The 57,264-nt window shown below is 55.5% G+C and carries 52 protein-coding genes and 1 riboswitch (1 of these 53 only partly in view); of the genes, 30 read left to right on the forward strand and 22 right to left on the reverse strand.

Annotated features, from left to right (window positions below; genetic code table 11):
- Positions 1-18: 18 nt before the first annotated feature.
- The 6 genes from SD69_RS04450 to SD69_RS04475 all read right to left on the reverse strand — a co-directional run bounded on the left by SD69_RS04450 (position 19) and on the right by SD69_RS04475 (position 5,715).
- On the reverse strand, positions 19-429 hold the full coding sequence (locus SD69_RS04450; RefSeq protein ID WP_041522257.1) for a hypothetical protein: 411 nt from the start codon (positions 427-429) through the stop codon (positions 19-21).
- Complete coding sequence (locus tag SD69_RS04455) at positions 426-2,087, reverse strand: S41 family peptidase (protein WP_041522258.1); 1,662 nt, start codon at positions 2,085-2,087, stop codon at positions 426-428. The genes SD69_RS04450 and SD69_RS04455 overlap by 4 nt, the downstream gene beginning before the upstream one ends.
- A 64-nt stretch (positions 2,088-2,151) precedes the next feature.
- The gene (gene ubiB, locus SD69_RS04460) at positions 2,152-3,801 is read right to left on the reverse strand and encodes a ubiquinone biosynthesis regulatory protein kinase UbiB (protein ID WP_041522259.1); all 1,650 of its coding nucleotides are present in this window, start codon (positions 3,799-3,801) and stop codon (positions 2,152-2,154) included.
- Positions 3,801-4,427 carry a ubiquinone biosynthesis accessory factor UbiJ gene (locus SD69_RS04465; protein ID WP_041522260.1) on the reverse strand — a complete coding sequence of 209 codons (627 nt, stop codon included), beginning with the start codon at positions 4,425-4,427 and terminating at the stop codon, positions 3,801-3,803. The genes ubiB and SD69_RS04465 overlap by 1 nt, the downstream gene beginning before the upstream one ends.
- The gene (gene ubiE / locus SD69_RS04470) at positions 4,427-5,176 is read right to left on the reverse strand and encodes a bifunctional demethylmenaquinone methyltransferase/2-methoxy-6-polyprenyl-1,4-benzoquinol methylase UbiE (RefSeq protein WP_041522261.1); all 750 of its coding nucleotides are present in this window, start codon (positions 5,174-5,176) and stop codon (positions 4,427-4,429) included. Before ubiE ends, SD69_RS04465 begins: the two co-directional genes overlap by 1 nt.
- A gap of 80 nt (positions 5,177-5,256) precedes the next feature.
- Positions 5,257-5,715, reverse strand: coding sequence for an RDD family protein (locus SD69_RS04475; RefSeq protein WP_052480886.1), 459 nt, complete (start codon positions 5,713-5,715; stop codon positions 5,257-5,259).
- Between the two features lie 166 nt (positions 5,716-5,881).
- Between SD69_RS04475 and SD69_RS04480 the strand changes: the two genes are divergently transcribed.
- From SD69_RS04480 to SD69_RS04500, 5 genes are all read left to right on the forward strand, one after another.
- Complete coding sequence (locus tag SD69_RS04480) at positions 5,882-6,727, forward strand: sugar phosphate isomerase/epimerase family protein (RefSeq protein ID WP_041522262.1); 846 nt, start codon at positions 5,882-5,884, stop codon at positions 6,725-6,727.
- A gap of 187 nt (positions 6,728-6,914) precedes the next feature.
- Positions 6,915-8,645, forward strand: coding sequence for an autotransporter assembly complex protein TamA (locus tag SD69_RS04485; protein WP_198144053.1), 1,731 nt, complete (start codon positions 6,915-6,917; stop codon positions 8,643-8,645).
- Positions 8,642-12,274, forward strand: coding sequence for a translocation/assembly module TamB domain-containing protein (locus tag SD69_RS04490; protein ID WP_041522263.1), 3,633 nt, complete (start codon positions 8,642-8,644; stop codon positions 12,272-12,274). Before SD69_RS04485 ends, SD69_RS04490 begins: the two co-directional genes overlap by 4 nt.
- A gap of 270 nt (positions 12,275-12,544) precedes the next feature.
- Positions 12,545-13,360, forward strand: coding sequence for a formate/nitrite transporter family protein (locus SD69_RS04495; protein WP_041522264.1), 816 nt, complete (start codon positions 12,545-12,547; stop codon positions 13,358-13,360).
- 43 nt (positions 13,361-13,403) lie between these two features.
- A complete protein-coding gene (locus SD69_RS04500) occupies positions 13,404-15,119 on the forward strand; it encodes a bifunctional protein-serine/threonine kinase/phosphatase (RefSeq protein WP_041522265.1) in 1,716 nt (571 codons plus the stop codon).
- 33 nt (positions 15,120-15,152) lie between these two features.
- Here the strand turns inward: SD69_RS04500 and SD69_RS04505 are convergent, their stop codons facing one another.
- From SD69_RS04505 to SD69_RS04515, 3 genes are read right to left on the reverse strand one after another with little or no spacing between them, the layout of a single operon-like run.
- Positions 15,153-15,560, reverse strand: coding sequence for a type 2 periplasmic-binding domain-containing protein (locus tag SD69_RS04505; protein WP_052480888.1), 408 nt, complete (start codon positions 15,558-15,560; stop codon positions 15,153-15,155).
- 11 nt (positions 15,561-15,571) lie between these two features.
- On the reverse strand, positions 15,572-16,801 hold the full coding sequence (locus tag SD69_RS04510) for a hypothetical protein (protein WP_052480889.1): 1,230 nt from the start codon (positions 16,799-16,801) through the stop codon (positions 15,572-15,574).
- A gap of 24 nt (positions 16,802-16,825) precedes the next feature.
- Complete coding sequence (locus tag SD69_RS04515; protein ID WP_041524438.1) at positions 16,826-18,436, reverse strand: methyl-accepting chemotaxis protein; 1,611 nt, start codon at positions 18,434-18,436, stop codon at positions 16,826-16,828.
- Positions 18,437-18,688: 252 nt separating this feature from the next.
- Here SD69_RS04515 and SD69_RS04520 point away from each other — a divergent pair, with 252 nt between their 5' ends.
- Positions 18,689-18,898, forward strand: coding sequence for a DUF2061 domain-containing protein (locus SD69_RS04520; protein ID WP_041522267.1), 210 nt, complete (start codon positions 18,689-18,691; stop codon positions 18,896-18,898).
- 18 nt (positions 18,899-18,916) lie between these two features.
- Here the strand turns inward: SD69_RS04520 and tatC are convergent, their stop codons facing one another.
- The 7 genes from tatC to SD69_RS04555 are packed head-to-tail and all read right to left on the reverse strand — an operon-like array spanning position 18,917 to position 23,304.
- Complete coding sequence (gene tatC, locus SD69_RS04525) at positions 18,917-19,708, reverse strand: twin-arginine translocase subunit TatC (RefSeq protein ID WP_041522268.1); 792 nt, start codon at positions 19,706-19,708, stop codon at positions 18,917-18,919.
- The gene (gene tatB / locus SD69_RS04530) at positions 19,705-20,202 is read right to left on the reverse strand and encodes a Sec-independent protein translocase protein TatB (RefSeq protein ID WP_041522269.1); all 498 of its coding nucleotides are present in this window, start codon (positions 20,200-20,202) and stop codon (positions 19,705-19,707) included. The genes tatC and tatB overlap by 4 nt, the downstream gene beginning before the upstream one ends.
- A 14-nt stretch (positions 20,203-20,216) precedes the next feature.
- A complete protein-coding gene (gene tatA / locus SD69_RS04535) occupies positions 20,217-20,462 on the reverse strand; it encodes a twin-arginine translocase TatA/TatE family subunit (RefSeq protein ID WP_041522270.1) in 246 nt (81 codons plus the stop codon).
- Between the two features lie 20 nt (positions 20,463-20,482).
- Entirely contained in the window at positions 20,483-20,818 is a 336-nt protein-coding gene (locus SD69_RS04540) for a phosphoribosyl-ATP diphosphatase (RefSeq protein ID WP_041522271.1), read from the reverse strand.
- A 26-nt stretch (positions 20,819-20,844) separates the two neighbouring features.
- Positions 20,845-21,240, reverse strand: coding sequence for a phosphoribosyl-AMP cyclohydrolase (gene hisI, locus SD69_RS04545; protein WP_041522272.1), 396 nt, complete (start codon positions 21,238-21,240; stop codon positions 20,845-20,847).
- Positions 21,237-22,094, reverse strand: coding sequence for an aldo/keto reductase (locus tag SD69_RS04550; protein ID WP_052480890.1), 858 nt, complete (start codon positions 22,092-22,094; stop codon positions 21,237-21,239). The genes hisI and SD69_RS04550 overlap by 4 nt, the downstream gene beginning before the upstream one ends.
- Positions 22,087-23,304, reverse strand: coding sequence for an FAD-dependent oxidoreductase (locus tag SD69_RS04555; protein WP_052480891.1), 1,218 nt, complete (start codon positions 23,302-23,304; stop codon positions 22,087-22,089). The genes SD69_RS04550 and SD69_RS04555 overlap by 8 nt, the downstream gene beginning before the upstream one ends.
- A gap of 186 nt (positions 23,305-23,490) precedes the next feature.
- Between SD69_RS04555 and SD69_RS04560 the strand changes: the two genes are divergently transcribed.
- The 4 genes from SD69_RS04560 to waaA all read left to right on the forward strand — a co-directional run bounded on the left by SD69_RS04560 (position 23,491) and on the right by waaA (position 28,379).
- Positions 23,491-25,197, forward strand: a complete 1,707-nt coding sequence (locus SD69_RS04560) for an NHL repeat-containing protein (RefSeq protein ID WP_041522273.1) — start codon at positions 23,491-23,493, stop codon at positions 25,195-25,197.
- 799 nt (positions 25,198-25,996) lie between these two features.
- Positions 25,997-26,350: a hypothetical protein gene (locus tag SD69_RS04565; protein WP_157471610.1), complete on the forward strand. Its 354-nt coding sequence runs from the start codon at positions 25,997-25,999 to the stop codon at positions 26,348-26,350.
- A 72-nt stretch (positions 26,351-26,422) separates the two neighbouring features.
- Positions 26,423-27,001 carry a CBS domain-containing protein gene (locus tag SD69_RS04570; RefSeq protein WP_041522275.1) on the forward strand — a complete coding sequence of 193 codons (579 nt, stop codon included), beginning with the start codon at positions 26,423-26,425 and terminating at the stop codon, positions 26,999-27,001.
- 88 nt (positions 27,002-27,089) lie between these two features.
- Entirely contained in the window at positions 27,090-28,379 is a 1,290-nt protein-coding gene (waaA, locus tag SD69_RS04575; RefSeq protein WP_232301152.1) for a lipid IV(A) 3-deoxy-D-manno-octulosonic acid transferase, read from the forward strand.
- 74 nt (positions 28,380-28,453) lie between these two features.
- On the opposite strand, the gene SD69_RS04580 is transcribed toward waaA, so the two are convergent.
- The gene (locus tag SD69_RS04580; RefSeq protein ID WP_041522276.1) at positions 28,454-29,839 is read right to left on the reverse strand and encodes a TolC family outer membrane protein; all 1,386 of its coding nucleotides are present in this window, start codon (positions 29,837-29,839) and stop codon (positions 28,454-28,456) included.
- Between the two features lie 305 nt (positions 29,840-30,144).
- Positions 30,145-30,246, forward strand: a riboswitch (TPP riboswitch).
- Between SD69_RS04580 and SD69_RS18720 the strand changes: the two genes are divergently transcribed.
- The 9 genes from SD69_RS18720 (at position 30,246) to SD69_RS04620 (ending at position 38,750) form a co-directional block, all read left to right on the forward strand.
- The gene (locus SD69_RS18720; RefSeq protein WP_157471611.1) at positions 30,246-30,425 is read left to right on the forward strand and encodes a hypothetical protein; all 180 of its coding nucleotides are present in this window, start codon (positions 30,246-30,248) and stop codon (positions 30,423-30,425) included. It overlaps the preceding riboswitch by 1 nt.
- Entirely contained in the window at positions 30,395-31,228 is an 834-nt protein-coding gene (gene thiD / locus SD69_RS04585; protein WP_041522277.1) for a bifunctional hydroxymethylpyrimidine kinase/phosphomethylpyrimidine kinase, read from the forward strand. The genes SD69_RS18720 and thiD overlap by 31 nt, the downstream gene beginning before the upstream one ends.
- Position 31,229: 1 nt before the next feature.
- The gene (gene thiC, locus SD69_RS04590) at positions 31,230-33,149 is read left to right on the forward strand and encodes a phosphomethylpyrimidine synthase ThiC (RefSeq protein WP_041522278.1); all 1,920 of its coding nucleotides are present in this window, start codon (positions 31,230-31,232) and stop codon (positions 33,147-33,149) included.
- 41 nt (positions 33,150-33,190) lie between these two features.
- A complete protein-coding gene (locus tag SD69_RS04595) occupies positions 33,191-33,880 on the forward strand; it encodes an NUDIX domain-containing protein (RefSeq protein WP_084591486.1) in 690 nt (229 codons plus the stop codon).
- Positions 33,877-34,341 carry a DUF1249 domain-containing protein gene (locus SD69_RS04600; RefSeq protein WP_041522279.1) on the forward strand — a complete coding sequence of 155 codons (465 nt, stop codon included), beginning with the start codon at positions 33,877-33,879 and terminating at the stop codon, positions 34,339-34,341. The genes SD69_RS04595 and SD69_RS04600 overlap by 4 nt, the downstream gene beginning before the upstream one ends.
- A 204-nt stretch (positions 34,342-34,545) precedes the next feature.
- The gene (cpdA, locus tag SD69_RS04605; RefSeq protein ID WP_052480892.1) at positions 34,546-35,370 is read left to right on the forward strand and encodes a 3',5'-cyclic-AMP phosphodiesterase; all 825 of its coding nucleotides are present in this window, start codon (positions 34,546-34,548) and stop codon (positions 35,368-35,370) included.
- A 35-nt stretch (positions 35,371-35,405) separates the two neighbouring features.
- Positions 35,406-35,996 carry a YqiA/YcfP family alpha/beta fold hydrolase gene (locus tag SD69_RS04610; protein WP_041522280.1) on the forward strand — a complete coding sequence of 197 codons (591 nt, stop codon included), beginning with the start codon at positions 35,406-35,408 and terminating at the stop codon, positions 35,994-35,996.
- Positions 35,997-36,070: 74 nt separating this feature from the next.
- A complete protein-coding gene (parE, locus tag SD69_RS04615; RefSeq protein WP_041522281.1) occupies positions 36,071-37,960 on the forward strand; it encodes a DNA topoisomerase IV subunit B in 1,890 nt (629 codons plus the stop codon).
- A gap of 85 nt (positions 37,961-38,045) precedes the next feature.
- Positions 38,046-38,750: a hypothetical protein gene (locus tag SD69_RS04620; protein ID WP_041522282.1), complete on the forward strand. Its 705-nt coding sequence runs from the start codon at positions 38,046-38,048 to the stop codon at positions 38,748-38,750.
- Between the two features lie 88 nt (positions 38,751-38,838).
- Here SD69_RS04620 and SD69_RS04625 read toward each other — a convergent pair whose 3' ends face one another.
- Positions 38,839-39,303, reverse strand: a complete 465-nt coding sequence (locus SD69_RS04625) for a hypothetical protein (protein ID WP_041522283.1) — start codon at positions 39,301-39,303, stop codon at positions 38,839-38,841.
- Positions 39,304-39,566: 263 nt separating this feature from the next.
- On the opposite strand from SD69_RS04625, the gene SD69_RS04630 reads away from it, so the two are divergent.
- The 7 genes from SD69_RS04630 to SD69_RS04660 all read left to right on the forward strand — a co-directional run bounded on the left by SD69_RS04630 (position 39,567) and on the right by SD69_RS04660 (position 47,085).
- Positions 39,567-40,268, forward strand: a complete 702-nt coding sequence (locus SD69_RS04630; protein ID WP_041522284.1) for a spondin domain-containing protein — start codon at positions 39,567-39,569, stop codon at positions 40,266-40,268.
- Between the two features lie 10 nt (positions 40,269-40,278).
- Positions 40,279-41,016 carry a spondin domain-containing protein gene (locus SD69_RS04635; protein ID WP_041522285.1) on the forward strand — a complete coding sequence of 246 codons (738 nt, stop codon included), beginning with the start codon at positions 40,279-40,281 and terminating at the stop codon, positions 41,014-41,016.
- A 114-nt stretch (positions 41,017-41,130) separates the two neighbouring features.
- Positions 41,131-41,895 carry a response regulator transcription factor gene (locus SD69_RS04640; protein WP_052480893.1) on the forward strand — a complete coding sequence of 255 codons (765 nt, stop codon included), beginning with the start codon at positions 41,131-41,133 and terminating at the stop codon, positions 41,893-41,895.
- Complete coding sequence (locus tag SD69_RS04645) at positions 41,892-43,367, forward strand: sensor histidine kinase (RefSeq protein ID WP_041522286.1); 1,476 nt, start codon at positions 41,892-41,894, stop codon at positions 43,365-43,367. The genes SD69_RS04640 and SD69_RS04645 overlap by 4 nt, the downstream gene beginning before the upstream one ends.
- Positions 43,368-43,449: 82 nt before the next feature.
- Positions 43,450-44,823, forward strand: a complete 1,374-nt coding sequence (gene radA / locus SD69_RS04650; protein WP_041522287.1) for a DNA repair protein RadA — start codon at positions 43,450-43,452, stop codon at positions 44,821-44,823.
- 185 nt (positions 44,824-45,008) lie between these two features.
- A complete protein-coding gene (locus SD69_RS04655) occupies positions 45,009-45,578 on the forward strand; it encodes an SCO family protein (protein ID WP_041522288.1) in 570 nt (189 codons plus the stop codon).
- 10 nt (positions 45,579-45,588) lie between these two features.
- Positions 45,589-47,085, forward strand: a complete 1,497-nt coding sequence (locus tag SD69_RS04660) for a methyl-accepting chemotaxis protein (RefSeq protein WP_041522289.1) — start codon at positions 45,589-45,591, stop codon at positions 47,083-47,085.
- A gap of 23 nt (positions 47,086-47,108) precedes the next feature.
- Here the strand turns inward: SD69_RS04660 and SD69_RS04665 are convergent, their stop codons facing one another.
- On the reverse strand, positions 47,109-47,462 hold the full coding sequence (locus SD69_RS04665) for a PilZ domain-containing protein (RefSeq protein WP_041522290.1): 354 nt from the start codon (positions 47,460-47,462) through the stop codon (positions 47,109-47,111).
- A gap of 110 nt (positions 47,463-47,572) precedes the next feature.
- On the opposite strand from SD69_RS04665, the gene SD69_RS04670 reads away from it, so the two are divergent.
- On the forward strand, positions 47,573-48,481 hold the full coding sequence (locus SD69_RS04670) for an ROK family protein (protein WP_084591487.1): 909 nt from the start codon (positions 47,573-47,575) through the stop codon (positions 48,479-48,481).
- 66 nt (positions 48,482-48,547) lie between these two features.
- Here SD69_RS04670 and nhaD read toward each other — a convergent pair whose 3' ends face one another.
- Positions 48,548-49,993, reverse strand: coding sequence for a sodium:proton antiporter NhaD (gene nhaD / locus SD69_RS04675; protein WP_052480894.1), 1,446 nt, complete (start codon positions 49,991-49,993; stop codon positions 48,548-48,550).
- Positions 49,994-50,318: 325 nt separating this feature from the next.
- Here nhaD and SD69_RS04680 point away from each other — a divergent pair, with 325 nt between their 5' ends.
- From SD69_RS04680 to SD69_RS04690, 3 genes are all read left to right on the forward strand, one after another.
- Complete coding sequence (locus SD69_RS04680) at positions 50,319-50,795, forward strand: hypothetical protein (RefSeq protein ID WP_157471612.1); 477 nt, start codon at positions 50,319-50,321, stop codon at positions 50,793-50,795.
- A 222-nt stretch (positions 50,796-51,017) separates the two neighbouring features.
- On the forward strand, positions 51,018-52,271 hold the full coding sequence (locus SD69_RS04685) for a transporter substrate-binding domain-containing protein (protein WP_052480895.1): 1,254 nt from the start codon (positions 51,018-51,020) through the stop codon (positions 52,269-52,271).
- A gap of 165 nt (positions 52,272-52,436) precedes the next feature.
- Complete coding sequence (locus SD69_RS04690; protein ID WP_052480896.1) at positions 52,437-54,938, forward strand: vitamin K epoxide reductase family protein; 2,502 nt, start codon at positions 52,437-52,439, stop codon at positions 54,936-54,938.
- On the opposite strand, the gene SD69_RS04695 is transcribed toward SD69_RS04690, so the two are convergent.
- Entirely contained in the window at positions 54,930-56,792 is a 1,863-nt protein-coding gene (locus SD69_RS04695; protein WP_041522292.1) for an acetyl-CoA hydrolase/transferase C-terminal domain-containing protein, read from the reverse strand. The genes SD69_RS04690 and SD69_RS04695 overlap by 9 nt on opposite strands.
- Positions 56,792-57,264, reverse strand: the end of a protein-coding gene (locus tag SD69_RS04700) for a 3-hydroxyacyl-CoA dehydrogenase NAD-binding domain-containing protein (RefSeq protein ID WP_041522293.1). 1,636 nt of this gene lie beyond the right edge of the window; 473 of the gene's 2,109 nt are visible here — the last part of the coding sequence; its start codon lies off the right edge, out of view; the stop codon is at positions 56,792-56,794. Before SD69_RS04700 ends, SD69_RS04695 begins: the two co-directional genes overlap by 1 nt.

Below are 57,264 nucleotides of genomic sequence, written 5' to 3' on the forward strand. Positions count from 1 at the left end.
CCGTTCACCGTTCACCGTTCACCGTTCACCGTTCACCGGCTCACACGTTGCTGCCGGCAGGGGCCATTCGCGTTCACTTTGTCGGTGTTTTATTCGGCACTGACCATTCACAAGGTACAACTCGAAGTGATCTGGACGGTCGCGCCAGATCCCCTGGGCGCCGCTGGCGTCCAGGCTGCGCGGCCGGCTGGCGGCATCGATAATCAGCACGGGCTCTGTGGTGAGCGCTTGCTGCGACAGTGTTACTTCGGTTTGCAACGCATCGCTAACGATACCTTTAAGTTGCGCTCGCACAGTATCGTCGGGCGTAACCAGCAGGGCGGGTTGTGGCCCGTTGCTCGGGGTGTTTTGACAGCCGCTCAGTATGCCTGCCAGCAACGCGGCTGCGCATAAGCGGCTCAATAATGTGGTGATTGCGGTTGCTCTCATAGTGTCGACCCCTTGTGGCGCAATAGCATATCGCCAAGCCCCGGAGGTTGTTGTATAACGGCGTTTTCTGTGGCGGTTGCGCCGGCTTTTTGTCGCTCGCTCAAGGTTTTATTGCTACTGCTGGCGGGGCAGCTGCCGGTGTTGCGGTAGTGTAATGCAGCGGCCAAGCGCGCCTCGTTACTGTCGCCTAGGCTGTGCCCGTAATCGTCGGGCACCCAGCAGCCCGGTAGCTCAGCGGGGTTAGTGCTATTGCTGTTGCCGGGGAAGAAGCCGTCGCTGTACTCGCCAAATCCTTTCGCGTTAACCGATTTAAACTGCGTCGAGAAATAGCTGGTGCCGCAGTTGTCCACCACATAAGCGCCGTAGGGCTTGCCACAGGTGGCGGCGCCAATTTGCACTACCTCGACATCGATACCGATCAGACCGTTAATAATGGCCTCGGAGGCCGAGCAGGTGTCGGCACTGGTGAGCACATACACACGATCAAGGTTCAGAGCGGGTAATGCCTGACCGCCAATTTCAGAAAAACCCTGCGTCGTGGAGTGAAATTCCATAGGCGCCAGTGGCTCGCCGGTGAAAGGATCGATATTAGGGTGTTTATCGTTGAACTCGGTTGAGTTAAAGGTTTTATTGGCCGCATTGCTGCCAGCAATCATGTAGGCCAGCTGGTTGGCGATGTCCAGATAGCCGCCGCCGTTGTAGCGCAGATCCAGCACTAGATCGCTGACGCCCGCGCTGCGCAATTGCTCGATAGCGTTAATCAGCGCTGTCTCTGCTGTGGCGATGTGGGTATTAAATAAGAGGTAACCCACGTCGCCTGTTGCCGTGCTCAGAGTCTTAACCGTGGGCGTTGGGGCAATGGTGATTTCGGTGGAGTTGAGTTCAACCGTGCGCTCATCTGTGGCGTCTAAGTCGCGCACGGTAAAACGGTGGGTTTCGTTCAGCCCGGAGGGAAACAGTCCGGCGTTAAGCGTATCGATACCAGTATTGCTGTTATCGTAAACCGCATCGACGCCGTCAATTTCTAACACCTGTGCACCGCGACTCAGGCCGGCCTCCGCGGCCGGAGAGTTGGGCTGCACATACGACACCAGAATCTCCCGGGGCGGCACGGGAGACAGTATCGCCCACACGGCGCCAAAGCCGGCTTCAACCCCAGACTCGGTACGCTGCAGGTATTCGTCGGTGGGCGCACTCCAGTGAAATTGATCTTTGGGGGTGCCGGTGGGCGTAAGCTGCGTGGTTTTCATTAGCTGAAAGTACTCGGTGGTACTGTAAAACGCGGGGTTACGATCTTCTACCTCGTCATACCAGAGGTAGAACTCATTGGTCAGCGAGCGTAAAAAGAAGTTCTCTTCGAGGGTGCTGCCGGCCATGTCCGGGTAGGGCTGGTCGTTGTAGGGCGCAATCCCGGTGCGGGGGTTTTCGCAAAGGCTCCAGTAGTCGTCCGCCGGCTCGTAACTACCCTCAATCCAGGTAAGGTTTGAGGTGCTGGAAACGCTGCTTGAGCTGCTCGTGGCTGTGGCGCTCGAACTTGAGCGGGTTGCAAGGGGCTCGGGGCCTCCGCCACTGCTGCCGCCGCCACAGGCGGTTAAGCTTAAAAGAGCAATGGCCAGCAGGGTGCCAGTGGTGCGTGGTAGTTGTCGCTTAAAACTCATAGTTGCACATATCCTTTGTACTGAATGATTGATGGTTACTCGCGTTTTTATTGTGAATCGTTGTTTAGCGCCCGGCGATTATGGCTACCGCCGCTGTTGCGAGCAAGACCCAAAGGCCTGCCGGCAGCTGGTTTAGCTCGACGTTGGGCAGCTGCGCATTTACCTCACTTAAGGCCAGATACCCGGCGCCGGCGAGGCTGAGCAGCGCGGCGAAGTTGGCGTAGCGCCGGCGCCGCCGGGCTTTTTCTTGCCGGGCCAGTTGCGCGCGAGTGAGCGCCAGCTCCTGGCTCCACTCGCCGATGTTTTGCACTTGCTGCAAACCGTTAAACACTAAGTGCGGCACCTCGGGAAATTTTTCCAGCCACTCGGGGGCGTAGCGTTTTAGCTCGCCCCACAGAGTGCGCGGGTCAAACCTGTTTTTAAGCCAGCGCTCTAAAAATGGGTGCGCGGTGCTCCACAAATCTAGGTCGGGGTACAGTTGCCGGCCGAGCCCTTCGATATTGAGCAAGGTTTTTTGCAGCAGCACCAACTGCGGTTGTACCTCCATATTAAAGCGGCGCGCGGTACGAAACAGGCTTAATAATACATGGCCAAACGATATATCTTTGAGAGGCTTTTCAAAGATTGGTTCACACACGGTGCGCACGGCGGCCTCTAACTCCTCGACGCGCGTGTCCTCAGGAACCCAGCCACTTTGAATATGCAGCTCGGCCACCTGGCGGTAGTCGCGGCGGAACATGGCCAGCATATTGCGCGCTAAGTAATACTGATCGGCCCGGGTGAGCGAGCCGACGATGGCCATGTCGACGGCAATGTACTGCGGCTGCTCGGGGTGCTCGCGGGAGACAAAAATATTGCCCGGGTGCATGTCGGCGTGAAAAAAGTTGTGCTCAAATACTTGGGTAAAAAAGATCTCGACACCGCGCTCGGCGAGTTTTTTCATGTCGGTGTGCTGAGCTTCTAGCGCGTCGATCTGAGTGACTGGGATACCGGAGATGCGCTCCATGACCAGTACTTTATTACGGGTGTAGTCCCACATGATTTCGGGGATATACAGCAGTGGCGAGTGTAAAAAGTTACGCCGCAGTTGCGAGGCATTGGCCGCTTCGCGCTGTAAATCCAGCTCGTCAAAGATGGTCGTGCGGTAGTCCTCGACGACCTCCACCGGACGCAGGCGTTTGCCATCGGCGCTGTAGCGCTCCAGTCCACGCGCCAGCGCGTGCAGCAGCCGTGTGTCCTGGCTAATAACGCGCTCGATACCCGGGCGCACCACCTTCACCACCACTTCGCGGCCATCGTGTAACACCGCGGCGTGTACCTGTGCGACCGAGGCCGAGGCTAAAGGCTCGCGGTCGAACTGGGCGAAAATCGCATCGACGCTGTCGCCCAGTGAGCTCTCTACCAATTGGCAAAAGGTCTCTTTGGCAAAGGGCGGAACATTGTCTTGTAGCTCACTTAATGCCTCGACGATATCGGCGGGGATTAAATCCGGCCGGGTCGATAACAGCTGGCCGAATTTGACAAAGATGGGACCCAGTTGCTCGCACGCCAGACGCAACCTTTCTCCGCGGCTGAGTGAGCCGGCGGGGATCAGTCGCAGTGGACAAAGCAGTAGCCGCAGCCACCAGGGGATGTTGTGGCGCGGCAATAATAAATCCAGCCGAAAACGCGCAAACGTGAATACAATGCGGCACAGGCGAAGCAGAGAGTACATCAGTGGTCCTTATGATCGTTGTGCGCCTGTAAACGGGCGATGCGGGCACCAAGCCGGTCTACGGCAAAACGAGTGTCGTCAATATCGGCCACAAATGTGGCAAACTCTGAGCGGCCCAATACTGCGCCGGACTCCTCAGCCAGATATTCTCGTATCAGCCGCTCGGCACTTTGCGCTCGCTCGCGGCCCCAGCGGCCCGCCCCGCGAACAGATTGCGCGAGGGCGTGGGCGGGCAGGGTGCCGATGATGTCAGCCAGCGCCAGTTCCCAGTCGATGTCCAGCTGCCCCATCAGCCCTTGCAACTGCGCCAACACACCGGCGTTGCCACTGATGCTAACGCCGCTGCCGTATAAGCTGTGTTGATCGGCAAACAGTAGTTTGGCGATATCGGTACCGCTGCCGCTCAGGGTGGCGGCCAGCTCGCCCTCGTAATGGCCGCTTAAGGCAATGCCGCTTGCGGTAAATTGCAGGTAGATTTTTTGTGCCGGCTGGGTGCAATCGAGCAGTAAAGTTTGGCCCGCCAGCTTGGCCAGCTGCGCGCGAGTGCCCGGGTCGTACTCAAGTGCTTTGGCGGCGGCTTTTTCCAGCGCCGTGAGTACAGCGGTAATGGCGGTTGGGTCGGCCATTAGGGTTTAACACCCATATGGAGCGCCACAATCCCGCCGGTCATGTTTTGAAACTCCGTCATCACAAAGCCGGCGTTGTCCATCATGCCTTGCAGGGTCTTTTGATCCGGGTGCATGCGGATCGACTCGGCCAAATAGCGGTAGCTATCAGCGTCGTTGGTAATGAGTTTGCCCATCAGCGGCAGCAGCGAGAACGAGTAGGTGTCGTAGGCTTTTTCCAGCAGCGGGTTGGCGGGCTTGGAAAACTCCAAAATCAGCAATCGGCCGCTGGGCTTTAGCACCCGCAGCATCGCCGCGAGCGCCAGGTCTTTATCAGTGACGTTGCGCAAACCAAAGGCGATGGTGATGCAGTCGAAGGTGTTGTCCGGAAAGGGTAAGTACTGGGCGTCGGCTTGAGCGCAAGTAAGGTTGCCGGCGACGCCGCGATCGGTTAACCGGTCGCGCCCGACATTGAGCATCGAGGCGTTGATGTCGGCCAGTACCACTAACCCCTCGGGGCCTACCTTTTGCGCAAACTGGTAGGATAAGTCGCCGGTTCCGCCGGCTATATCCAGTACTTTGTGGCCGGTGCGTACCGCGGATTTTTCAATGGTGTAGCGCTTCCACAACCGGTGTACGCCACCCGACATTAAATCGTTCATCAGGTCGTATTTACCGGCGACCGAGTGAAACACATCGGCAACGCGTTCGGCCTTTTTATCGACCTCGACCTGCTCAAAACCGAAGTGAGTGGTTTTTTTCTCGCTCATAGCACACCTTGCCTGTCGCCGGATTTGGGGCCGCTATTGTAACCGAGCCGGCTCGTACGCGCGACCGGCGCGGCAGGCGATTACGGCTTTGTGCGGATGACCAAGGTGCGGGCGAGCTTATCGTGCCAGCCCTGTTTGCGCGGGTCCCAGAGTATCCATAAAAACCCGAGCCCCAATGGCAGTAGTGACAGGTAGTAACCGAGATAGCGCACCAGCAGCTGCCAGGGTGCGGGTTTGGCGAGGCTTGTGGCATCGACGATGTAGGCCCGGAGCAGTAGTTTGCCCGGTGTGGCGGCCTTAATAAGCCAAAACACCAGAGTAAACACAGCGGGGATGCCGTAATTGACCCAGGCGTCGTCGCCCCCAGCCAGTAGCATGTCCAGGCCGCTATCCATGTGGCGGTAGGCGAATACAATCGCCCCAATCAGGAGCGGTAAAACCAACAGCGAGTCAATAATGCAGGCGCCCAAGCGCGTCCCAAAGCCAACGTACTCTGGCGCGGGCAGAGTTTGGCTAGCGGCGTTGGCTGGTGTAGGCATAGGGTAAGTTTACTGTGTTAGCGACTGCAAGTATGGGTAAAGATTACTCGTCTGGCGTGGTTGAGTGGCTATACTGATGCCCGCTTCGGGCGTTTGCCCGCAGGCTTTGACTGAGCAGCTAGGCGGCAGTTCCTGCCCTACAACAAATAATGAACGGAGTGCCATTATGCATGGTTTTAAACGATTTTTGGCGTATTGCTTACTAACGGCAACGGCGTTAACCGGTACGGCCAACGCCGCAGAGCCTGAACTTAGTGTTCAACTGTGGTCGGTTAAAGATGATTTAACCGAAGACTTTAAAGGAACACTGGAGGCTCTGGCAGACATGGGTTTTGACGGGGTGGAGTTTGCCGGCAACTTTGGCCCCTACGCCGATGACCCGGCGGGTCTCAAAGAGTACCTGGCCAGTATTGGCTTAGAGGCCTCTGGCGCCCACCTTGGTTTTGATCAGCTGGCCGATGACAAACTCTACCAAACGGCGGCGTTTTACCTGGCGTTGGGTGCCGAGTATCTGGTGGTGCCTTGGGATGACCGAGCCTTTAGTGCCGACGGTGTAGAAGCCGTCGTGGCTGATTTGAACGCCGCGGCGAGCAAGCTCGCGCCATACGGCTTGATGACCGGTTATCACAACCACGCGCAAGAGTTGGCGCCCTACCAAGGAACCACCTACTGGGATTATATCGCCGCGAATACTGATGACCGTGTGATCATGCAGCTGGATGCGGGTTGGGCTACGGTTGCTGGCAAAGATGCCGCCGTTTATATCCGCAAATACCCGGGCCGCACTTTGGCCACCCACATCAAAGCGGGGCTGCCCGAGGGCACAACGGGTAAAAAGACCATTCTAGGACAAGATGTGGCTGACTGGGCCGCCGTGGTAACGGCAGCGCGTGAAGTGGGCGGCACCGAGTGGTTGGTGGTCGAGCAGGAGGAATACCCCGAAGGTATGTCGCCACTGGAGTCGGTCGAGGCTTCGGTGAATGGGTTGCGCGAGATTATGGCGAATATGTGACCACATCGTGTGCGGTATTAATTGGGCGCCTTAGGGCGCCCTTTTTATTGGTCTGTAGGCCAAGCAGAATGCTAAACTAGCTTAGCTCCACGTCGGCCAAAACGCAGTGGAGCTGGCCTCGTGTTGCAACTTCCGGCAGGGATGGCTTGTCTGAAAGGTTGCTCACACTGAATTTAGTATGGACCCTATGTCGCCAAAGATCGCGCGCCTGCTGTTAGTTGGTGCCCTTATTCAGACGCCTCTGGCACTTGCCATCGAGCCCAAGCTTGAATTGGTGGGCGGCTCTGATGCGCTGCGTGACAACATCCGCGCTTACCTCGACCTTGGCAGCCAATCTTGCCGGTTGGCACGCTGGCACGTGCGCGCGCTGGGGCGTGAGCTGGATAGCAAAGTGGACGAAGCCGCCCGTGCGCTCGGTTACTACCACCTGAGCAGTAAAAAAGAGTTTGTGCGCGAGAACGACTGCTGGCGTCTCACCCTTAATATCACGCCGGGCCCGGCGGTTGCCTACGAAGAGGTGAATATTCATATCAGCGGCGAGGGCAAAGACAATCGTCGCCTGCTTAATGCGCGTTCGAATAATCCACTACGCGCCGGCAGCCAGCTCGATCACGGCCGCTACGAGGCGTACAAAAATAGTTTGCTAAAAGCCGCCAACACTCAAGGTTACTTTGATGCAGATTTTCGTCGCGCTGAAGTGCTGGTAAGCCAGGAGCGCAACACAGCACGGGTAAATATCGAGCTGGATACCGGCGATCGATACCGCCTGGGGGATATAAAAGTTACCCACGATATCCTCAACGATGACCTTATTGACCGCTACGTCACGTTGGAGGAAGGGGATGAGTACAACGCTGACGACTTAGTGCGTTTAAAAAGCGAGCTACAAGCCAGTAATTATTTTGGCGGTGTCAACGTTGTGCCGCAAATGCAGTCGCTAAACGATGGCACCGTTCCGGTTAATATCGACTTAAACGCCGGCCCTAAACACAGTTACTCGGCGGGTATCGGTTACGCATCGGATACCGGGCCGCGTATTTTGTTGGGTTATGAAAATCGTTACTTAAACGATCGCGGCCACAAACTTGATGTCAACATCAATGCCTCGGAAGTGATCACCACTTATATGGTGAGCTACTCGATCCCTATGGCGCGCCCCGCCTATCAAGTGTTGCGTGGTTATACGGGTTTTACGCAGGAAAAAATCAACGACTCTACCAGTAACCGCTTGGCGACCGGGGTGAACTACTCCAGTTGGGAGAACAGTGCCTGGCTGAATAATTATGGCTTGAGTTATGAGAAAGAAGATTACTCGTTTGGGGATGACCCGGCGCAGCACTCGGAGTTGATTATCCCTCTGTACAGCACCTCTTATTCAAGCGCTAAAGATGTGAATTATCCGCGTCGCGGCTGGAACGTCACCATGCGCTTAAAGGGGGCCAGCGAATCGCTTATTTCCAGCACCGATTTTTTGCAGGCCTATGGCCGGCTAAAAGTAATTTTGCCGTTAGGCGACGATAGTCGCCTGCTGTTGCGTGGCGAAGCCGGGGTTACCGAAATTGACGATTTTGACAAGCTGCCGATCTCGCTGCGCTTTTTTGCCGGTGGCGATTCCAGTGTGCGCGGTTACGGCTATAAAACCCTCGGCCCCACCAACGATGACGATATTGTGGTTGGCGGCTCGCGCCTGTTAACGGGCAGTGTCGAGTATGATTACCGCATTTTTGGCGACTTTAGTGTGGCAACGTTTTACGACGAGGGTACAGCGTTTAATAAAGGCTACCTCGATCGCTATCGCGGCGTGGGGGTCGGCGTGCGCTGGATCTCACCGGTGGGACCAGTGCGCGCCGATGTCGCCCGAGCGCTCGATGGCGACGAAGGTTGGCGCCTGCATTTAAGTGTGGGGCCCGACTTGTGATCAAGCGCGTATTGCTGCGGGGGCTGTTGTCAGTCGTCGTCTTATTAATGACGCTTATCAGCGTGGTAACACTGGTGTTGGTTACCGAGCCGGGCACGCGCTGGCTGCTCGATCAGGTGCGCGGTGCCACCGCCCTCGAGTACCAGCAGCTGGATGGCAACTTAATGACCGGCGTGCGCTTGGAGCAGGTGCAATACACCTTGCCCGGCGGAGAGTATCGCGCCGAAGCGCTCGAGTTAAGCTGGCACCCGGCGGGCGTTATCTGGGGCGCGCTGGTGGTGGATACCCTGGCGGTTACGGGCTTAGACATAAACCTAACCACGAGCCCGGAGGCGCCCGATACCGAGCCGCAAGAGGCGTTTAGCTGGCCAGAGTTGAGCTTGCCGGTTGCCATTGTGGTGCGCAACTTAACGCTAGATCGCGGTTACGTGGCGGTGAATGATCAAGCCTATTACGTGGATGCAGTTACCGCCAGCGCCCGCTATGGCCCAGGCAGTTTGGTGGTTGATGAGCTTCAGGTGCGCACAGCGGCCAGTGAGGCCAGTTTAAGTGGTAGTGCCGAACTCAGTTACCCCTACTCACTGGATACCCAGTTAAACTGGGATTTACAGCCGTTACCCGACGATAGCCACGCATCCGATGTGATGCACTTTGTGCCCGCTGCCGTGTTAGATCGTGCGCCCTCCGGGCAGCAGGTGTTACAAGGTGATATTACCGACCTAATGGTGGATGTCTCGCTGCAGCGACCCTTCGAGCTATCGCTTGCCGGCCGTTACCTTACTGGCCTGGATGAACAGCCCGCGGCCATCGATGCCGAGCTGTCGTGGCCGCGCCAACCCATTGCCGCGCTCGGTATCGAGGTCGAGGCACTCGTCGGCAGCGATACCTCGGGCACACTGGCCGTTAATGGGTGGCTTGATGATTACAATGCCACGCTGCAGGGTGAGTTTATTCACCCCAATTACCCAAGCCTAACGCTCTCGATGGATGTCAGTGGTGATACCCAGCACCTGGTATTACACGACTCGGCATTTGGTGCCTCGGGCTCGACGCTGGAGGCGAGTGGCCAGCTTGATTGGGCCGATGGATTGGGCTGGGATTTGGCGCTTAACGCTGAGCACTTAAACCCCGGGATGTTACTCGACGGTTGGCCAGGCGACATTCAGGCCGAGGTGGTCACCAAAGGGGTTCAGCGTGAAGGTGACCTGGACATAACTGTTGATATCAACACGCTGGCCGGGCAGTTGCGCGGATTGGCGCTAAACGGGCGCGGCGCGGTGGCCTATAACGGCGAGCGTTGGCAGTTTACCGATGTGGCGGCGTCGCTCGGGGCCAATCAGGTGGCGGTAAGCGGTAGTTTGAGTGAGCAGTACAATATTGCCTGGGATATTCAGGCACCAATCTTAGCCCAGATCGACCCGAGCCTGGGGGGGAGCCTTACCGCCACAGGTAAACTCAGCGGTAATATTGCCACTCCTAAAATTGCGCTCAATGCCGAGGGCGAAGCGCTGCATTGGCAGGACTATCAGGTGGCGAACCTGAGTTTGCATACCAGCTCGGATGACATTAAAAGCGGCCGCTTGATGCTCACCGCCGAGGCGAGTGAATTACTGCTGGCAGGGGTCGAGTTAGCCGCTACCACTGTCGTTATTGACGGCGGAGCCGAGCAACACACCTTGTCGCTAGATGTTGTACAAGACGGCCAAAACGACCTGCAATTAATGCTGGCAGGCGGTTGGGATGGCGAGCAATGGCGCGGCGATATTGAACAGCTGCAAGTGCGCTCAGCCTATGCCCGGACGATGAATTTGCGTCAACCGGCCGCACTGGAGCTGGCCGCCGACGCGGCTAGTTTGCAATCACTGTGCATGGTTAATCAGCGCGGCGCAGGCAATAGGTCGGATAATAATGCCGCCGCCAATACACCCACGGCAGTGAATGCCCGCCTTACATCGCCGGGTGAGGGCGCGCAGGACGTAGCGACGCCACGCCACGCCGGCACCGATTTATGCCTGGCCGGCACATGGCGCGCACAAGGCTTAACGGAAGGGGCAGTTACCATTAACCGTCTGCCACTGGCGTTATTGCGCCGCTGGTTAAAAGACGAGGTAGACGTCGAAGGTTTTGTCCAAGGTAAAGCCACATTGCACTGGCCTGCAGCTGAGTCGCAAACGGTCGCGCTCGAATTGGCCGCGCAAGAAGCCGCCTTTATTTATCACCTGGAGGATAATGACAGCGACCGATACCCTATGCAGGATTTACACGTCACGGCGAATTATCAAGATCAGCAACTGAGCGCTAACCTAGGTGTGGCGTTTGAGGAATACGGCCAATTGCAGGGCACTCTAAAAGCGCACACGGATGATCGCTCGCTGGACGGTAAACTTGATATTGCGCTCGATAACCTCTCGCCGCTTGAGGCGTTGCTGCCGGCCATCAGCAATATCAAAGGGGCGCTGAATGGCGCGGTCAATATTGCCGGCTCGCTCGATGCCCCCAGTGCGACTGTCGATTTGGCACTGGCCGATGGCGCGCTTGAACTGCCTTCACTTGGCGTCGACTTAACCGCGTTAAATGCCACCGTTAGAGGCGACCACAATAATTTGGCCCTTGAAGCTCAGGCAGCCGCAGGCGAGGGGAGCGTGAGTGTCTCGGCGCGGGGGAGTGATTTGTTGTCGTCCGAGTGGCGTATCGACGCTGGTGTCGAAGGCGAGCGCGCCAAAGTAATGGCGATTCCGGCGTTGACGCTATGGCTAACTCCCGACATTGATATAAAAGTCAACGCAAGCTCGTTTGATATCTCGGGCAGCGCCAGCGTGCCGGAGGCACATGCGGTCATTAGTACGCTGCCGGTATCAGCCACCAAGGTCTCCGATGACGTAGTCGTGATCGACGCTGAGAAAGATCCGGGGCAGAGTAAAGGCATGGCAATGCACATGAATCTGGACATTGCCTTGGGCGATAAAGTGACACTGGACGCGGCCGGCTTTAAAGCCCGTATTGGCGGCAATATGTCACTCAATAAAGTACCCGAGCGAGCTATGTACGCCGTGGGTAACATTGAGATTATCGACGGCCGCTATCAATCGTTTGGGCAAAATCTCACGATTGAGCGGGGTATCTTATCGTTTCAAGGGCCGTTGGATGACCCGGGCTTAAATGTTACCGCGACCCGCGAGGTGGAAGAAACCACCGTGGGCTTAATGATTGGCGGCACCTTGCAGCAGCCCGTCACCGAGATCTTCTCCCGCCCGCAAGTCAGTGACAGTAACGCTATGTCGATGTTATTTACCGGCAAGCCGCTCGATGGTGCTTCATCGGGCGAGGGCGCTATTTTGGTCAACGCCATCGCTAAGCTCGGCATTAAACGTGGGCAGTTTTTGGCTGATGATATCGCCGGCCGCTTTGGTTTAGATGAGCTGACCATTAAATCCGATGACGACGTAAAAGACAGTCGCCTGTGGCTGGGTAAGTACATTACCGAAGATTTGTATGTGCACTACGCCATTGGTTTGTTCGACAGCTTGTCGAGTGTGGGCTTAACGTATTTTTTAAACGATAACTTCCGCATCGAGGCCGAGTCCGGCGAGGTGCAAAGCGCTGATCTGATTTTCCGTATGCAGCGTTAATCTTTAGTATCCATCTGTCTCCTTTTGGTGCGCCTGCACAGCGTCTTCGCCAAAAAGTATTGTTGTGGTGCATAAATATTGCCGCTCATGCGGGCGCTTATTTTTTGCAGGGCACTAATTTGGTGCGATTTATTTGGCTTTCCCTTTTGCCTTTAATCTGGCTCTTTAGATAATTGTCATGTTTTTCAGTGGCTTAGCGATAATATAGGGCGTTGGCATAATGCTTGCCATAGCTCCTTTAACTGTCCTACTACTGCTAAAGGAAACCCCATGGCTTATATCGAACCCTCCGAGTTTGTGACCAAAATGGTCGACGCTGGTGAGCAGAAAGTTTATATGTCCACCAAAGATACTCTCATTCGCGCCTTTATGGCCGGCGCCATTTTGGGGCTGGCGGCAATGTTCGCCATTACCGTAATGGTTAAAACCGGCAGCCCCTTAATTGGTGCGATACTCTTCCCGGTTGGTTTTATCATGCTGTATTTGATGAAGTTTGACCTGTTAACCGGTGTGTTTACGCTGGTGCCACTGGCGCTATTGGATAAGCGCCCGGGGGTTACTTTTGGCCAGGTGATGCGCAACTGGGGGTTGGTGTTTTGCGGTAACTTCGGCGGTGCCCTTACCGTCGCCTTTTTGATGTCGTTTATTTTGACCTACGGTTACAACGTTGACGGCGGCGCTCTGGCGGCTAAAGTTAGCAGCATTGGCGAGTCGCGTACGGTGGGCTACCAAGCTCACGGCTTAGATGGCTGGTTGACGATTTTCATCCGTGGCATGCTGTGTAACTGGATGGTTTCTATGGGCGTGGTGGGTGCGATGATTTCGACCTCGGCCACCGGCAAAATGGCGGCCATGTGGATGCCAGTGATGCTCTTCTTCTTTATGGGCTTTGAGCACTCGATTGTTAATATGTTCTTGTTCCCTTTCTCAATGATTATGGGTGGTGACTTTACCGTAGCCGATTATCTTGTGTGGAACGAGCTTCCTACGGTTTTGGGTAATTTGGCCGGTGGCTTGTTGCTGGTTGGTTTGCCTCTTTACCTGACACACGTACGTACTAGCCCCGAGCGTAAAGTTGGCCGCTAGTCACCTACCGGTTTGCTCCGCCCGGTAACGGGCGGAGTTTTTTATGGCAGAGACATTAAAAGTTCGTATCGGTCAGTGCACCGATAAAGGCCGCAAAGCCGTTAATCAGGATTTTATCGGAACCTGTATTCCCAAAGAGCCTCTGTTAAGTAGCAAAGGCATTGTGCTGGCCCTCGCCGATGGAATTAGCAGCAGCAACGTCAGTCAGATCGCCAGCGAAACGGCTGTGTCGAGCTTCGTCGACGACTATTACTGCACATCGGAATCCTGGTCAGTAAAAAATGCCGCACGCAAAGTGCTGCAGGCAACCAACTCCTGGCTCTACTCGCAGACCCGTAACAGCCCCTATCGTTATGAGCGCGACAAAGGTTACATCTGTACCTTTTGTGCGTTGATCGTTAAATCCCATACGGCGCATTTATTTCACAGTGGTGATAGCCGCATCTACCGACTGGCTGATAACTCGCTCGAACCACTCACCGAAGATCATCGCAATCGCGTAAGCCCGGACGTTAGTTACCTGACCCGGGCACTGGGTGTGCAGCAAGCGTTAGAGGTGGATTACCGCGAGCAGCCGCTGGAAGAGGGCGACCGCTTTATGTTGGCCACTGACGGTGTTTATGAGTTTGTCTCTGACGCCGAGATTTTTCAGGCGCTGGCGGAGCATCAAGATAGCTTAGATCGCGCCGCTCAGATGATTGTCGATACCGCGCTGGCCAATGGCAGTGACGATAACCTCAGCGTTCAGTTGTTGCATGTCGAGCAGCTGCCCGCGCAGCAAATACATGAAGTGCACCGGCAGCTGCACAGTCTGCCATTCCCCCCGCGTTTGCAACCGCGTATGGAGTTTGATGGTTTTACGATTGTGCGCGACATTTACATCAGTAGCCGCAGTCATGTGTTTTTGGCCGAGGATCAGCAAACCAGGCAAAAAGTGGTGATTAAAACACCCTCGGTGGAGGCGCGCGGTAATCAGGATTACCTAGAGCGCTTTTTAATGGAGGAGTGGATTGCCCGACGTATTGATAACGTGCACGTTTTAAAGGCGCCGTTGGTCGAGCGCAAGCGGCGTTATCTGTACGTGGTGACCGAGTACATCGAGGGGCAAACGCTGGTGCAATGGATGCGCGACAACCCTCAGCCAAGTCTCGAGCAAGTGCGCGATATTATCGATCAGCTTGCCCGAGGCTTGCAGGCATTTCACCGACAGGAAATGATTCATCAAGATTTGCGGCCCAATAACATCATGATTGATGCCAGCGGTACGGTTAAAATCATTGATTTTGGTGCGACCAAAGTCGCCGGTGTAACGGAGATGACGCGGGATGATCACAGCATTCAGGGCACCGCGCAATTTACCGCGCCGGAGTATTTTAGTGGCGACGAGACAGGCTTTTACTCCGACATTTTTTCGGTGGGAGTGATTGCTTACCAAATGCTTAGCGGTGATTTACCCTATGGCACTGCTGTGGCCAAAGCCAATAACCGTCGTGCTCAGCAAGCGCTGAGTTATCGCTCGTTATTGCTTAGGCGCAAAGAGTTACCCGTGTGGGTCGATGAGGCGTTACGTAAAGCGGTGGCGATAAAACCCCATAAACGCTATCAGGAGTTAAGTGAACTGCTGGCGGATCTACGCAAACCGAATCGCGCGTTTAGTCATAAAACTCGCGCCCCGTTAATCGAGCGCAACCCTGTGCAGTTTTGGCAAGGAGTCGCGCTGATTTTATTTTGTCTACTCGTGTGGCAGTGGGTGCCCTAAGCGCGGGCACAATAATGTGCGCCCGCGTTTATGTTAAGGCGTAAACACCACCTTTACCGATCCATCAACCTCGCCCGGCTCAATATAACCAATAGCGCCTGGCGTGCTCGCAACGGCGGCTTTTACCGCAGTGGTAGAGTCCAGCGAGCGTGGCGGCTGCCCCTTCCCGGTAAATACCTGCTTAGACCAAAACGCATTTAACTGCGCCTGAGAGCGACCGGTGACGGTCGTGTGAAACTCCTCACGCAAAGGATTACCGCCGCTTAGGTCGATCGGGTCGGCGGTTTGACCTCCGGGTAGTTGTTTACTGCGGCCGATGTAAAGATCACGTACCTGATCTTTTTCCATCGCATCTGGCCCCGACGGGTGAGTAATAACCACAAAGTCCGCCAGTGCCATCGGTGCGATCAATGAGAGCGATAGTAATAGAGATTTCATCATGGCTATGCTCCTTAAAACGCCGAGTCGATTTTAATAGAGTAAACATCGGCGTCGTCGTAGGCGATGGTGGGGGCAAAGTTGCCATCCAGTCCGCCACCGGTATTGCCAAAGTCGCTGGTGCGGGTGACATCAAACTTGACCGCAACGTTGCTCATCACATCCCAGCGCACGCCTAAGCTATAGGCTTTGCGCTCCAGATTGGCAATTTCCGAGCCCGATAACACACTCACATCACCGTAGTAGGGGCTGCCGGGAGTCGTCAGGGCGGCAAAGGCGCCGAGTCTGGTTAGCGGGCGTTCGTCGTCATCGGTGCTTTCGGTCATCGAGAAAGTCGCGTAAGGACTGAAGGCGCCAAAGGTGCGAGCCAAGGTAATGTAGCCCGACTCGGTATCGGCGGTAGGGCCGTCGATCTCGAGACTGGTGAGTTCGGAGATCACCTGCCAGGTGCCGTCGTTGTAACTAAAGCCCACACCCATAAAAGTGGTGTCGAGTTTATCACCACCAGTGGTAATTTCTGCCTGGGCCAAGTTGGCGCGCAACGTCCAGATAAAATCAGTCCAGGTAGCCGAGCCGCCCACTAAATCATTGACCGCTAAGCGCGCTACCTGACCACCGGCAAGAGAGATAGTCTCGTCCGACTCGCCCACAAAACCTTGTAACGACAAGGTCGAGTTATCCAGCGATATGTCGTACAAGCCGTCTACCCCAGTGTAACTGGTAACGGGTACCGCACCGTATACTTCGACTGGTGGGCGAATCCAGGGTTGTGCGTAGCCCACTTCGAGGGAGTCGGAGTACATAAACAATGGCAGACGCATTTTACCCGCGCGCATAGTAAAGGCCGGCGTAAATTGATGGCTGATATAGGCCCATTCGATGCCCGGGTCCCAGTCCTCGCGACCGCGGCCCACCAACTGCATGGTCACCTCGGTGTTGTCGGTTAAGGTAAAGGCGCCTTGCAAACCAAACAGGCTTTCGTTGTTAAACGTGCCCTCTTCGGTGTAACCGGCGTAGCCGCCATCATTGCTGGCAACGCCATAGGCTAAGCTTAAAAAGCCGTTAAAACGCAGGCGGTCTTCACTGGCTTGGGTGCTGCTAACTTGCGACTGCAGGTTGGCAACTTGCTGCTCCAGCTGTTGTAGGCGTTCGGCATCGGATTGTGCGTTAGCGGCTTGGCTGCACAGCAAAAGGCAGCCAAGGCTTGCCATCGTTGCTGTTGCTAAGTGAATTCGTTGAGCCATAAGTGGCAACTCCTTGTGAGAAAATCAAACTTTAAATTGCGCCGCGATATGGCCGAGACGCTTTGAAATGTCATCGATATCTTGGCAGATTTCGTTGGTCGCACTGGTGCTGTCTGTGACAGTCTCGGTATTTTGATGAATGCTGGTCACGTGGCTGAGCACCTCGTTAAAGGTGGCGCTTTGCTCATGGGTAGCGGCGGCAATCTGATCGTTAAAGCTGCTAATTTGCTGCACACTGGACAAAATGGTGCGCAGCGCAAGCTCTGACTCCTGAGTGGCTGCCACACCGGTGTTGGCTTTTTCGACACTCGATTGCATAGCGTTTACCGCGCTTTGCGAAACGCTCTGCAGCTCGCCAATCACATTGTGAATTTCTTCAGTGGCCTGACGGGTACGCACCGCAAGTTGGCGTACTTCATCGGCCACCACGGCAAACCCCCGGCCGTGCTCACCTGCGCGGGCCGCTTCAATGGCGGCGTTAAGGGCCAGCAAGTTGGTTTGCTCGGCGACGTTTTGAATGGTGTTGAGCAACTTGCCCACGTCGCTACTAAAACCATCAAATTGATTTACTACATCGGCAGACTCTTTCACGTCACCGGCGAGTGCTGTAATGGTGGTGACGTTGGTGTTTAAGGTGGCTTGCCCTTGCTCGGCGGCCTGGTTGATTTCACCGGCCTGGCTCGATGCGTTGCTGGCAAACTCGGCCACTTCATGCACGCTGCTCATCAACTCTTCAATGGCGTTGCGCGTTGAGGCAATTGCCTGGGCCTGCGCCGCAATCTCATTGACGTTGCGTGAGCTGGTATCGGTGAGCCGGTTGGAGACGCTGCTAAGCGCACTGACATCGCTCAGCATCTCCGCAAACGAGCCGTGGAGTTTTTCAACAAAGCTATTAAAGTTATTCGCCAGCTCTAAAATCTCGTCGTGCCCGCGGTAATCGATGCGCGAGGTTAAGTCGCCCTCGCCCGAGGCCATAATCCGCAGCGAGTCTGACACCTGGGCGATGTTTCGGGTAATAGAGCGGCCAATGACCAGGGTTAGACCAATAAGCACCACCATCGCCGCAACGGCAATGGCGAGCGATATGCGCCCGGCGCTGGCCGATTCGGTTAAGGTCTGGGCAATGGACTGAGTAAAACGTTCTTTGGTGGCCTGCTTCATTTGCTCCAGCTGGGTCCGCAAATTCTCTAGGCGCTGGGCATTGGCGCGGGCTCGCTCGGCGATGCTGGAAAAGTCTACCGTGCCGTCGATAAAGCTCTGGGCGATTTCTTGCGCGGTTTTGTGCCACAGGCCGAGCTGCTCACCGGCAAGTTCACTGTCGTTGGCTGTCAGCTGGTCGATTGTTGCCAGCTCTTGCAAATTATTTTGAATCAGTTGCTGTTGTTGCTCGGCCTGAGCGAGTAAATCGGTATCGCCGGTGGTTACCGCGGCGTTTATGTTTTGCTCCATCAGTAGCAGCGTGCCCAAGTTGACGGTGTTGAGCTCAAGCGCCGGATACAGCTTGGTCTGCACGACAGTCAGCCGCCCGGCGTTGGCTCGCTCGACCAGTAGGCTATAGCCCTGAGAAATTAAGAAAGCCGCCAGTGCAATGGCAACCATCAGTAACAGCTTGTGAGAAATTTTTAATCGAAGCACGACATCATCCAAGGTAGTCAGCAAGCAAAAGCGGGGTAGGTTGATTTACTCCTGTGTAAGGGGGTTAGCGGCAGAAAGAGCTAAACGTTGAGCGTTATTTAGCAGAAAACTCGGCAGAGTTGTGGATGTGCGCGCCAATTTGGAACATAGGTTTGGGCTATTAGGCAGATAGTGGCGATTATGTGGCGCTATTTGTTGGGAGTGATTATTATTTACCTGTAGCAACAAACGAATCACTAACCGGAGGCGGTCATGTTAAAAACCATATCTTTTGCTGTATTGCACTTCACCGTCGCATTCACGGTGACCTACTTGTTAACCGGCGATATTTTAATTGGCAGTGCCGTGGCAATGGTCGAGCCCGCTGTGAACACTGTGGTGTTTTACTTTCACGAGCTTGGCTGGAATCGTTGGAAGGAGGGGCGCGGCGCCTTATTAGAGGTGTTCGCCCAAAGGGCTTAAGGCCCGACAAAAGCGCGTTTAGTCGGCGCTTTTGTCGCTTTTAGTGTCGGCTTGGTCGTTTGCGTCTTGCGGCTCGGCCTCGTTACGGCGGCGATACAGTATGCGGCCAAAGAAGATACCAACCTCAAACAGCAGCCACATGGGCAGGGCCAGTAACGTCTGCGAGATAACGTCGGGTGGAGTGAGCAGCATGCCGATAATAAAGCAGCCAACCACAACGTAGGGGCGTTTTTTGGCCATACCGTCGGGGGTGATCGCGCCGCCTAAAATCAGCAAAATAGCGGCGATCGGAATCTCAAACGCGACCCCGAAGGCAAAAAACAGTTTTAGCACAAAGTCTAAGTAGCGGCTGATGTCGGTCATAATGGCGACATTGGCGGGGCCCACCGAGGTGAAAAAGCCAAACACCAACGGAAAAACCACAAAGTACGCGAACGCCATACCGGCATAAAACAGCACAATACTGGAGGCCAGCAGCGGCAGGGCCAGCTGTTTTTCATGGCGGTACAGGCCGGGGGCAATAAACGCCCAGGCCTGATAAAGGATGTAAGGCGCGCTCAGTACAAACGCCACAAACAGCGTCAGTTTAAAGGGTGTTAAAAAAGGCGAGGCCACATCGGTGGCAATCATCGAGCTGGACTCTGGCAAATAAGCTTGTAGCGGAGCCGAAGCCCACTCGTAAATCTCGGCGCTAAAACCCAGCAGCGCCGCGCAAATAACTCCCACCACTAACAGTGCCCGCAGTAGCCGGTTGCGCAGCTCGATCAGGTGTTGTACGAGCGGCAGTTCTTTATCGTTGGATTGGCTCATGATTTACCGGAGTCGCTTGGGGTGGTGCTGGATTTGCTCGGTTGCTCGGCTTGCGTTGGCTCTGCGTGATCGGCTGACGGGTCTTGTTTATTTGCTGAAGGCTCTTGTTTATTCGCTGAAGGCTCTTGTTTATTCGCTGAAGGCTCTTCCGTGTGCGCGTGGTCGGGTAGCTCCTCGGTCTGATCATAATGTTTGGAGTCCATGCGACGAGCGCGCTCGGGCTCCATAATGTTGTTCATTTCGCTTTTCACATCGTCGATCTCGCGGCGGGTGGCCTCGAGGTTGCGCATGATTTGCTCATTGTGCAGCTGCCGGCGAATATCGTCGGCCCCGATTTGCCGCTCGATCTCGGTGCGGGTTTCGCTTAGGCTACGCTTTAAGCGCCCGATCCATAAACCGACCGAGCGCACAGTCTCGGGCAGCCGCTCGGGGCCAATCACCAGCAGCGAGACAATAGCGATCAGCAGCAGCTCAAAAAAGCCCATATCGAACATAGTGGCAGCGGCGCTTAGTGAGTTTCAGTCTTGTCTTTACTGGCTGCTTTGTCAGCGTCGCCGGTTTGGTTGGCGTCGGGGGCGGCAACTTTTTTGGGGTCTTCTTCGTCTTTGTCAGTTTTGTCGTCGTCACCGACTGACTTTTTAAAGCCCTTGATGGCCTCGCCCAAATCTGAGCCCATGCCGCGCAGGCGCTTGGTGCCAAACAACATAATAACGATGGCTAAAATAATCAATAACTGCCAGGGGCTAATACCCATGATGATGTCCTCTTTATAATCTAGTTGCGGGTGCGCGAGGCTTTCTCGTCATGCCCGGACACATTAAAACGTCGGCCCAGCTCCGCCAGTACGCTGTCGGCATTTTCGCCCAGGTGCGAGAGCATTACCAGCGAGTGAAACCACAGATCGGCAGTTTCGCCAATAAGCTCGCGGGTGTCGCCGCTGGTGTCAGCGTCTTTGGCGGCGATAATCGTCTCGGTGCACTCTTCGCCGACCTTTTCTAAAATTTTGTTAAGGCCTTTTTGGTGCAGGCTTGCCACATAAGAGCTGTCGGCGTCGGCGGCGTTTTTACGCGCTTCGAGTATCTGGCTCAATTCGCTGAGTATATCGCTCATGATCGTTCTTCTGTCGTTAGCGGCGGTTAGCCGTAAATGTCTTTAGGGTCTTTTAATACCGGTTCGACGCTGCGCCACTGGCCATCGTCCAGCACCCGGTAAAAGCAGCTTTCGCGACCGGTGTGACAGGCGATGCCGCCGAGTTGTTCCACACTTAAAATGACCACGTCGGCGTCACAGTCGAGCCGGATCTCATGCACTTTTTGCACGTGGCCCGAACTCTCGCCCTTGGGCCATAGCCGGGCGCGCGAGCGCGAGTAGTATACCGCAGTGTGTTGCTGCGCCGTCAGCGCTAATGCCTCGCGGTCCATCCAGGCCATCATCAGTATACGGCCGGTGTTGTGATCTTGGGCGATGGCCGGTACTAACCCGGCGGCGTCCCATTTTACGTCGTCGAGCCACGCGGGCGCTGAGTCGGTCATGGCTGTTCTCCTGATTGCGCTTGTGCCAACGCCGATAGCGCGGCGCGGGCTTGTTGGACATTGTCATCCAAATGGGTCGGGTTAATAGTGCCAATAATCGCGGCGCTAACGCCCGGGTGGGCGAAGGCAAACTCTAAGCTGTGGCGTACCGGGTTGCTCTGCTCGCCAGTGTGGCACAAATGGCCACTGGCGAGGGCCTTTTTCAACAGTACGCCGCGGTTTAAGCGCAGGCACTCGTCTAGTACGGGCTGCTCTGAGGTGTGCGCCGGGTTATAGGTCACCATCACGCAGTCCGATTCGCGGGCGGCCAATATACCCCCGGCAACGGTTTTGGTCGACATGCCAAAGGCGCGTATTTTACCTTCGCGCTTACACTGCTCGAGTACGGTAAAGACCTCGGTGTTTTCGATGATGTCGACATCGTTGCCGTCCGAGTGCACCAGTACCAGATCCAGGTAGTCGGTGTCCAAGCGGGTCAGGCTGCGCTCGATGCTGTGGCGAGTGTGTTGTGCGCTAAAGTCGTAGTGGCTGTTGCCGGCTTCAAACTCTTCGCCGACTTTGCTGCAAATCACCCACGCATCACGTTGCCCGGCGAGCAGCGGCCCCAGGCGTTGTTCACTGGTGCCGTAGGCGGGGGCGGTGTCGATAAGGTTAATGCCCAGGGCGCGGGCGCGGTTAATAAGCGCCAATGCATCGGCGTCCGAGGGCAACTCAAAACCGGTGGGGTATTTTACTTCCTGGTTGCGGCCGAGCTTAACCGTGCCGAGCCCGACGGCGCTAACGCGTAAGCCGGTGCTGCCTAATAGTCGTTGGCTAAAGCTATGTGTGTGGGTATCCGCGCTAAAGTCAGTCACGTTTCGCCTCCCAGGGTAGTGGTGCAATATCGGGCACAGACAACTGTTGTGTCAGCGCGGCAAGGTCGTGGTTGCGCGCCTCGGGGGGCGGCAGCTGGGCCAGGATCTGATTGGCCAGGTTGGGGGCCAGGGTGAGCTTCGTGGGCCAGCCGACCAGTACGTTGCTTACCCCGCAGGCGGGTTCGGCAAAGGCATTGTCGGGCCGGGCAAAGTCTTTTTGTCGCGGCTCGGCCCGCTCCACGGGCAGGGTAGAAAACGCGGCCTCGCTAAAGTCGAGCCACGGGAATAGCTCTGCCAATTCTTGCCTGCCGGCGTTAATCAGCTCGCTCGCACTCATGCTGGCGCCTTTTTCGGCCAGTGAGCCGCCCAGGTACCAGACGGTTTCGTCGCTGGCCGAAGGGTGAGTGCTGATGGTTAGGCGCGGGGTTTTGTCGGCGCCCAAACAGTGGCCGTAAAACGGGTAGGGGTAGCGGTGGCGCACGATCAGCTGCTGCAACGGGCGCAGCTGCATGGCGGGCTCGGTGCAGGCGAGTGCCGTTAATAGCCCGGCGTTGCCTTTGCCCGCACACAGTATCCAGCGCCGGGCCTGTAGTTTGGTGCCATTATCCAGTGTTAGATAGGCGTTGTTGTCGGCGTCTTTGTCTAGGCGGTTGATGATGTTTGACAGTTGAAACAGCCGGCCGTGATTATTGGTGGCTAAGTTCGCCAGCAGTGAAGGCACGTCTAACACACGGTCTACTAAGCGGTATAGGCTGCCTTTAAAGCCGGGGTTTTGCAGCAGCGCCGGCCGCTCGTTTGCTGCTACTTTATCAACCCGGCCGCGCACCGCACGGCTGGCAAAAAAGCCGGTGAGTTTGCCCATGGTGGAGTTGGACCACATATAAAAATGATCACTCAGGGTGTTTGTGTCGCCGAGGTCGACATCGCCCTGGCCCGCCAGACAGCGCTCCCAGTAGTCTGGCATATCGGCAATTGTCTCGGAGGCTTTGTTCAGGGCGCCGCTAAGGGTGTATTTTATGCCGCCGTGAATCATCCCCTGTGAGGCCAGTGTTTGGCCGTCACCCAGTGGGCGGTCCGTTAACAAAATGGCGTTATAACCCGAAGTGCGCAGTCGGTCGAGGGTCCAGAGTCCGGCAATGCCGCCGCCAATAATGACCGCGTCGAACTGTAAGTCGCCGCTGGTATCGGGCGAGAGGCTCGGATTGTTCATAACGTACTCGCTGTGGGCTACTGCTGTGCTAACGGTGATTATCGGGGTGGACTGAGCTGATCGCGCTAGTATATCGATTCTGACTAAAGTTTGCGCCCTGATAGCGGTTTTCTCTAAAATCCTCCGCCATTGGATGCCAGTAACACTGTGGTATTGAGCTCGTAGGTTGCATAACAAGGAATTTATATGAAGGGAAAGTCACTGTGCGCCGCCATTATTATTGTGGCGCTGTCGTCACTGGCGATGATGCTGTATTTGTGGGCCGGCGCCAAGCGAGCCGAGCCGCCGAGCTACGGTTTTATGCATCCCGATGGCCAGCAGCTGGCGGTTAATTTTGGCTCGCATTTGGTGTGGCTGGACGACGCCGGGCGGGAGCGGGCCGCATTGGATATAGCTGATTTAGGGCTGCGCCCGGTGGGAGACTTTGGTTTTTTTAGCGATGGCGACTTACTGCTGTATCACCGCAGTGAGCCTTATTCGGTGCTGGATAATCTGGCTGCTTTTTTTCGCTTGCGCGCCAGTCGCGAGGTTGCTGCCAGCAGCGATGAGGGTTTTTACCGCTGCGATTTAGAGTTAGAGCGCTGCCGGCGGCTCGCCGACAGCGAGCAACACCCGGCGCGTAGTTTTCGGCTATTGATACTGCCCGACACCGACACCATTCTGCTGGCCGATACCGCGGATCACGCGCTGTACAAATTGACGCCCGAGGGGCGCCAGCTGGCCAGTAATCAGCGAGATTGTAAATTTCCCAACCAGTTGCTGTGGCACGAGGGCGACGTTTGGTTGGCTGATAATAATCACCACCGGGTCGTGAGCGTATCAAGCGCGACAGACAACTTTGGCCGTAAACGGCAAACTATTACCACCGAGCTTGGCGGCGAACATCGTTGGCCACATCAGTTAGCGGCCAGTGATGAGGGCATCTGGGTGTTGGTGGGTAACAATGCTATGGCGAATGGTCGGTTGCAGTTTTACCGCTGGAGCGGGGCCGCTGAACGGCGCTTGCCTCTGGCTGGGGTTGATGACCCGCTCGCCATTAGTTTTTGGCGCGATCATTTGTGGGTGAGTGATTTTGCCGAGCCAAAGCTGCTCAAGATCGACCCACAATCAGGCATGGCCGAACAGGCCGACTCTGCTACATTGGCGCGCTTGTATCAGCAAACCGAGAGCGGCGAGCGCTATTACCGTCGCCTGGAGTGGCTGGCTATGGGTTTGTTTGGCTTGGTGTTACTCGGAGGCTTTGCCGCCGCCTGGAAATTAGAAAAACAGCAAACGCTTGAGCGCTTTAACAAACTTAGCAAGCCTGCCGGTAGCATCGTTGTTGACGGCGAGGTCGAGCCCACCGGCCAGAGCGATATTCTGTGGATTCCCAGCGCTATAAAACCCTACCACTGGTGGTTGGCGAATGCCTGCTGGGTGATGGCCGCATTGATGTTGTTGATGGTGGTGCTTACGTACCAGAGCTTGGCGGACACCCCCGCTATTTTGTGGATGGGGGTGGGTACCGCAGGTTTTATGGCCCTGGCGGGCTACATGACCCGCGCTCTGTTAGCCAGTGTTGCCCACGCCAAACTCGGGGTGATTGGCGAATCTCTGGTGTTGGTGTCGGCTCGGGGAGAGCGTACCGTCGCCCGCGCTCGCGAGTTAGCTTACAGCCCGCAGTTTATTTTTGCAGATGACGTGGCCATAGCGCTGGGCAACACCAACCTGCGGTTTTACGACGAACAGGCCCTTAAGCGCTGGGTCTATCCGCGTTTAAAAAGTGCGCAAAAAATTAATGCCTATCAGCAGGTGGCGCGGCTCTGGCATTTGCGCCACCCACAAGTGATTTGGCCCACGGTTTTGTTGGCGGTGTTAAGCGTTGCCGTGTTGGCGTTAAAGCTGTGGGGTTGATTGCTTATTGCGCAGGTTGGATGCTGCGCGTACAATGCGCGCTGCGGGCAGAGCTTTGACCGCGAACCTGAGTATTAGCATGCTCTTTGCTCAATAGGCATTTATATTTTACTGCTGTGAAACTTGTTATGAACATTTGGGCCAACTCCAATACTAGCTATCAGCTAGGCGCCTCTCGCTGCTACGCAGTGGGCATGGGCGTTGTTCGCCGTTCGCAGCAGCTTGGGTTTATCTGAAAATAATACAGGCCGCGCACCGAACGCGGCCTTAAGTGTTTCCCTCTCTTTATCACCCTTAAGCTCCGCGTTCGTGTTGTCGCCACAACACGGAGTGTTTTGCTGTGGGTTTACGACACAGATTACGGGCTTGGTTTGCCCGCCGGAATAACAAAACAATAACGGTAACGGATAGTGCGGCGGCGCCTTTGGCGCGAGACGCTGGTATTCGTGTGACCCGTATTACCCTGCCGTCTGGGCGGGTGATTAGCATTATCCATCGAGGCTCTGGGCAGTAAGCCCAGTGCGCCACAAGGCGGTAGATTAGGTGTCGGTATGGAGTTGGGCGGACATTCTTGCGGGTGTTAAGTTTATGGGGGCGCCGTAGGGTGCGATGGGCCAAAGCCTTGAGCGTGTATTGGCTCGGTAACTCATGCATTGATGGTATTGGCACTAACTAAAAAGAAGCGTAAAGTTTTGCTGGATAGGCTTGTTTTCTCTTTTGGTCGGCCTTATATAGGTTGTAAGCGGAACAAAAGGCGTGTTGCTTTTTTACCCGACAACTCTGAGACCTAAACACTCTGATGAGCACGACACCCATCCAAGCATCTGGCACGGCCGTTCGCAATACCCTCTCCCGGGTGTTGGGTTGGTTGTCATTGCCACTGTTGCTGGTTGCCGTCGTTACCGCTGGGCAACAGAGTAAAGTCAGCGATGGTCAGGCGACGCTAACGCAGTTAGTTGCCGATTTTAATGTCATCGAGGCCAACCCTGCCGACGGTTCGGAAAACCCGGACCATGATGCCGTTTCGTTTTTGGGCGCGCTGGCGTTTGCCGCTGATGGGACTGCCGCGCCAACTCAATCCCCACGGGCACAGGCACTTATCGCCTCGCGTGCCTTTGCGCCTCGGGCGCCCCCAATCTCCCTACACATTTAACGTTTCTCGTTTTTTTACTTAATGTGTTTGTTATTTGTCGTCGTGCATCTGGCCGATGGCATGGAGATTATTATGAAACCTGTACCTAGTATTCCGTTATCGCGTTTAAATCACAGCCTGACTCTCACCCATGTTGAGCCACCAGAAATTCAGATGTCGAGCCCGGCCGACAGGGTGTTTATTGATTTTGATAGCCGCCAGCCGATGGTGTTGGAGCAGGGCGTCAGTGTCGATGACGCCGCCTATTTAATGCGCATTACCCACGCCAAAATTAAACTGGTGGTTGATCGCGATAAGAAGCTTTTGGGTATTGTTAGCTTGCGCGATATCGACAGCGTTAAAGTACTTGCCACGGCCTCCGCCATGGGAATTGCCCGAACCGATTTAACCGTAAAGGACATTATGACGCCAACGGTGCGGCTGCAGGGGATTGATCGCAGGGTATTAAGTCGCTCCAGCATTGCTGATTTAGTCGAAGCGTTCGAGTTTGAAGGCCAGCGCTTTTTGTTGGTGTTGGATGACGAAGAGCGCATCTGTGGCTTGATCAGCGCCGATGAAATCGCCCATCGATTGGGGCGCCACCTGGATATCGAGCCCGTCGCTCATAGCTTTAACGAGGTGTTTACCGCTTTGCGTGTCGGGGCGATGTAATCTCGGCTAGCGATAGCGTTTAAAATCCCACCGGCGGCCTTTATCTTGGCCGCCGGCCTCGTTATGCTGAAGGCCTTTATTCTCTGTCATGGCCATCAGCTACATGCGCGCACTTTATAGTCTTCTGTTTTATCTGCTTTTACCGGTTGTGTTACTGCGTGTGCTGTGGCGCGCGCGGCACAATCGGGCTCATCTGGCACGCTTGCGCGAGCGTTTTGGGTACGCGGCCCCCATTACCGGTAAACGCACCCGTATTTGGGTTCATACGGTGTCGGTGGGAGAGTTTTTGGGGGCACTACCACTGATTCGTCAGTTGATTGCCCGTCAGGAGACCGAAGTCATTGTCACCTGCACTACGCTTACGGGTTCGGAGCGTATTGTGCAAACGCTGGGCTCCAAAGTGCACCATTTTTATATGCCCTACGATTTACCGGGCGCACTGCGGCGCTTTATTAAGATTGTCGAGCCGGACTTACTCATTATTATGGAAACCGAGCTGTGGCCCAATACTCTGGCCGCTTGTAAGGCCCATGGCGTACCGACGGTGTTAATTAATGCGCGCTTGTCGGAACGCTCGGCCCGGGGCTATCGGCGTATCGGGGGGTTAACCCGGGCCATGTTGTCCCGCTTGTCGGCGGCCGCTGTGCAACATCGCGCCGATGCCGAGCGTTTTGTTGCCCTTGGCTTGGCGGATACTCGCCTGAGCGTGACGGGTAATATCAAGTTTGATATCGACATTGATGACGAGCAAAAGCAGTTGGCGGTTCGCTTAAAAAATGAGTGGTCTAGCAGTGGACCGCGTTTGGTGTGGATCGCCGCCAGTACCCACAGCGGCGAAGATGACATTGTGCTGCAGGCGCTGCAACAGCTGCGCGAGCAAGGGGTAACCGCCGAGCAACTACTGCTGGTACTGATACCCAGGCACCCGGAGCGTTTCGACTCGGTGGCCAGCTTGTGTCAAAAAGCGGGCTTTAGTGTTACCCGCCGTAGCTCGGGCGAGGCGCCGGCGCTGTCGACCGATATTTTACTGGGCGACACCATGGGCGAGCAGCAATTAATGTTTGGCGCCGCCGACATGGTGTTTATGGGGGGCTCGCTGGTTGATGTTGGCGGGCATAATTTTATTGAGGCCGCCGCTTGGGGGCAGCCGCTCATGAGCGGCCCGACGCTCTATAATTTTGCCGAAGTTTCTCGCTTACTGCGCGAGGCCGAGGCGCTGGAAATTGTTCACGATGCCACTGAGATGGCGCAGGCCGTTAAGCGCTTTATTGATGATGAGTCTCTGCGGTCCCTTGCTGGCGCCCGGGCTCAAGAAGTGGCGGAAGAAAACCGTGGCGCACTGGCCCGCACCCGGGAGGTCATTGAAAAGCTGCTGTAAACGGCGGTGAGTAAGCACAAAAAAAGCAGCCCGAGGGCTGCTTTTTTTGTGCTTACTTTTTGTAGCGCTCTGCATTACAGGCCGTAGTCGCTGCGACGCACCATCTCTTGCTGCTTCAAGAAATCGTCAATGCGCTGTACGTCGGCTGGGGTGAGCATACCGGCCGATTCGCGTAAGCGCGTGTTCTGAATAATATAGTCGTACAGGGCGTTCGAGTAATCGCGTTGCGCCTGGTACAGCGAGCGCTGTGCCAGCAACACCTCTACCAGGTTACGAGTACCGACTTCAAAACCCGATTGTGTTGCTTTTACGGCGCTTTGGTTAGAGATAATGGCTTGGTAGCGTGCTTTTACCCGAGCTACGCCAGTCTCTACCGCCAGATGGAGCGAACGGGTGTCCTGAATTACGTTGCGCTGTAATAAGTTGAATTGCTCGCGCGCCTGCATGGATTGGGCGAGCGCCTGACGGCGTACGCCAGAGGTGCGCAAGCCGCTAAACAGTGGAACGCTCAGTTGAATGCTGGCTGAATAGCCTTCGCGCTCGTAATCATCAATGAGAGCATCGGCTCCATTTTTGTTTTCAGCGTCGGTCTCGGTGTATCCGGCCTGCGCGCTTAAGGTTGGGTAGTGGCCGGCTTTGGCGGCCGAGGCGCGGCGCTCTGCCGCTACCGCGCCTTCGCCAGCGGCTTTGAGCGAGAAGTTATTTTCCAGCGCAAACTCCACCCAGGCGTGACGCTCGGCGGGCTCGGGGGCCACTACCGGAAAGTCTTCATCCAGTGGCGCAATGGCGTCGTGCGTGCGGCCGGTGAGTACCTCGAGCGCTTCAAAGCTAATGCCTAGTTGGCCGCGGCCTTCAAGTGTGGCCGCAGTGGCGCTGTCGTAGGCGGCCTGGGCATCGTGCACATCGGTGATGGGTGTTAAGCCTACTTCAAAACGCTGTTTGGTTTGCTCTAACTGTTGCTCCAGGGCTTTTTCTTCGGCGATGTTGGCTTGCAGGTTATCGACCGCGCGCAGCACATTAAAGTAAGCCTCGGCGACCCGCACAATTAAGCTTTGCTCATCGGCTGAGTACTGGGCAACGGCTTGTTCGCTCAGGGCAGCCCCTTGCTTGTAGGTGTACCAGGCACTCATATCGATCAGTGCTTGGCTCAGGTTAAGCCCCCAGCTGGTTTGCTCGCCGTCGATCTCCAGGTCGACTCCGTTCAGTGGTTGGCCGTCGCGGGTGTTGTAAACAGTCTCATTGTTGGAGATGGTGTAGCTGCCGTCGGCACTCAGTTGCGGTAACAGCGCGGCGCGATTAATGGTGCTGTTCTCCAGCCCCGCCTGATAGGCGGCGAAATCGGCTTTAAGCTGTGGGTCGTTTTCCAGCGCCATTTGGTAAATTTCTAAAATTGAATTTGCCTGAGCACTGCCGCTGCATGCGATTAGAGCGGCTAAGAGATAACGTTTGGTATTCTTCATTTGGTCTTCCAGTTCGTCGTGCGTCCGTAAAAAGAGCGAGTGGTTTGCCACATTTCCCTGGCCTGTTAGTTGCCAGTTGCTACTGGGACTGTGTAAATCGCTTAACAGGTCTGTGTGTGACGCGCCAACGGCTGCGATGGATGCAGTGTCGGGCCAAGCCGATGTTGTACGCGTTATTTCAGGTCTGAGTTTAGCGGTTTGTCTGCGCAAGGTACAGATGAATAATCGTTCATTTTGTTCCGGTTGGGTAAAAAACCGTAAAAACCACGGCTTTACAGTCTCGCGTGAGTTCTCTAGACTGCGAATCTTTCTTGTCGGGGTGCAGTTTTGCGTAAGCAAAATAGCTGAGAGAGTCCCGTCGACCTGATCCGGTTAGTACCGGCGTAGGGAACGAGAGCACGTCAAAATGAAAGTCACTTCTATGGTATCTCTGGCACTGTTCAGTGCCGATGTCGCGCAAGCGCTGGGCGTAAATCGTCTGGTGGCGTTGTTGCGTGCTGAGTTGCGTGCCGACTTTTATGGCTCTACTCCTACGTTTATTTTGTGGAGCCCTAGATGCCGATCCCCCCACCTTCTGCTCGAATAACCCCCATTGCGCTCACGGTTGCCGGTAGCGACAGTGGCGGCGGTGCGGGTATTCAAGCCGATTTAAAAACCTTTGCCGCGCTGGGCGTGTATGGCACCTCGGTGCTGAGCGCGCTGACGGCGCAAAACACCCAGGGTGTACAGGGCGTAATGCCGGTACCTGCAGATTTTGTCAGTGCCCAACTAGAATCGGTATTGAGTGATATGCCGGTGGGCGCCATAAAAACCGGTATGTTGGCCGATACCAGCTGCATTAAAGCGGTGGCCGCCGCCCTTAGCCATGTGAGTGCGCCTTTGGTGGTGGATCCGGTGATGGTGGCCACCAGTGGCGACCGATTGTTACCGGCGTCGGCCGCAAGTGCCGTGCGCGATGTGCTGCTGCCTCTGGCACATCTGGTAACCCCTAATATCCCCGAGGCGGCGGTGCTGCTGGGTGTGGACGAGGCCACCTGCATTGATGACATGCGGCAACAGGCCGAATCGTTGCTCGCCTTCGGCCCTCACGCGGTATTGCTAAAAGGCGGGCATTTATCCACCGACGAGGCGGTAGACGTTTACTGCGATGCCCGTGGCTGCCAATTGCTGCGCGCGCCACGAGTTGCCACGCGCAATACTCATGGCACCGGCTGTACCTTGGCCGCTGCCGCTTGCGCGCGCCTGGCCCTCGGCGACAGCGCCGAGTGTGCCGCCCGATATGCCAAATCCTATTTACATAAAGCGCTCTGCCACGCCGATGAATTGTCAGTCGGTGCGGGTGCCGGCCCCGTTAATCACTTTTATTTTCACTCCCCCCAAGAGGTCTAGCATGAGTAACCGTCAAGATAATAATGCAGTGGTACTAAGTGAAAGCGCCGAGGTCGATAGTGCCTCGGTGCAGCCGTTTCCTCGCTCAGAGAAGATCTATGTGACTGGCTCGCGCGCCGATATTCGGGTGCCTATGCGTGAAATTAGCCTGGATGACACCTCGACCGATTTTGGCGGTGAGCAAAATCCACCGGTGCGCGTCTACGACACCTCGGGCCCCTACACGGATCCGGCCGCAAGTGTTGATGTGCGCGTGGGTATTAGCGATATCCGCAACGCCTGGATTGAAGAGCGCGGCGATACCGAGTTGCTGGCAGGCACCAGCTCGGCTTTTACCCGCGAGCGCCACGAGGATGACTCGCTCAACCATCTGCGCTTTAAGCATGTGCGCCAACCGCGCCGCGCAAAAGCGGGTGCCAACGTCAGCCAGATGCACTATGCCCGTCAGGGCATTATTACGCCCGAGATGGAGTACATCGCCATACGCGAAAACATGGCGCTAGCGCAGGCACGTGAGCAAGGCATCTTGGGTCGCCAACACAAGGGCAACGATTTTGGTGCGGCCATTCCCGATGAAATAACGCCCGAGTTTGTGCGTGATGAAGTAGCCCGCGGCCGCGCGATTATCCCCGCTAACATCAACCACCCAGAGTTAGAGCCGATGATTATCGGCCGCAACTTTTTGGTAAAAATCAACGGCAATATCGGTAACTCGGCGGTAACCAGTTCGATTGAAGAAGAGGTGGAAAAACTCACCTGGGGCACCCGTTGGGGCGCGGATACCATTATGGACTTGTCTACGGGTAAAAATATTCACGAGACTCGCGAGTGGATCATTCGTAACTCTCACGTGCCTATTGGCACGGTGCCTATTTATCAGGCGTTGGAGAAAGTCGACGGCGTGGCCGAGGACCTAACGTGGGAGATTTTTCGCGACACCTTGATTGAACAGGCCGAGCAAGGCGTGGACTACTTTACCATTCACGCCGGGGTGTTATTGCGCTATGTGCCACTGACGGCCAAGCGGGTGACCGGTATTGTCAGTCGCGGCGGCTCGATTATGGCTAAGTGGTGTTTGGCGCACCACAAAGAGAGCTTTCTTTATACGCACTTTGAAGATATTTGCGAAATCATGAAGGCCTACGACGTGTCTTTTTCGCTGGGCGATGGCTTGCGCCCGGGCTCGATTGCCGACGCCAATGACGAGGCGCAATTTGGCGAGCTGGAAACCCTGGGCGAGCTGACCAAAATTGCCTGGAAGCACGATGTGCAGGTGATGATCGAAGGCCCCGGCCACGTGCCCATGCACATGATTAAAGAGAACATGGACAAGCAGCTCGAATGCTGCGACGAGGCGCCATTTTATACCCTGGGGCCGCTCACCACGGACATTGCCCCAGGTTACGATCACATCACCTCGGGCATTGGCGCGGCCATGATAGGCTGGTACGGCTGTGCCATGCTTTGCTACGTTACACCTAAAGAGCATTTGGGCTTGCCTAACAAAGCCGACGTGAAAGAGGGTATCATTACCTATAAGATCGCTGCCCACGCGGCGGATTTGGCCAAAGGTCATCCGGGCGCGCAGCTGCGGGACGACGCCCTGTCTAAGGCGCGGTTTGAGTTTCGCTGGGACGATCAGTTTAATTTGGGCTTGGATCCGGACACCGCCCGGGCTTATCATGACGAAACCCTGCCCAAGGATTCGGCCAAAGTGGCGCACTTTTGTTCCATGTGTGGCCCCAAGTTCTGCTCCATGAAAATCTCCCAAGAAGTGCGGGATTACGCCGCTAAAGAAGGATCTTCGCCGGTTTTGGATGACGGTGAGGAAGTGGTGCGTATGATCGACGTCGAAGCTGAGATGCAAGCCAAGGCCCGCGAGTTTCGCGACTCTGGCTCGGAGCTGTACCACAAAGTGTAAACCGGCGGGTAAATTACCCCGCCCGATTTTGGATGAGGTAAATGACACAGCGACCCCAAAGCGATGACAACCGGCTAAACAACACAGACCCACAAGGTGCTGCGCCCGACTTTGCCCGCGACGATGTCGAGGTGCTGGGGCGGCGCGAGCTGTATCGCGGTTTTTTTCGCGCCGAAGAAGTTCAGCTGCGCCATCGTTTGTTTCGCACGGGCGAGTGGTCTACGGCTATGAAGCGTGAAATCCTCTATCGCGGTGAAGCGGTGGGGGTGGTGTTGTACGACCCCGCACGGGATGAGGTCGCGCTGGTTGAGCAGTTTCGCCTCGGGGCGCTGGACGAACCTGGTGGCCCCTGGCGTCTGGAAATGGTGGCGGGGATGCTCGAGCCGGGCGAGACGCCGCAAGAAGTAGCCCGCCGCGAGCTGGTAGAAGAAGCCGGCATCGAGCAAGTCGAACTGAGTTATATCGGCAACTATTTAGCCAGCCCCGGTGGCTGCGATGAAAAACTGCACCTGTACTGTGGGTTATGCGATTTAGCCCAGGTGAGAGGGATTTACGGCCTGCCCGAGGAGCACGAAGATATCAAAGTTCACGTGCTGCCGGCTGAAGAGGTATTCGCCGAGTTGTATACCGGGCGCTGTAATAACCCCGCCGCGCTGATTGGCTTACAGTGGTTGCAATTAAATCGCGAGCGCTTGCGCGCCGCGCATCAGCCGCAGGCGGGCAACCCATGAAGCAGGCCCTGAAGAAAGATCGCTACAAGGTTAACTTCCCGCTGCAAATGGCCCAGTGCGAAGCTAATTATTTGCTGTTAAGCAAGCTAACGCCTGGCCTGGCTGCACGCGATGTTTGGCAGTTTGCCGTCGAGCGAGCGGGCAAAAGCTGGGAGATGTCGATCGAGATTACCGAGCGCATGCGCTACACCACCACCGTGCGCGTGGCCCGTCACGACGCTCGCGATACCAGCTGGCTGCAAGCGCCGCAACTGACTGTACGTATGTACCACGATGCCGAGCTGGCCGAGGTACTTGCCTGGGAGGGGCACCGCCGCCTACAGGTGCGCTATAACTACCCCAACCGGGACATGTATCAAGTGGACGAGAAAGCACAATTTAACCGCTTTTTGGGCGAGTGGTTGACCCACTGCCTGCAACACGGGCACTCACTCGCGGATGTTTCGCTGCCGGTTAAATAATGACCTCGCCATTGGCGCTTTTGGGCGTCAGTTTGGGTGGCGCCTCAATTTGCAAATCGAAACCGTAAAAAATCCTTAAAAAAATGGGCGGGCGGTCAAACTTTGTCCGGTTAGTGGCCCCGAGGGGCTGGCGTGCACCGGCATAAGCGTTTATCGTAATTGGCTATACGGCGAATGGTTACGATTTAAGGATTTGCAAACGCTATGGTGCCCACAGCATCACCGGAAAAAGCCCCAGGCGCGCCCGCCCGGCTTATTCAGATTACCGATACCCACCTCGGCCCCGCCGACGGTGAAACTTTGTTGGGCCTAAACACCGACCAAAGCCTGGCCGATGTGCTGTCGCTTATCGAGTCGGAGCAGGCTGAAGTCGATGCCGTGGTGTGCACGGGTGATGTGGCCAGTAACCCCGAGCAGAGCTGTTACCTGCGCTATATCGATACCATGCATGAGTTTTTTGATTGCCCTTTAGGCTGGTTGCCGGGCAATCACGATATCCCCTCTGTCATGCAGCAAGTGCGCCACCCGCATCCCCCCGCGCTGCGCACCATGAGAGTGGGTGGCTGGCTGCTGGTGTTGCTCGACTCGAGTGTGGCCGGCCACGTGCACGGTGCCTTTAGTGAGGCTGAATTAGCGTTTTTACGTGAGACGCTCGACGACAACCCCGCCTCGCCCACATTAGTCATGCTGCACCACCAGCCCGTGCAGGTGGGCAGCGACTGGATAGATCAGTACCAAGTGCGCAACCACGAGGCATTCTTTGCCATTGTTGACGAGCACCCACAGGTTAAAGCCATCAGTTGGGGCCATGTGCATCAATCATTTGAGCTAAAGCGGGGCGCGCAGATGCTGTTTGCCACCCCCTCGACTTGTGTACAATTCAAGCCCGGATGCGATGACTTTACTGTGGATACCTCGATGCCCGGTTATCGCTGGTTTGACTTGTACCCCGATGGTCGTCTGGCGACCGGAGTCTCTCGGGTCACCGGAAAAGACTATCGTATTGACTATCGCTCGGCCGGCTACTGATACTGCGTTTGCCGGCCTGAACAGGACACGGCACTATGGCAGCGGTTATTTATCTGCACGGTTTTTTAAGCTCGCCCGAGTCGCACAAAGCTCAGCTTGTTAAGCACTGGCTTGCCCAGCATGCCCCAGAGCTGAGTTATCATTGTCCGCACCTTACCCCGTACCCCGATCAAACCCGCCGTGAGTTGGATGCTCTGATGGAGTTCTTACAGCCCGAGCCCGTGTGGGTGTTAGGCAGCTCGTTGGGCGGCTTTTGGGCCACCTGGCTGGCGGAGCATTACGACGTACCCGCGGTACTGATCAATCCGTCGGTACGGCCCTGGGAGTTTATGCCCGAGTATTTGGGAGTTGACCTAGTCTCCTATCACACCGATGATAGCTACCGCCTAGAGGCGGCTCACGTGAGTCAAATCCGGGCGGCTGACTGCTCACCCATTAAGCGGCCACACAACTACTGGTTGATGGTACAAACCGGTGATGAGACGTTAGATTATCGCCAGGCGGTGGAAAAATACCGCGATTGCCGCCAGCTGATCGAGCCCGAGGGCGATCATAGCTTTGTCGGGTTTGAGCATCATATTGGCGATATAATAGATTTTTTTCGCGCTCACCGTGATATTCGGTAAGCGACTGTCAGGGCCCTTACGGCAACCTGGCAACCCCAACAACAGATAACAGCGCAAACCACATAAGATATTCTATGGCTAATTATTCTGCGGAAGATATTGAAGTTCTCACGGGGCTCGACCCGGTAAAAAAACGCCCCGGTATGTACACCGATACCACCCGGCCCAACCATCTGGCGCAAGAGATTATCGACAACAGTGTCGATGAAGCGCTGGCCGGCCACGCCAAACAAATCGACGTTATCTTACATAAAGATCAATCCATCACCGTGACCGACGACGGCCGTGGTATGCCGGTGGACATTCACCCCGAACAGGGTAAACCTGGGGTTGAAGTGATTTTGTCTACCCTGCACGCTGGGGGTAAGTTCTCCAATAAAAACTACCAGTTCTCGGGCGGTTTGCACGGTGTGGGTGTGTCGGTGGTTAACGCTCTGTCCGAGCGGCTTGAGGTGACCATTCGGCGCGACGGCCAGGTGCACCGAATTGTGTTTGCCGACGGCGACAAAATCTCCGATCTGGAGGTGATCGATACCTGTGGCAAGCGTAATACTGGCACCAGTGCGCACTTTTGGCCCAACGCGTCTTACTTTGACAGCCACAAATTTTCCGTCAGCAAGCTGCGCCACGTGCTGCGCGCCAAGGCGGTATTGTGCCCCGGGTTAACGGTTACCTTTAAAGACGAAACCTCGGGTGAAAAAGACAGCTGGTTTTACGAAGATGGCCTAAAAGATTATTTGCGTGGCAACACCCAGGGCTGGGAGGTGTTACCCGAGGCGCCGTTTGTGGGCGAATTCTCAGGTAAAACCGAAGCCGCTAGCTGGGCCGTACAATGGTTGCCCGAGGGCGGAGAGCTTACCCAGGAGAGCTACGTAAACTTAATTCCTACCGCCCAGGGCGGCACCCATGTGAATGGTTTACGCACCGGCTTATTGGATGCTTTACGGGATTACTGCGAGTTTCGTAATCTGGTGCCGCGCGGCGTGAAGCTCGCCCCCGAAGATGTCTGGAGTCAATGTTGTTACGTGCTGTCATCCAAACTGGCCGACCCGCAGTTTTCCGGGCAAACCAAAGAGCGTTTAAGCTCGCGCGAAGCGGCGGCGTTTGTCTCGGGTGTGGCAAAAGACGCTTTTGCACTATGGCTTAACCAGCACACCGAAGAGGGCGATAAACTCGCCGAGCTGTGTGTTAACAACGCGCAAAAACGCGTGAAGTCCTCCAAAAAGGTCGCTCGTAAAAAAGTCACCCAAGGTCCGGCGCTGCCGGGAAAACTGGCTGATTGCTCCAACAACGATCCGGCCACCAGTGAGTTGTTTTTAGTGGAAGGCGACTCGGCCGGCGGCTCGGCCAAGCAGGCGCGCGATCGCGAGTTTCAGGCCATCATGCCGTTGCGCGGGAAAATTTTAAACACCTGGGAAGTAGACTCGGGGCAAATTCTGGCAAGCCAGGAGGTGCACGATATTTCCGTCGCCTTGGGTATCGATCCGGCGGCCGAGTCGTTAGACGGGTTGCGCTATAACAAAATTTGTATTCTTGCCGATGCCGACTCCGACGGTTTGCACATCGCCACACTGTTGTGCGCGTTGTTTGTGCGTCACTTTCGTCCACTGGTGGCCCAGGGCCACGTGTACGTAGCGATGCCGCCGCTGTACCGTATCGACGTAGGTAAAGACGTTTACTACGCGTTGGACGACAGTGAAAAAGCCGGCGTGCTAGAGCGCATCGAGGCCGAGAACAAAAAAGGCAAAGTCAATGTACAGCGCTTTAAAGGCTTGGGTGAAATGAATCCGCTGCAATTGCGCGAAACCACCATGGCTCGCGATACTCGCCGGCTGGTGCAGCTGCGGGTAGAGGACGGCGACGACACCATGCAAATTATGGATATGTTGTTAGCGAAAAAGCGTGCTTCCGACCGAAAATCCTGGCTCGAAGAAAAGGGCAACCTGGCGGAAATTATTGCTTAACATATATCTCTGGAGCGAAGGTATTACTCTGCCCAATTGAGGCTGCCACGCACGTAACATTAAACTGACAAACAGGAAAATAACAATGCCTACAGAACCTAGCGTGGGGCAATGGCTGCAGCAACAACGGAATATTTTATGGCTGGCGGGCGCATTGCTTGTGGCATCTTGTGAGCGTAATGAGTCGGTTGATAATGCGGGTAACGCATCGCCTGATATTGCCGCAGAAGAGTACGTTGCGCCCGATCCGGGTTTTATAAAAAACCCAGGCTTTAGCCGCGAAGGCGGGGATATTGCCGAGTGGTCAATGATCCAGCACGCCGGCGAGAAGTCGTTTGACTATACGACTGAAGCGGGTGTGCTTACCATTACTCGCACCGACATCCAGCCGTGGGGAATGATACGTCAGAGTTTGGATCGTAAGGACACCAAACCCCTGCAGGGTAAAACTCTGGAGTTTTCGGCTGAGCTATCGGCGTCGTTAAACGATGAGTTTGGCGCGGCGCTAGACCCCTCCGGGCTACGGGTTAGGATTAAAGGTGTAAAACGAGGCTCACCGGCTATGCTGGGTACGGCGATTTTACTTACCGACGACCAAGCGATTGCGGGCACTAAAGGGGATCTTCCTTGGCAACGTTATGCCCTGCAGTTTAAGGTGCCAGCCGAAACCGAGGCCAGCAACCTTTCTATAGAGCTGAGCGTGATGTTGGCTTCGGGTGGCTCGATCGCGGTACGGGGACCGGCGCTGCAAGAGGTGGCTGCTACCGGAGACATCACCTCCGGACAGTAATAAATGCGCAAACGGGCGAGCCTGCTGTCTAAGCGGTGCTCGTTCTTACAAAACTATCGCGCCTGAATGCAAAGTTTACAGGCTGTTATTACATCTCTTGGGCGCGTACAGCTTCTCTCGCCAGCAGCTTTGCGTTGCTTCTTTCGATATTTAGCAGTTGATCCAGGGTGCGTCTGCTGGAGTCACACTCGGCTCGCTCGTGAAGATGGACGTACAGATCGAGCAGTTGTTCGTGAATGTTGCTAATTTCGGCACAAATTTGCTCACAATCGAGGTTTTTAAAGTCTGTCTCACGTGGGTCACGCAAGGTGATTGGGTGCCGGTCGGTGTAAGCGTAGAACCACGTGTTTAATGGCCCCAGCTTTTCCCGTTCGCGAAAAAAACTCAGGGTATCGGCCAGTTTCTTCTCGTGTTCCGCGAGATAATTTAATAGCAGTTGCTCTCGCTCTGGCGCGCCGTCGTCGGCGCAGTTGCTCAAGTGTTCGGCCAGCCCTTTATGGTACTGCTCGATGGCTGATAGTAGATCATCCATCGTTTTGGGTAACATTGCCATAGTGTCTCCTTTACTTGCGATTGGCTAGGATATGCCGCTCAGCGAGATTCGCCGGTGGCGCGCCTGACAGAGGATTAAGCAGGATCGATGCCAGTGGTTGGACACCCCCCTGTGTACGCCGCGCCGCCCGGGTGCGGCAAATAACCACAAAACGTGATCGGCCTGTGATACTTCTGTGAGGAATTAGCGTTCAGCTCCCGGGACAATGGTTAATAGCGGCGTAGCAGCCGCACTTTGTAACCATGTGGAATAGGGAGCACACCATGAAAACATTATCTGTACTGGCGGGAGCTGTGATGTTTGCCGCCAGCGGCGCGCACAGCGCCGAATATACCGTTGAAATTCAGAACTTAACCCGCAGCACACTTTTTACGCCGTTGTTGGTTGCGGCGCATCCCGCCGACAGTCACCTGTTTACTGTTGGCGGCGAGGCCTCGCTGGCACTGCAGGCCATGGCCGAGGGCGGTGACATCGAGCCGCTTAACGGCGAACTTGACGCGCTGGGAGCACTCAGCGTTGCCAACCCCGCCGGCGGCCTGTTAATGCCGGGTGAGGCGACGAGCGCTACGCTAAACAACGATGACAGCCCCGCGAATACGCACCTATCGTTGGTCGCTATGCTGCTGCCCACTAACGATGGTTTTGTCGGGCTCGACAGTTTGCCGCTGCCCACCGAGCCGGGCACCTACCAATATCAGTTGCAGGCTTACGACGCTGGTACCGAGGCAAACGATGAAGTTCGTGGCAGTGGCATGCCGGGCTCGCCCGGTATGCCTGTACCGCCGCCACTGGAGCCGTTACTGGGTAGCAACGGCACTGGAGTGCCCGGCGAGGCCGAAGGCTTTGTGCATATCCACCGCGGCGTGCTGGGCGATAACGATCCCGAGGGCGGCGTCAGTGATATCGACGCGACACGCCACCGCTGGTTAAACCCCGTTGCTCGTCTCACCGTCACTGTCGAGTAAGGAGGCTGTCATGAATAAGCACTATTTACTCACCAGTGTGTGCGCGCTCAGCCTGGCGCTGGCTGGCTGTGGTAGCGATGACGATGATACGTTGACGCCCCCGCCTGAACCCGAGTCGGAGCCGATCGTGTACTCGGTTACGGTCACCAACCTGACACGCGGTCAGCCATTATCGCCTATGGCGCTGATGCTGGCGGGCCCCGAGTTTACGTCGGCCCGTATTGGCGAGCCGGTAAGTGTGGCGCTTGAGGTGCTGGCAGAGAGCGGGGATAACAGCCAGTTGTTGGAGGAGGCCGGCATGAATCAGCATGTCTATGCCAGCGCCTCGGCAGAAGGTGGTCCTCTGATGCCAGGGGCAAGTACCACGCTAGAGCTAACACTCGAGGAGCCCGATGAGGCTATCTACCTTGAGCTGGTCTCGATGCTCGCTAACACCAACGATGGTATTGCCATGCTCAGTGCTAAAGCGCTATCGGGCTTGCAGCTGAATGAGTCGGTGAGCTTTATGGCGCCAGCTTACGATACCGGCACCGAGTTCAACAGTGAAAGCGCCGACACCATTATCGGCCCTGCGGCTGCGGGCGGTGCGCAACAAGGGTTTAGTGAAGTGCGCGACGACATTGCCGATGCGCTTACCTTGCACAGCGGTGTCGTATCGTTTGAAGACGGGCTGGCGAGCTCGGCGCTAAGTCAGGCGCAGCGTTTTGATAACCCGGTAATGCAGGTACGGGTAACGCGCCTGGAATAACGATGGCTAGTCCCAGCGCCATCCGCCCGGCCTGTTTGTAACATTTGCCGGGCGGGTGCGTCTGTTGTTTAGGTAATAACGCGACTGTTTTGCACATTACGAGCGAGGGATGGCATGGCCAATAGTGTTCGTTTAGCGTATGTGAATAACGCGCCGGCGCAGCGCAAGCGGTTTTTAGTCGTTGAAGACGAGCGGGATCTGGCGGAGCTGATTAAGCTGCATCTGTCTGAGCTCGACGCACACGTAGCGCTCGCTTACCGCGGAGATGAGGCGTTAACGCTAGCGCTGGAGCAGAGCTGGCATGCCATTGTGCTCGATTTGTCCCTGCCCGGCCTCGACGGCCTCGATGTTTGTCGCGAGCTACGTAGCCGGGGCATCTTTACGCCAGTATTAATGCTGACCTCGCGCTCGACAGAGCTCGATCGGGTGTTAGGGTTGGAGCTGGGCGCGGATGACTACCTTACCAAGCCTTTTAGTACGCTGGAACTCAACGCTCGTGTCAAAGCGTTGTTGCGGCGCGCCGAGCATCGTAGTGCAAACAACAGTAACACGCGCCAATGTGTCACGCTCGGAGGCCTACTCATTGATCAAGAACGGCGCAGCGTAAGCGTCAATGGCGAGCCGGTCGAGCTCACCGCTCGCGAGTTTGAGCTGATCTGGTATTTTGCCTCGCACCCGGGGCGGGTGTTTCGTCGCTCTGAATTGCTCGATGCGGTATGGGGTTATGGTCACGATGGTTACGAGCACACCGTTAATAGTCATATTAACCGCCTGCGCGGCAAAATAGAAACGAACCCGGCTGAGCCCGTCTATTTGAAAACCGTGTGGGGCGTGGGCTATAAATTTTGTGTCGAGCCCCTCAGTGAGGCGCCGTTGTGAGCCGCTGGTTTACCACTCTTTATGCGCGGTTGGCGCTGGTGCTCATTGTGCTGTTTGCCAGTATCGGTGTGGCTTATCTGGCGCTGGTGTACTGGAGCAGTAACCGCTACTACCAGGAGATGACGCAAAGCTTAAATCGCAGCCTGGGCATGTACATCGTCAATCGGGCTCCGCTGATCGAAGACGGCGTGGTGAACCAAGGTGCGATGCAAGAGCTGGCTGAATTGGTGATGGTGGTGAACCCCATTGTCGAGGTCTACTTGACGGATGCCGAGGGTGAGATTTTAGATCACGCCTTTGCCCCGTCCGAGCTCGTGAGTACGCGTATTAATACCGCTCCGGTGACTGACTGGCTGAACAATGAACGCCCTCTGCCCATCACAGGGACCGACCCTCGCACCGGACGCGAGAATAAAGTGTTTTCCGCTTGGCCCGTTGAAGATAACGGGGCTCATGTGGGGTATTTGTATGTGGTGTTAGGCGGCAAGCTATACCAATCGCTGCGCGACTCGCTCGACGAAAGCTACGTGTTGCGTCTGAGCCTTGGGGCTTTGTTGGCCGTTGTGTTTTTTGCTCTGCTGAGTGCGGTGATTATTTTTGCCGCTATGACCCGGCCACTGCGTCGATTGGCGCGGCAGATGCAGGCGTTTCAGGTGGCCGAGCTCGGCGCCGCGCAAACCCCGGCCGGTACCGGTGATGAGATCGCCTATCTGCAGAGTACGTTCGAGCGCATGCAAGAAAAAATTCACCAGCAGCTGCAATGCCTGGAGCAAACGGACCGGCTGCGTCGCGAGCTGGTGTCCAATGTGTCGCACGATTTACGCACGCCGCTGGCATCTATGCAGGGTTACCTCGAGACGTTAGCCATACGCGATGACAAGCTCAGCGATACCGACCGCACCCGCTATGTAAAAATTGCCTACACGCACTGCCGCCGTCTTACCCGGTTGGTGCAAGAGTTGTTTGAGCTCAGCAAGCTCGATACCGGGCGCACCGAGTTAACCCGTGAAACCTTCTTTCTGGCGGAGCTGCTGCAAGACGTCGTGCAAAAATTTGAGCTTAAAGCCCAGCAACGCGATATAGCGCTGCAAGCTGATTTTTCTGGCAAGCCCTATGCCGTGACTGCCGATATCGCGCTGATGGAGCGAGTGTTTGAAAACCTGATCGAAAACGCGCTGTGTTATACGCCCGACGGCGGCCGGGTAGCGGTGACCCTGGCCGCCCAAGACGATGCGGTGGCAGTCGCTGTTGAAGATACAGGTATTGGTGTTGCTCAAGACAAGTTACCGCGTATTTTTGAGCGATACTATCAGGCTAAGGGCCCGCGTTACGCTCAGGGCGACGGCACGGGGCTCGGGCTTGCCATCGTCAAACGCATACTCGATCTGCATCACTGCGAAATCTCGGTGAGCTCGCAAGAGGGGCGCGGCACCTGTTTTTCGTTCGAGCTACCGCGTGCCGAGGCCGGTTAGGAGACTGGTCTCTGGCAATGTCGCTTGGCAGGGGCGGGCTGGGTTATGATGCGCGCTGGGTAATGAGAGCGTGGGAGTAGTTGTGGCAAAAGCAAAAACAGCGTTCGTGTGCAACGAATGCGGTGCCGACTTTGGCAAATGGCAGGGCCAGTGCAGCGAGTGCGGCACCTGGAATTCGGTTGTCGAGATGAAGCTGGGCCCGACCCCCAAAGGTGGCGCGCGCGGTGCGGAGTTTTCGGGCTACGCGGGCAGCACTCAAGCACAGGTGCAAACACTGGCCGATATCAGCCTTGAGGATTTGCCGCGACTGCCCAGCGGTACTGGTGAGTTCGATCGGGTGCTGGGAGGCGGCTTGGTGCCGGGCTCGGTGGTACTCATTGGTGGTCACCCGGGGGCCGGCAAAAGCACGCTGTTGTTGCAAACCCTGTGTAAATTAGCCGAGACGATGCCGGCGTTGTACGTCACCGGTGAGGAGTCTTTGCAGCAGGTCGCCATGCGCGCAAAACGTTTAGGCCTACCTACCGATAAACTGCAAATGCTCAGCGAAACCAGCGTCGAATTAATTTGCATGAGCGCCGAAAAAGTCCGGCCCAAAGTTATGGTGGTGGACTCTATTCAGGTGGTGCATTTAAGCGATATTCAATCGGCACCGGGCTCGGTATCCCAAGTGCGTGAGGCGGCGGCGTTTTTAACCCGCTTTGCCAAACAAACCGGCACTGTGGTTATTTTAGTGGGGCACGTGACCAAAGACGGCTCGCTGGCCGGCCCCAAAGTGCTTGAGCACATGATCGACTGCTCAATTTTGTTAGAGGGCTCGCACGACTCGCGTTTTAGAACCTTACGCGGCAGCAAAAACCGTTTTGGCGCGGTGAACGAGCTGGGCGTGTTTGCCATGACAGAGCAGGGCATGAAAGAGGTCAGCAACCCATCGGCGATATTTTTGCAGCGTGGTGAAGATGTCTCTTCAGGCTCGGTCGTCATGGTGATGTGGGAGGGAACTCGCCCATTGTTGGTGGAGATTCAGGCGCTGGTGGACGATAGCCATTTGGGCAACCCACGCCGGGTGGCCGTGGGGCTGGATCAAAACCGACTGTCGATGTTACTCGCGGTGCTGCACCGTCACGGGGGCATTATGGTGGGCGACCAAGATGTGTTTGTGAATGTGGTGGGCGGCGTGCGCGTCGCTGAAACCAGCGCCGATTTGGCGTTGTTGTTGGCCATCGTGTCGAGCTTTCGTGATCGTGCGTTGCCGCGCGATTTAATGGTGTTTGGCGAGGTAGGGTTGGCCGGAGAGATTCGCCCGGTACCCAGTGGCCAAGAGCGCCTACGCGAGGCGTCCAAGCATGGCTTTAAACGGGCGATCGTGCCTGCGGGCAATGCGCCGCAAAAAGCGATTGCCGGCTTTGAAGTCGTGGCGGTGCACAACTTAGCCGAGGCACTGGAGGCTATTGATTAACCTTGCACGACCGTTTGGTGTGCGAGTGGCCAAGCAGCGCCATCGGGTTACCCCTCGCTAACTACCGACACCCCGCAAGCAATCTGTGGGTAATCCCTCCAAATGTAGACTACTATCACTTTTGAACAGATCCATAAGCACTCTATAAGCGTACTAATAACAACGATTTGTGTGGTGTGGTTAATATGTCGAGAAAAAAACGCAGGCGCGTCATAGCGGTATTGCTGCTGGCGGCCTCCGCCTTTCCCGCAAGTATCTGGGTATCTCAATTGGTGTCGTCCGCGTTTGGCACCGATGCTGCGCTGACTGTCACCCCGTTTTCGTGGGTAAACAGCCGCGGCGATACTGTCGAACTGGCCTCGGTCGAGTCTCCGCTCATTATGCTTTTTATGGGCTATTTGTCCTGCGACTCGGCGTGCCCCGCTCGGTTGGGCGAGCTGGTGGCGATCTCCCGTGAGCTATCACCGCAAAAGCTAGACCTTGTGTTTATCACGCTCGACCCTGTACGTGATACGGCCGAGCGTCGAGAAGCGCTGGTGGAGGCGTTAGGCATTGCCACCGGTGTTATGCAAAGTAAGGCGCTTTCGCGCTTAAGGTTTGAGCTGCGTGACCGACAACAAGATATAGCAAACCATTCGACTCGTATTTATGTTCTTACGCCTGCCGGTAGGCTTGTTACGGCGTTTTCTGGGCAGGCCCTTACTGTGCAGGACGTAAAGCAGAGACTGCACACGTTAGGCTATTTAGAAAATTAAAGAGGTGTTTATGAACGAGGCGAGCCACTCGCAGGCGGTCAATGATCGTTCCGTGCTGATTATATTACTGGCACAGGTGCCTATTGTTTGGCTCTCGGGGATGCTAGGCGCGAACTTGTTTTGGTTTAGTGCTGTTGGGGCTACAGTGCTTGGGGCCGCCAGTGTCGTATGCTATTTTTTACTCAAGGGCCATTGGGTGTTGTCTGTGGCCTTTGCTATTTTGATGATGAGTTTTTCGGCGCTGCTAATCCAATCGCAAATGGGGATGCTGGAAATGCATTTTCATATTTTTGCGATGATGGCCGTGTTTCTGATCTATGAAGATTGGCGGCCCATAATGGCGGCGTTGCTCACCGTCGCTTTGCACCATATTGCCTTTACCGCTTTGCAAATGTCAGGAGCCGAAGTTGTCGGCGTACCGCTAATGGCTTTCGCTATTGAGTGCACCTGGAATATTACTCTGCTACATGCCGCTTTTGCCGGGGCAGAGGCTATTATTTTGTCGATTTTAGCGGGGCTGTTACGCAAGCGGACACAAGCGGATTTGTCAGTCGTCGGTATTGTTCAGCAGGTGGCCACCCAACGTGATTTATGTGTCGCAACGCCGCGCGAGAACACAGATGCAGAGCGTGCCGTTAACCAACTGGTTAAAACCCTGAACGAAATTTTTGTGGGCTTTCGTAAGCGTGCGGCATCTCTGGATGATGTGAGTGGCGTGCTGGACGACATTAGCTCAAGTATTGGTCGAATTACAGCGGCGCAGTACGATCAAACCACTCGCATTGCACAATCAACGGAAGACATGTTGAGCAGTATTGGCGTGGTCGAAAATAACAGCACGCAATCGGCTCAGCTTGCCGAGCAGCTGGAAACCGAGGTTAGCGATGCGAGCACGGGTATGGGTAAGATCGTGGCCTCCATACGCGGGCTTGAATCAGAGATGAGTGAGGTGTCGGCGTCTTTAAACCAAGTGAATACCGATACAAAAGCCGTGACCTCTATCGTTGATAGTATTACGGCAATTTCTGAGCAAACTAATTTGTTGGCCCTTAACGCGGCAATTGAGGCGGCTCGTGCCGGGGAGTCCGGCCGCGGGTTTGCGGTGGTGGCCGACGAGGTGCGAACTTTGGCTGCGCGCTCGAAAAGCTCCGCCAGTGAAATCGGTGTATTGATTGAGCGCTTGAATAACAGTGTCTTAAAGACTGTGGAGTCTATGGCTCAGCGGCAAGAGGACTTGGCCGCCAGTAGTACGCATGTGTTAGCGGTAGGTGAGAAGTTGGGCGTTATCGCTGACGATTCCCGTAGCGTCAGTCAAATGTCGCAATCCATTGCGCTTGCCATTGAGGGACAGCGGCGCGTGATGGAGCAAATCGGTGACGACAGCAGTTCCATTAATAAAGAGAGTGGTCAGCTATCTGAGCTGTCACAAGAGTTGGTGCGCGGCGCGGCTGAATTGCGGGAGATGACGTCTCAGAACCGGTTGGCCATTGCCGAATTTAAAACGTAATCGTCGGGTGCGAGCTACACGGGCTAAAGCAGCTCGTGTAGCTCGCGCTCGGCGGCCTCGGCGCCGAGATTTAGCTCTATCAAACGACGCAGGTGCCGGATACTGGTGATGTCTATCTGGGTGCACTGAAACCCGGTGCACTGAGGTTCACGGTGTGCGATTTGCGTGTGCATACTGATTTGCTGTTGCTCGGATAGCGCTATTTCAGCTCGTACCGGTGCCTGAGCGTCCACCTCCGTGGGCAGTTCGCCGGCCACCAGGAGGCCTTTGAGAGAGATATCCAGCAGTTGTGCGTGCCAGTGAAACCCTGCCTGAGACAAAATAACCTCGGTATGAAACGGAATACGCTGAAAGTGGCGGCGGTTGGAGTCGCTCATAATCGTGGCCTGTTATTGTTGTTTCGCCTCAAGTGTAGTCGATCGGTGATCCCCCTGCCGGCTGTTATAATGGCACCTTTCGCGCACCTGAGTTCCCAAGTGAGACAACCATGACACAACTGAGAGTAGGCATTGATCTGGGCGGCACTAAAACCGAGATCATCGTGCTAAATAACGCCAGCGAAGAGCTGTACCGCAAGCGAATTCCCACCTACCGCGATGACTACCAACGTACTCTGGATGATTTGACCCTGTTGGTCACACAGGCCGAAGAAGCGGTAGGCGTTAGCTGTATACCGGTGGGCTTGGGGATTCCCGGTACGGTATCGCGCAAAACCGGCTGCGTTAAAAATGCTAACTCCACCTGGCTTAATGGCCGCCCTTTAACGGTGGATATCTCGGCGCAGTTACAGCGTGAGGTTAAAGTCACTAACGATGCCAACTGCCTTGCCGTGTCAGAGGCAACCGACGGTGCCGGCGCGGGCTACGACTTGGTATTTGCCGCCATTTTGGGCACTGGCTGCGGTGGCGGGGTATGTTATCGCGCCACACCTTTGGCGGGCCCGAATGGCGTGGGAGGGGAGTGGGGCCATAACCCGCTGCCCTGGACGAGCGAGCCACAGCTTAATGCGCGTCCGTGTTACTGCGGCCGCTTTGGTTGCCAGGAAACTTTTATATCGGGTACCGGCCTGACAGAAACGTATCGGCTGGCGACGGGCGCGAGCTTAAGCGGCGTTGAGTTGTTGGCCGCCCGTGACAGTGGCGACAGTACCGCCGCGCAGGTAATAGAGGCGTATATGGATCACTTGGCACGAGCTTTTGCTGGCGTGATCAACGTACTGGACCCGGATGCTATTGTGATTGGAGGGGGCGCCTCCAACATAGCCGAGATCTACGATGAGCTACCCAAACGGCTGCCGGGCTACGTATTTGGCGGTGAATGTGACACGCCGATTTTACAGGCGCGGCACGGCGACTCCAGCGGGGTGAGAGGAGCGGCTTGGTTAAATCAGGTTTAATGTAACGGGGAACGGGGAACGGGGAACGGGGAATAACGTCGTCCCCCCGTTCTCCGTTCGTCGTACTTAATGATTAAACATTCCCGCATTTAACCACAGGTGCATGGCGACACTGGCGGCATAGCCGAGGGCGATGACCGGGGTCCACTTTAGGTGACCGAAAAAGGTGTACTTGCCTCGCGCTTGCCCCATCAGGGCCACACCGGCCGCTGAACCGATGGACAGCAGGCTACCACCAGTGCCGGCAGTCAGGGTGATGAGCAGCCAGTGGCCGTGAGACATCTCAGGCTCCATGGTTAGCACCGCAAACATCACCGGGATATTATCAATCACCGCCGATGCTACACCCAGGATAATATTGGTTTGGGTAGCGCCGAAGCCGGTGTATAAGATGTCCGACATGTAGGCCAAATACCCCATATAGCCTAAACCTCCGACACACATAACGACGCCATAGAAGAATAATAACGTGTCCCATTCGGCGCGGGCGACTTTACTGAATACATCAAAAGGCACCACACCCCCTAAGCGTTCCAGCGCTTGCTGGTCGCCGGCGCGCTCGGCCAGCGCGCGCTTGCGGGCCAGTGAACCGGGCAGCGTGCGACGCAAGAAGTAGCCAAAAAATTGCAGGTAACCAAGGCCCGTCATCATGCCCAGTACCGGCGGCAAATGCAGTACCAGGTGGCAGAGTACGGCGGTGGCAATGGTGAGCAAAAATAAGCCCATGATGCGCAAAGCGCCGCGCTTTAGCTCGACCTCTTCTTCTACTGCAACAGGTTTACGGTTTTCGACAAAAAAGCTCATGATGGCCGCAGGGACTAAAAAGTTAACCAGCGACGGCACAAACAGCACTAAAAACTCCTGAAACTCTACAATACCCGCTTGCCATACCATCAGGGTGGTAATGTCACCAAACGGGCTAAAGGCGCCGCCGGCATTGGCCGCTACCACCACGTTAATGCAGCACAAGTTGATAAAGCGGGTATCGTCGCCGGCGACTTTCATAATAACCGCACACATCAACAGTGCCGTGGTGAGGTTGTCGGCGATGGGCGAGATAAAAAACGATAAGAAGCCGGTTAGCCAAAACAGGGTTTTGTAGTTAAAGCCTTTGCGGACCATCCAGGCGCGCAGCACATCAAATAGCCGGCGCTCCTCCAGGGCGTTGATGTAGGTCATCGCCACCAGCAAAAACAGCATAAGCTCGGCAAACTCGAGCAAGGTGTGACGAAAGGCGTGCTCGGCCTCGTGGGGCAGCCCCGCTTGGGTGTAAGTCCAGCCAATGAGCATCCAGATGATACCGGCGGCGACCAGCACGGGCTTGGATTTACGCAGGTGCAGTTTTTCTTCCAGCATCACTACGATGTAGGCGATGGCGAACAGAATTAATGCGAAATAACCGATACCTGTGTGGGTCAGGTTAATTTCGCCAGTGGCGGCGAATGCGGTGGGTGATACAACACACAAACATATCCCCAAAAACGCCAATGCGCGGGAGTGTAGGTTAGACATTAGTGGCTACCAGATTTTTAGTTTTTGACGGGGGTGCGCGGGTAGGGGTCTAGGCCTCCGGGTGCACCAATAACGCGCACGCATATTACCATAGTGTTTCAGCGCCGGCAGCTGGTAAAGCAAGCTGTTATAGGCGTTTGATGGCCTATATTTATGTGTTGAGCCGATGAAAGCGCTACCATCCACATTTTTATTGTTTGCCGTCGCCTCATGTCGCATTTGCGGAGTGAGCGCCAACACAATGTTGCTTGAATCACATTTTGCAAAAAACGCTAGTGCTATGGTGGTCGCAATCCAAACAAAAACACCGATACCGGAGCTCGCTATGTTGTTTAATCGCAAAAGCCCACAAGCCGCCACCGAAACACAGCGTCACGCTGGTGCCAGTGCCGCGCGCGTGGCTCCCGCTTCAGCTAGCCCAGCCGCCGGTGCGTTTACCAACAAACGCGATAAACGCATTGCCGACGTTCCCGTCTCTCGCCTAAGTACCCACGCCAGCTGGCAGCCAGCGGGTAACTGGAGTGGGATTTTTGAGTTGGCGGTATGGTTGCGTTTGCCTCAGGGTACTGATCACCCGCTCCAGTTAGCACTTCGCTATACCGACCAAAAGGGTGAAAAAACCGTCTTGGTAGATATTTGCAAGCCGGGCACCTATAAAAGCGCTTTGCTGAACGGCAGTGTCACCATCGAGGCGCAGGGGCGTGTGCGCGATATGGGGCTGTTTTTACTTGGCCTGCCTGGCGATATTCCTATGGGGCTTGAGGAGTGGCACTTCTTGCCACAGTTAAAGCGGGCGGTGTAACCGTCCGTCCTTCCCGTTTCTGTTAGTGAGTCTTTAATCCCTCCGGCGTCTTCCTTGGCGCCCGCCAGCCCGTAGGTTTGGCGTGTATTTCTTTATCCTCCTGCTATACTCTTAACGACGTTGCGCTACCACTGAGCTGTGTGGAGGCTTTAGCCTCACCTAGGGATGATCATTAGCCGTTCAAACAATAAACGCGCACCGGTACAAAAAGGACCAAGCCGGATGATATTTCGCTGCAATCAAATCTTAAAAATACTGTTAGCACTGGTGCTGGGACAAAGCGGTTGGAGCGTCGCCGAGCCCGGTGATCAGGACGTGCGTGTGGTGTTGGGCACTAATACCCCCTCGGCTTACGGCGCTGAGAAAACTCCCAACAGTTTGGGGCACTCGGCCGATCTCGTACGCTGCGTGATCGCACAGTTACCCTATGAGCTCAGTTTGCATGTGCAACCCTGGCGACGTGTGCAGCAAGAGGTGCTAACCGGCGCCTCTGACGGCTTTTTTACGGCTATGTCAGACCCCCAGGTAGATCAGTACGCACGCCTGACTGACCCATTGGTGCTGGAAAAGTGGTATTGGTTTACCCGTTCAGATACTACTGCCGCCGACCCACGCCGCTTACGTACCGGCACTATACTCGGCAGCCAGCAGCAGCTTTGGTATCAGCTAAACGGTTACTCAAGCGCGTTATCGGCACAAGATTTACCCCAACTGATTAAACTGTTATTGGCCAAACGTATTGATGTGATTTTGGCCGACCGTGAGCACTTTACCGAAGCGGCCAATGCTCTGGGGGTTGCTGCCGAGCGTTACCAATCGCACTTTTTTCGCTATGTTCCTTTGGGGGTTTATCTGGGGCTGGATTTCTTAGCCGAAAACAAAGGGTTCATTGAGCGCTTTAACCAAAAAATACCTCAGTGTGTGCCCGAGGGTTTTGCGCTTAGCCCCCATGAGGAGACGTTAATCCGCGAGCGCATTGAGCCTATGGTAAACCAGTGGCGAGAGTCTCCGGTTTTGCTTACAACACTGGCTACTTACAACCAGCAGCGCGTTGAGCTAACCGACTCCCATATCCAACAGGCCGATTTGCAGTGGCGACAGGCATATCAAAAGGCTGATACTGATACGCTTGATGCAATGCTTGCGCCCGAACTTATGGGTGACTTACCAGGCTGGGGCGAGAATGACCGCCTTGGGTATGTCAGTGAAATTATCGTGACGGGTGCGAGAGGCTTAAACCTCGCTGTTGCGCCTTATAGCTCAGATTATTGGCAGGGCGACGAGGCCAAGTTCCGCCGTACAATGAGCTTGCCTTCGGGACAGTGGTTTTTCTCTGAGGTGGTGTTTGACAGCTCGAGTCGCCATTTTCAGGTGCAAGTGAGTTTGCCGCTTTTACTCGAAGGCGAGCGCGCCGGGGTATTAACCGTCGGAGTCGATATTGAGCGCGTGTTACACGCCGCTGACGGGCAGCCCTAAACCATACAAAGTTCACACGTTTTTTGTAAACTTTGCACAAAATCTCCCGCCGTCCGGCGAATTCCTCTCGCCAATAGCCGGTTTAGCGCCGTGTTAAACCGGCCCCGTTTTTGCTCTTAGAAGTGCAGGTACTAATGGATTCAACCTCACTCTGCAGAGTTTACTATGACGGATACCCCCCACAAGCCCATCGTAATTATCACCGGCTGCGCCGGCAATCTTGGCAGCAGTTTGGTTAAGACACTGAAAAGTGATTACACCGTTGTCGGCCTTGATCGCGACGAGTCCCCCTTGGCTGATGCTAATTATCAGGTTGACCTCACCTCCTCAGATTCTGTACAGCTCGCACTCGAACGTTTTGCGGGTGACTACGACAAGACGGTTGCGGCGGTGATACACCTGGCAGCCTATTTTGATTTCTCTGGCGAGCACTCGCCCCTGTACGACGCCGTGAATGTACAGGGCACCAAACACTTGTTGCAAGCGCTTACCGATTTCAGCGTCGGGCGCTTTATTTACTCGGGCACGATGCTCGTTCACAAGCCCGGTGTACCCGGGCAAAAAATTACCGAACAAACCCCCATCGAGCCGGGCTGGGCCTATCCCGAATCTAAGGCGGCTACCGAAGCGGTTATTCGAGAGCACGCTTCGATGCCGTTTAGTTTGCTGCATCTGGCTGGCCTGTACGATGAACAAACGGCCGTCCCCACCTTGTCGCACCAAATTGCACGGATTTATGAAGATAGCTTAAAAAGCCACGTGTATGCCGGCAATGTTGGTGCGGGCCAGGCGTTTATCCACCGTGATGACTTAATGGCGCTGTTTGCGAAGGTGGTTGCTAAGCGCAGTGATTTGCCCCGCGAGCACGTTGTGCTGGCCGGCGAAGAGCACGCCTTAAGTTATGAGGCCCTGCAAAACCGAATTGGTGCGCTGCTGCATGGCGAAGATGATTGGTACACCCGCGCGGTGCCGGAGGGTGTGGCAAAGATGGGCGCTTGGCTGGAGGAGCGCACGGAGCCGGTAGTACCGGATGATTTTGATAAAGGCGAAAAGCCATTTATTCGCGCTTTTATGATTGATATGGCCTCTGACCACTACGAGCTCGACTGCTCCCGCGCAAAACAAGAGCTGGATTGGCAGGCCGAAAAAAATGTCTATGATGAACTCGAAACCCTGATCAAAAGTTTACGGTCAGACCCGCTTAAGTGGTACAACGCTAATGGTATCACCCCACCGGACTGGATGACCTCGGCGGCGCAAAAGAAAAAAAATCCCGATAAATTACTGCGCGATTATAAAGAGCAAACCCAGCGGGCGCACTACCGTAATTTATGGGCGCCATTTTTAACCATCGCTCTGGGTACCTGGCTGTTAACCTCGCCGGAAGCCATGGGATATGGGGATACATGGATGGCGCTAAGCGATCGGATCAGCGGTGGTTTGCTGGCCCTGTTTGGAGCGCTAGCCATCAGCTGGCGAATGCGTGCGGTACGCTGGGCGAGCGTATTGGTGGGCTTGTGGCTTATGTTTGCGCCGCTGGTGTTTTGGACACCGAGTGCCGCCGCTTACCTAAACGGCACGGTTATCGGCATGCTGGTAATCGGGTTTGCCGCGCTAGTGCCGCCCATTGTCGGGGTGTCGCCGGCGGCGGCCATGAGTGGGCCGACCGTGCCACCGGGTTGGAGTGTTAACCCGTCCAGCTGGTTTCAGCGTGCCCCTATTATCGCCTTAGCGTTAGTGGGCTTTTTTATCTCCCGCTATTTAACAGCGTATCAACTGGGGCATATCGATGGCGTGTGGGAGCCCTTTTTTAGCGGCCCCAATGCACCCGATAAAAACGGTACCGAAGAAATCATTACCTCCAGTGTTTCCGAGGCCTGGCCTGTGCCCGATGCGGGACTTGGGGCACTGACTTACGCGCTCGAAATTTTAACTGGGTTGCTCGGCTCCACCCGTCGCTGGCGCACTATGCCGTGGCTGGTAGTGTTGTTTGGTTTTATGATTGTACCGCTTGGTATAGTTTCGATTACCTTTATTATTATCCAGCCGATTGTTATCGGCACCTGGTGCACCTTATGTTTGATTGGAGCCTTGGCGATGCTGGTACAGATTCCTTATTCGCTGGATGAGCTCATTGCGACTGGGCAGTTTTTAAAACGTTGTAAACGAGCCGGCAAACCCGTGCTAAAAATCTTCTTTGTGGGTGATACCGATGAAGGCGATAACCGTAATGAGCCCGATGACTTTACCCGCCATCCTTGGGTAGTTATCAAAGACATGGTCGGTGGAGGCGTGACGATTCCGTTTAGCATGTTAGCGGCTATCGCGATTGGCCTATGGTTGATGTTTACGCGGATAACGCTGGGACACAGTGGTCAGCTGGCTAACTGGGAGCATCTAATCGGCGCGTTGGTCGTCACCGTGAGTGTCTGTGTTTTTGCCGAGGTCGCCAGGCCCCTGCGTTATGGATTAATCGTGTTAGCTCTGATGCTATTGCCAGCGCCCTTCTTTGCTGGTGCTGGCTTGGTGGCTTATTTAAGCTCGGGAATTTGCGCGGTGGCACTTATCGCTTTGGCGCTTGTGCCGTTATCGGTGAGAGGGCAGTACAGCCAGTGGAATCAATTGTTGCAGCGAGAAAAATTGCTTGATGATGCCTCATTAAAGTGAGGCGAGCGCGCCCAGTAGCAACCATTGGTAAAGCTTGTCTTTAACGCGTTTAGGTTGAGCTAATTGCATCCGTTTCAGTTCGGGTGCATGGGCCTGCCGTGAGCTCTTCATGCCGCGCAACAGTAGTTGTAGGCTTTGCAGGTTAGGGCCGATACGCGCAGATAACACCGTTAAGGCGCGGCTCAGATTTTGTTCGGCGGGCGTGAAATCACTCCCGAGCGGAAAAGGCTGTAGTAACCCTGCCTCAAACGCGTGCTGGATCGACGCGTGCAAACGCTCTGGGGTGTTGTTCCGGTGGGCGCTTGGGACCTCATAGTGCTTGGGGAGTTTGCCACGCTCTTTCGCGTCTTTTACCAACGACGGCTGAAAACGTGAGTCAGCGATTTCGATCATGGCGGCAATGGTGTCGGCATCACTTTTACCGCGTAAGTCTGCCACACCGTACTCGGTAACCACTATGTCGCGTAAATGTCGTGGAATGGTCGTGTGGCCATAGTGGCTGACAATATTCGAAGAGAGTTTGCCGCCGCGTTGGCGAGTAGCGCGCACCGTGATGATAGAGCGCGCGTCTTTTAACGCATGAGCTTGAGCGACAAAATTGTACTGCCCCCCAACACCGCTAATGACCTTGCCATTTTCAAGTCCGTCTGAGGTGGCTGCACCATCGGTACTAACCATCATGGCGCAGTTAATAAAGCGCGCTTGTTGGCGCCCTTCGCGTTTATCAGCTTCGCTGGCCAACGGATGGTCGTAGACGTCATTAATAAAGTTAATGGGCATCATGGCAATCTGTTCGCGCTTGATTTGTGCTAAGCCTTGCAGCTGTCGGTAAAATAGCGGGCTGCCCATAATAAAACCCGCGTGCAGGCAGTACCCATCGACACTACGTGTTAAAATGCCCTGCTCCATCAGCTCAAGAAAGCCCTCTACGAGCATCTCGCTAAGTCCGTATAGCCCTTGGCTAAAAGGTTCATCTTCACCGTGGGGCCAAGTTCTCGAGCAACCTAGTTGCTCCGCGATTGCTTTAAATTCATGGGGTGATTTGTGTCGCAATACCAGCGCCGAAGCAATCGCGTCACCTATCGAGCCAATCCCAATTTGCAAGGTTCCGCCGTCTTTAATTAGTCGCGCACAGTGTAGTGCGATGGCATGGTCGGCGTAGCTCACCGGTTGGTGCGGCGGCATAAAAAGCGAAAAATCGTAAGCGGGGTCGTCAAGTACTAAGTCCAACTCGGCGCTTGGGCGAATGGCCGCCCCTCCTAAATAGGGCAGTTGCCGATTTACTTGCGCGGCCATTATAAACTTGGCCTCGCCCCGACTGCGCTTTTCCAGCAAATCGACGCTAATGTCGGGATTACAGCTTAAGCTGTAGTGTTCGCCGAGTGACCCGTCGGCTTGCTCGGGAGCGATTTGCTGGGTGATCACATTAACCCCGGCATTTAATAAATAATCGAGTGCTTCGGTGTAGTTAATGGATGTGTAGTTTTGTTGCGCGGTATTGCAACCGAGCCAGGCGGCTGGCTGTAAAAAAAATTCTGTTACCGAGATGTTGTCGGGTAGCGTCGCGTTCTTTAGTGCCTGGGCGTAGGCGAGGCGAGGATAACCATTAAAAAAACGCGGGGCGATGGGCTGTAAAAAACGCCGCCCCAACTCGTTGGGTGCGCTTGGTGGCTCCAGCGTTAAGGCGGTATAAATATCAAGCGTGATGCTGCCATCGTTGCAGGCTAGCTGATACAAGGCATTTACCAAATGGTTGGCCTTGCCCAACCCGAGCGGCAGGCCCAGCACAATGTGCTTGCCCACGCGCTCGACGATCTGTTCGGCAATGGCCTCGGGTGTGGGATGTTGCTGCATTACTCCTCTTTAGACCAGCCTGGATCGGGGGTGTAACGCTCACCGTGTTGTTGTGCCAGTTGCTCGAGTGTTGCTTTCACATCACCGTAGCCGCGATTTTGGCTGTAGTGCATTGGGCCGCCGCGAAATGGCGCAAAGCCGGTGCCAAAAATCATGGCGCCGTCGAGTAAGTCGGCGTCCTCAATCACACCTTCTCGCAGACAGGCCATACACATATTTAGCATCGGCATCAGTAAGCGGTCGGTTAAGTTGTCGGGGCCGCTGGTCGTGTTATCGGCTTTTTTCGGCTTGCCTTTCTCCCACACATATAAGCCTTTGCCTGTTTTCTTACCTAGGTCACCTTTGGCAACTTTATCGGCAAGCCACTTGGGTACTGTGGGCATCGGTTGGTTGAGCCCGCTGCCGAGCATCTCGGCAACGCCCATGCAAATATCCAGGCCTACCACGTCGGCGAGTTCTACCGGGCCCATGG

The sequence above is a fragment of the Gilvimarinus agarilyticus genome, assembly GCF_000832015.1.
In the GTDB taxonomy this organism is placed as follows: Bacteria; Pseudomonadota; Gammaproteobacteria; order Pseudomonadales; family Cellvibrionaceae; genus Gilvimarinus; species Gilvimarinus agarilyticus.

Coding starts and splice junctions, on each gene's coding strand:
- SD69_RS04450 (WP_041522257.1), bottom strand. CDS start 429: ATGAGAGCAACCGCAATCACCACATTATTGAGCCGCTTATGCGCAGCC.
- SD69_RS04455 (WP_041522258.1), bottom strand. CDS start 2,087: ATGAGTTTTAAGCGACAACTACCACGCACCACTGGCACCCTGCTGGCC.
- ubiB (WP_041522259.1), bottom strand. CDS start 3,801: ATGTACTCTCTGCTTCGCCTGTGCCGCATTGTATTCACGTTTGCGCGT.
- SD69_RS04465 (WP_041522260.1), bottom strand. CDS start 4,427: ATGGCCGACCCAACCGCCATTACCGCTGTACTCACGGCGCTGGAAAAA.
- ubiE (WP_041522261.1), bottom strand. CDS start 5,176: ATGAGCGAGAAAAAAACCACTCACTTCGGTTTTGAGCAGGTCGAGGTC.
- SD69_RS04475 (WP_052480886.1), bottom strand. CDS start 5,715: ATGCCTACACCAGCCAACGCCGCTAGCCAAACTCTGCCCGCGCCAGAG.
- SD69_RS04480 (WP_041522262.1), top strand. CDS start 5,882: ATGCATGGTTTTAAACGATTTTTGGCGTATTGCTTACTAACGGCAACG.
- SD69_RS04485 (WP_198144053.1), top strand. CDS start 6,915: ATGTCGCCAAAGATCGCGCGCCTGCTGTTAGTTGGTGCCCTTATTCAG.
- SD69_RS04495 (WP_041522264.1), top strand. CDS start 12,545: ATGGCTTATATCGAACCCTCCGAGTTTGTGACCAAAATGGTCGACGCT.
- SD69_RS04500 (WP_041522265.1), top strand. CDS start 13,404: ATGGCAGAGACATTAAAAGTTCGTATCGGTCAGTGCACCGATAAAGGC.
- SD69_RS04505 (WP_052480888.1), bottom strand. CDS start 15,560: ATGATGAAATCTCTATTACTATCGCTCTCATTGATCGCACCGATGGCA.
- SD69_RS04510 (WP_052480889.1), bottom strand. CDS start 16,801: ATGGCTCAACGAATTCACTTAGCAACAGCAACGATGGCAAGCCTTGGC.
- SD69_RS04520 (WP_041522267.1), top strand. CDS start 18,689: ATGTTAAAAACCATATCTTTTGCTGTATTGCACTTCACCGTCGCATTC.
- tatC (WP_041522268.1), bottom strand. CDS start 19,708: ATGAGCCAATCCAACGATAAAGAACTGCCGCTCGTACAACACCTGATC.
- tatB (WP_041522269.1), bottom strand. CDS start 20,202: ATGTTCGATATGGGCTTTTTTGAGCTGCTGCTGATCGCTATTGTCTCG.
- tatA (WP_041522270.1), bottom strand. CDS start 20,462: ATGGGTATTAGCCCCTGGCAGTTATTGATTATTTTAGCCATCGTTATT.
- SD69_RS04540 (WP_041522271.1), bottom strand. CDS start 20,818: ATGAGCGATATACTCAGCGAATTGAGCCAGATACTCGAAGCGCGTAAA.
- hisI (WP_041522272.1), bottom strand. CDS start 21,240: ATGACCGACTCAGCGCCCGCGTGGCTCGACGACGTAAAATGGGACGCC.
- SD69_RS04555 (WP_052480891.1), bottom strand. CDS start 23,304: ATGAACAATCCGAGCCTCTCGCCCGATACCAGCGGCGACTTACAGTTC.
- SD69_RS04560 (WP_041522273.1), top strand. CDS start 23,491: ATGAAGGGAAAGTCACTGTGCGCCGCCATTATTATTGTGGCGCTGTCG.
- SD69_RS04565 (WP_157471610.1), top strand. CDS start 25,997: ATGAGCACGACACCCATCCAAGCATCTGGCACGGCCGTTCGCAATACC.
- SD69_RS04570 (WP_041522275.1), top strand. CDS start 26,423: ATGAAACCTGTACCTAGTATTCCGTTATCGCGTTTAAATCACAGCCTG.
- waaA (WP_232301152.1), top strand. CDS start 27,090: ATGGCCATCAGCTACATGCGCGCACTTTATAGTCTTCTGTTTTATCTG.
- SD69_RS04580 (WP_041522276.1), bottom strand. CDS start 29,839: ATGAAGAATACCAAACGTTATCTCTTAGCCGCTCTAATCGCATGCAGC.
- SD69_RS18720 (WP_157471611.1), top strand. CDS start 30,246: ATGAAAGTCACTTCTATGGTATCTCTGGCACTGTTCAGTGCCGATGTC.
- thiD (WP_041522277.1), top strand. CDS start 30,395: ATGCCGATCCCCCCACCTTCTGCTCGAATAACCCCCATTGCGCTCACG.
- thiC (WP_041522278.1), top strand. CDS start 31,230: ATGAGTAACCGTCAAGATAATAATGCAGTGGTACTAAGTGAAAGCGCC.
- SD69_RS04595 (WP_084591486.1), top strand. CDS start 33,191: ATGACACAGCGACCCCAAAGCGATGACAACCGGCTAAACAACACAGAC.
- SD69_RS04600 (WP_041522279.1), top strand. CDS start 33,877: ATGAAGCAGGCCCTGAAGAAAGATCGCTACAAGGTTAACTTCCCGCTG.
- cpdA (WP_052480892.1), top strand. CDS start 34,546: ATGGTGCCCACAGCATCACCGGAAAAAGCCCCAGGCGCGCCCGCCCGG.
- SD69_RS04610 (WP_041522280.1), top strand. CDS start 35,406: ATGGCAGCGGTTATTTATCTGCACGGTTTTTTAAGCTCGCCCGAGTCG.
- parE (WP_041522281.1), top strand. CDS start 36,071: ATGGCTAATTATTCTGCGGAAGATATTGAAGTTCTCACGGGGCTCGAC.
- SD69_RS04620 (WP_041522282.1), top strand. CDS start 38,046: ATGCCTACAGAACCTAGCGTGGGGCAATGGCTGCAGCAACAACGGAAT.
- SD69_RS04625 (WP_041522283.1), bottom strand. CDS start 39,303: ATGGCAATGTTACCCAAAACGATGGATGATCTACTATCAGCCATCGAG.
- SD69_RS04630 (WP_041522284.1), top strand. CDS start 39,567: ATGAAAACATTATCTGTACTGGCGGGAGCTGTGATGTTTGCCGCCAGC.
- SD69_RS04635 (WP_041522285.1), top strand. CDS start 40,279: ATGAATAAGCACTATTTACTCACCAGTGTGTGCGCGCTCAGCCTGGCG.
- SD69_RS04640 (WP_052480893.1), top strand. CDS start 41,131: ATGGCCAATAGTGTTCGTTTAGCGTATGTGAATAACGCGCCGGCGCAG.
- SD69_RS04655 (WP_041522288.1), top strand. CDS start 45,009: ATGTCGAGAAAAAAACGCAGGCGCGTCATAGCGGTATTGCTGCTGGCG.
- SD69_RS04660 (WP_041522289.1), top strand. CDS start 45,589: ATGAACGAGGCGAGCCACTCGCAGGCGGTCAATGATCGTTCCGTGCTG.
- SD69_RS04665 (WP_041522290.1), bottom strand. CDS start 47,462: ATGAGCGACTCCAACCGCCGCCACTTTCAGCGTATTCCGTTTCATACC.
- SD69_RS04670 (WP_084591487.1), top strand. CDS start 47,573: ATGACACAACTGAGAGTAGGCATTGATCTGGGCGGCACTAAAACCGAG.
- nhaD (WP_052480894.1), bottom strand. CDS start 49,993: ATGTCTAACCTACACTCCCGCGCATTGGCGTTTTTGGGGATATGTTTG.
- SD69_RS04680 (WP_157471612.1), top strand. CDS start 50,319: ATGTTGTTTAATCGCAAAAGCCCACAAGCCGCCACCGAAACACAGCGT.
- SD69_RS04685 (WP_052480895.1), top strand. CDS start 51,018: ATGATATTTCGCTGCAATCAAATCTTAAAAATACTGTTAGCACTGGTG.
- SD69_RS04690 (WP_052480896.1), top strand. CDS start 52,437: ATGACGGATACCCCCCACAAGCCCATCGTAATTATCACCGGCTGCGCC.
- SD69_RS04695 (WP_041522292.1), bottom strand. CDS start 56,792: ATGCAGCAACATCCCACACCCGAGGCCATTGCCGAACAGATCGTCGAG.